We start from the raw sequence: 57671 nt of genomic DNA, 5'->3' as shown, positions 1-57671 counted from the left end.
GGGCGAGACCGCTGGCCTGATGACTCCCCACTTCACACCGAGCAGCAGCTGGAGCAGCAGGCCGGTGACGAAGGTCGGGATCGAGATCACCACGAGGGTCAGGAGCAGGACACCGGTGTCGACGGGGCGGCCGCGGCGCAGGCCGGTGAGCACGCCCAGGCTGATGCCGATGACGACCTCGAAGACGACGGCCACGACGGTCAGCCGGATGGTGACGGGGAAAGCCGTCGACATCAGCTCGGTGACCTCCTGACCGTTGAAGGCGGTGCCGAAGTCCCCGGTGAAGACGTTGCCCATGTACGTCAGGTATTGCTGCCACACGGGCTTGTCGAGGCCGAACTCGGCGCGCAGCCGGGCGGCGGTGGCGGGGTCGCACGCCCGGGGGCCGCAGAGGCCCTCGATGGGGTCGCCCATCACGTTCACCATCAGGAAGATCAGCAGCGTGGCGCCGAGGAAGACCGGGATCATCTGCAGCAGACGCCGGATCACATAACGTCCCATGGAGGGCTCCGGGGGTCGCGGGGGTCGCAGTGGCCGGTGTCAGCTGACCTTGATCTCGTTGTAGACGGGGACGCTGAAGGGGTTCAGGGCCACGTTCGAGATCCTTTCGGAGTAGCCCGCGCTGCCGTTCTGGTACCAGAGCGGGATGGCGGCCATCTCGTCGCGTACGACCTTCTCCGCCTTCTGGAACTTCGCGATCACCTTCGCGACGTCGCTCTCGGCGTTGGCCTCGTCGACGAGCTTGTCGAACTCCGGGCTGGACCACTTGCCGTCGTTGGACGAGGCGTTGGTGTAGTAGAGCGGCTGGAGGAAGTTCTGGATCAGTGGGTAGTCCATCTGCCAGCCGGCCCGGAAGGGGCCGGTCATCTTGCTCTGGGTGATCTGGTTACGGGAGTCGGCGAAGGTGCCGATCGGGTTGCCGACGCACGAATTGGCCTTCCCCAGCGCGTTGTTGATGCTGTTGCAGACGGCGTCGACCCAGTCCTTGTGGGAGCCGGTGTCCGCGTTGTACGAGATCTTCAGGGTGCCGCCGGGGATACCGCCGCCCTCTTCGACGAGCTTCTTCGCCTCCTCCGGGTCGAACTCGCACGCGTCACCGCACAGGCCGTCGTCGAAGCCGGCCTCCTTGCCCAGGACCGGGGAGGTCCAGTCCTTGGCCGGGGTGCGGGTCTTCCGGAAGATCGTGTCGGTGATCTGCCTGCGGTCGATCGCCCTGGACAGCCCCGTACGGACCTTCTCCAGCCCTTCCGCACCCCACCTCTCGTCGTAGAAGGGGAAGGCGAGGGTCTGGATGATGCCGGCCGGGACGTTGATGTACCGGTCTCCGAGGTCGGCCTCGACGTTCTTGAGCTGCGAGGCCGGGACGTCGTCGACCAGGTCGAGGTTGCCGGCTGTCAGGTCGGTGTAGGCGGTGTTGTTGTCGGTGTAGACCTTGAGGTCCACGCCGCCGTTCTGCGCCTTGTCCGGGCCGTTGTACCCGTCCCACTTGCGCATGCTCATCTGGGAACCCTTGGCGTACGACTCGACGGTGTACGGGCCGTTGCCGACGGGCTTGGACAGCCAGGCGTCGTGGTCGTCGAAGAACGCCCGGGGCAGCGGTGCGAAGGCGGCGTAACCGAGGGTCTCGGGCCAGGTGGAGAACTTCTGGGTCAGCTTGACGGTGAAGGTCCTGTCGTTCGTCACCTTGAGGCCGGAGAGGGTGTCGGCGGTGGCCTGGCCCTTCTCCGGGTGGACCTTGTCGTAACCCTCGATCTGGCCGAAGAAGGGCGCGTTCTTCTGGTTGTTCTTGAGGTGCGCGCCGTAGTTCCAGGCGTCGACGAACGACTTGGCGGTGACCTTCTCGCCGTTGCTGAAAGCCCAGCCGTCCTTGATCGTGACGGTGAAGTTCTGCGAGTCCTTGGTCTCGATCTTCTCGGCGACCATGTCCTTGGCCTCGCCGGTCTTCGCGTCGTACCGCTTGAGACCGCGGAAGAGCATGTCGAGGACCTTGCCGCCCTGCACCTCGTTGGTGTTCGCGGGCTCCAGGGGGTTCTGCGGGTCGGCCCAGGAGGAACTGACCACACCCTCTGCGCCGCCGGCGCCGCCCCCACCGCACGCCGAGGCGGCGAGTACGACCGCCACGGCACATGCGGCCCACTTGGCCTGCGCGGCTCCGCGCATGGGCTTCCCTCCTAGGGTCCTCAGCATCACTTAGGCCCAAATATCACCCCATAACGTGCGCCTGCGCATCATCTCTGCGTCCGTCTGCGCGTCGCCTCGCACCGGACTCTGCCTGACGCGATGTCACGCGCGAAAACGCGAAGGCGCCCGGACCAAAAGGTCCGGGCGCCTTCGTTCACGTACGTCCGAGGACTACGCCGCGTGCACGACGTCCTTCACCTCGGCGAAGTGGCACGCCGACTCGTGGGCCGCCGGGGTGTCCGAGCCCTTGAAGCGCTCCGGGACCGCCAGCAGCGGGACCTCCTCGGCGCACTTGTCCTGGGCCTTCCAGCAGCGCGTACGGAAGCGGCAGCCGGACGGCGGGTTCGCCGGGGACGGGACGTCGCCGGTGAGGATGATCCGCTCCCGGCCCTCGCGGGCCTCCGGGTCGGGGACCGGGACTGCCGACAGCAGCGCCTGGGTGTAGGGGTGCGTCGGGTGGTCGTAGATCTGCGTGTCCGTACCGATCTCGGCCATCTTGCCGAGGTACATGACGCCGACCCGGTCCGAGATGTGCCGGACGATCGACAGGTCGTGCGCGATGAAGAGGTAGGACAGGTTGAACTCGTCCTGGAGCTTCTCCATCAGGTTGATGACCTGCGCCTGGACGGAGACGTCCAGCGCCGACACCGGCTCGTCGCAGATGATGATCTCCGGCTGGAGCGCGAGGCCGCGGGCGATGCCGATGCGCTGGCGCTGGCCGCCCGAGAACTGGTGCGGGTACCGGTTGATGTACTCCGGGTTGAGACCGACCACGTCCAGGAGCTCCTGGACCTTGCGGCGGCGGTCGCCCTTCGGCGCAACCTCCGGGTGGATGTCGTACGGCTCACCGATGATGTCGCCCACCGTCATACGGGGGTTGAGCGACGTGTACGGGTCCTGGAACACCATCTGGATGTTGCGGCGTACGGCCTTCAGCGCGCGCCCGGACAGCTTGGTGATGTCCTGGCCCTTGTAGAAGACCTCGCCCGCGGTCGCCGTCTCCAGCGTCATGAGGAGCTTGGCGACCGTGGACTTGCCACAGCCGGACTCGCCCACTATGCCGAGCGTCTCGCCCTGGTACAGGTCGAAGGAGATGCCGTCGACCGCCTTTACCGCACCGACCTGCTTCTTGAACAGGATGCCCTGGGTCAGCGGGAAGTGCTTGACCAGGTTGCGGACCTGGAGGATCGGCTCGCCCCGTTCGACCGGGGCCTCGATCGCCGCCACCGCCTCCTGGGTGGTGGAGGCGTCGACGGTCTCGACCGCAGTGACGTTCGGCGTAGCGTCCACGGCAGCCTCGTCGTTCTTCTTCAGCTCAGCCATGGATCTGCTCCTTCCAGAAGTGGCACGCGCTGCCGCGGCCGGGCAGCTCGCCGCCGTCCTGCTCGGTGACCGGCGCCAGGGCCGGAATGTCCGTACGGCAGATGTCCTGCGCCTTCGGGCAGCGCGGGTTGAAGGCGCAACCGGACGGAATCTTCAGCAGGTTGGGCGGCAGGCCCTTGATCGCGTAGAGCTCCTGGCCCTTCTGGTCCAGGCGCGGGATCGAGTCGAGCAGGCCACGGGTGTACGGGTGCGCGGGGCGCTTGTACAGCTCGTGGACCGGCGCGGTCTCGACGATCCGGCCCGCGTACATGACCGCGATCTTGTCCGCGACGTCGGCGACGACGCCGAGGTCGTGGGTGATCAGGATCAGGCCCATGTTGTACTCGCGCTGAAGCTCCGCGAGCAGGTCCATGACCTGCGCCTGGACGGTCACGTCGAGCGCCGTGGTGGGCTCGTCCGCGATGATCAGGTCCGGCTCCAGAGCCAGCGCCATAGCGATCATGATGCGCTGGCGCATACCGCCGGAGAACTGGTGCGGGTAGTCGTTGACCCGCTCCTTCGCCGCCGGAATGCGCACCCGGTCCATCAGGTCGATGGCCTTGGCCTTGGCGTCCTTCTTGGACAGGCCCTGGTGTACGCGGAACATCTCGCCGAGCTGGTAGCCGACGGTGAGCACGGGGTTGAGGGAGGACAGCGCGTCCTGGAAGATCATCGCGATCTTCTGGCCGCGGATCTTCCGCCGCTCCTCGTAGCCCATGGTCAGCATGTCCTGGCCGCGGAAGAGAATCTCTCCCTGCGGGATGCGGCCCGGGGGCATGTCGAGGATGCCCATGATGGCCTGCGCCGTCACGGACTTGCCGGAGCCGGACTCGCCGAGGACGGCGAGGGTCTCGCCGGCGGCGACGCTGTAGTTGACGCCGTTGACGGCCTTGACGATGCCGTCGCGGGTCTTGAACTCCACGTGCAGGTCGCGTACGTCGAGCAGCGGTCCGCTGTTCTCAGTCGAACCTCGGGGCGCGGGAACATCTGCGGTCTTGTCGATGATGGTCATGTACGCCTCCCTCAGCGCAGCTTGGGGTCGAGGGCGTTGCGTACCGCATCGCCGAGCATGATGAACGCCAGGACCGTGATGGACACCATGATCGACGGCAGGATCAGAACGAACGGCGCGTTGCGCAACTGCTGCGCGCCGGACGAGATGTCGACACCCCACGAGACGGTCGGCTCGGCGAGACCGATGCCCAGGAAGGACAGCGTGGCCTCGGCCGAGATGTAACCGCCGAGCGCGATGGTGGCGACCACGATCACCGGGGCCACCGCGTTGGGCAGGATGTGGCGCAGCAGGATGCGGGAGGTGGAGGCGCCGAGCGCCTTCGCCGCCATCACGTAGTCGGCCTGCTTGATGGTGATGACCGAGCCGCGCGCGACACGGGCGATCTGGGTCCAGCCGAGGAAGGCGAGGGCCAGGATCACGACGTACAGGGCGCGGTCCTCGAAGGAGGTCAGCACCACCATCGCGCCGAGGATGAAGGGGATACCGAAGAAGATGTCGGTGACCCGGGACAGGATCGTGTCGATCCAGCCGCCGAAGTAGCCTGCGAGCATACCGACGATGCCGCCGAAGACGGTGACGAGGAGCGTCACGACGACGCCGACCGCGATCGAGGCGCGGGCGCCGTAGATCATGCGGGCGTAGATGGACCGGCCCTGGATGTCGTAACCGAGCCAGTCCTCCGCGAATACGTTGCCCCAATTGGGCTTCTGGAGGTAGTGCTTGGCCAGGTCGGCGTAGCGCGGGTCGGCGCTGGTGAACAGGCCGGGCGCGATGGCCATGGTCAGCAGCACCAAGATCAGGATCGCGGAGATCACGAAGAGCGGGTTGCGCCGCAGGTCGTGCCAGGCGTCGGACCAGAGGCTGCGCGGCTTTTCGGGCTTGCTGCCCGCGGGCTGAGCGTCGGCCTTGGCCGCCGGCTCGTCCTTGACGGTGGCTTCGAGTGCCTCAGGCATAACGGATCCTCGGGTCCAGGACCGCGTAGAGCAGGTCGACGATCAGGCTGGCGACGAGATACACGACCACGATCAGCGTGACGATGCCCACGACCGTCGCGCCCTCGCGGTGCCTCAGCGCGTCGAAGATCTCGTAGCCGACGCCCTTGACGTTGAAGATGCCCTCGGTGACGACCGCGCCGCCGAGCAGGGCACCGAGGTCAGTGCCGAGGAAAGTGACCACGGGGATCAGGGAGTTGCGCATCAGGTGCACGCCGACGATGCGGCGCCGGGGCAGGCCCTTCGCCACGGCGGTGCGCATGTAGTCGGAGCGCAGGTTCTCGGCGACCGACGTACGCGTGAGGCGTGCGACGTATGCGAGGGAAAGCGAGCCGAGTACGACCGCCGGCAGGATCAGCTCGCCGGCTGTGGCTGCCTCACTGACGTTGGGTTCGACCCAGCCCATCTCGAAAGCGAAGACGTACTGGAGCAGGTAGCCCAGTACGAAGGAGGGAATCGAGATCAGGAGCAGCGTCAGGACGAGCAGTCCCCGGTCCCGGAGAGTGTCGGCCTTCAGACCGGCGAAGATGCCGATGGACATGCCGACAAGCACGGTGAACGTGAAGGCGAACAGGGCCAGTCGGATCGTGATCGGGAATGCCTCCGAGATGATGTCGGCCACGGGCCGGCCGCTGGCGATCTGTGTACCGAAGTCTCCCTGGAACAAGTTGCCCAGGTAGTTCACGTACTGGTGCCAGAGGGGGAGATCGAGCCCGAGGTCCTTCTTCATCTGCGCGATCTGTGCCGGGTCTACGGTCTGTTCGCCCGCGAGCGCGCGCACGGGATCGCCGGGCAGCGCGTACATCATGGCGAAGACCAGCAAGGTTGACCCGATGAAGACCGGGATCATCTGGAGCAGTCGCCGCGCGACATAACGCCCCATGTTTGCCTCCGTTGTGGATAACTGCGGCGCGGGGGCCGCTCCCCTGGTTCAGGGAGCGGCCCCCGGGCCTACCGCCGGTGCGGTGGCGGGTAACGGCCGAGTGGGGGGTGGCCCGCAGGCTGACTACTTCGTGGTGACGCCGGTGATTTCGAAGTCACCGTGGAAGTCGACCTTGACGTTGTCAACAGCCTTCGAGTGGCCACCGTTGATGCGGTACTGCCACAGCGGGATGGCCGGCATCTTCTTGAGAAGAGCCTTCTCGGCGTCCTGGTAGAGCTTGATCGACTCGTCCAGGGACTTGGCGTTGTCGCCCTTGCGGAACATCGCGTCGATGTCCTTGTCCGAGAAGCGACCGTTGTTCGACTCGGCCGTCGTGTCGTACAGCTCGCGCATGAAGTTGACGTTCAGCGGGTAGTCGGCGACCCAACCACCACGGTAGAAGCCCTTGACCTGGTCGTTGTCACGCGCTTCCAGGTCAGTCTGGAAGTCCGGCTTGGCGTCCGGCACGCAGTCGACACCCGTGGCGTTACGGATGGACTCGCAGACAGCGGTGATCCATTCCTTGTGGCCACCGTCGGCGTTGTACTGGATCGTCAGCTTGTTGCCGGGGACACCGCCGCCCTCCTTGACAAGCTGCTTCGCCTTCTTCGGGTCGTACGTGAAGACGTCCGTGTCGAGCTGCTGGTTGCCCTGGACACCGACGGGCGTGAAGCTCGTGGCCGGCGTACGGGTGCCGTTGAGCACCGTCTTGGTGATCGTCTTGCGGTCGATCGCCATCGACAGACCCTGCAGGACCTTCGGGTCGATGTCCTTGAAGGTCTTGCTGTAGAACGCGGGGTTCAGGCTCTGGATCGCCGCGTACTCCTGGTCGATCGCGCGGTCGCCCAGGTCCTGCTTGTACTTCGGCAGGTCCGTCGGGCCGACCTGGCGGATCATGTCCAGGTTGCCGGAGATGAGGTCCTGGTACGCGGCCTCGACGGTCGCGTAGTTCTTGAAGAGGACACCCTTGTTCGCGGCCTTGTTCGGGCCCTTGTAGCCGTCGAACGCCTTGACCTGGATGAGCTTCTTGTGGTTCCACTTCTCGAACTTGTACGGGCCGTTGCCGATCGGGTTCTGGCCGAAGGCCTTCGGGTCCGCGTAGAACGCCTTGGGCAGCGGGGCCCAAGTGGCGTAACCCAGCTTGTAGTTGAAGTACGGAACCGGCTTGTCCAGCTCGATGGTGAAGGTGGTGTCGTCGACGACCTTCAGACCGGACATGACGTCCTTGGTCGGCTCACCCTTCTCCGGGTGGACGTCCTTGAAGCCCTTGATGTCCGAGTACCAAGGCGCGTTCTGCATCTTGTTCTTGGTGTTGGCGTACCAGTTCCACGCGTCGACGTACGACTTGGCCGTGACGTCTTCGCCGTTGTGGAACTTCCAGCCCGGCTTGAGCTTGACCGTCCAGGTCTTGGAGTCCTTGGACTCCACCGACTCGGCGTTCGTGTAGACGATCCCGCCCTTGGCGTCGAAGTCGAGCAGCTGCGTGAACAGCGACTGGATGACGTAGCTGCCGAGCGTCTCGTTCGTGTCAGCCGGGTTCAGCGGCTTCTGCGGCTCACCGACGTCGATCGAGACATAGCCCGCGGGCTTGCCCTTCTCCTTGGCGTCGCTGTCGCCGCTGTCCGAGCCACCGCACGCCGTTGCCGACAGAGCTACGACTATCGCACCTGCGACCCACTTGGCGCTCTTGGCACCGCGCATGGGTTCCTCCTCATGAGTCCACTGATCACTTCAAGAGGGGCACACAGACGGACGCCGACACCCCTGACGGCGATGAAGTCATGTGCCCCAAGTGTGCTCGTGAGTCGGCACTCCCCACAGTGCGTGACCCATTGACCCGAGCTCAATGGAGCCAACTATTAAGTACGTCCGAGCCGTAAACCACACTTAAAGGGTCTCGTTTTGACAACATCGACGTGGGACACCTGCCCGAAATCCGGACAAAGTGATCACAGACAGACACCCGCGAAACGGACTGTTAACGCAGCTTCCGGAGAGCGACGCCCGATATCCGAACACTCGGAGTCGGAAAACGAGTTGACGAAAGGCCCGGGCCCCCACAGTGTCTGCGGGGACCCGGGCCTCTCGAACCGACCACCGGTCGGCGACGTTCAGCGCAGGTGTCAGCGCTTGGCGCGCGACGCGGTGCGGCCGCGCTCCTTCTGGTCCAGGACGACCTTGCGGATACGCACGGTCTCCGGGGTCACCTCGATGCACTCGTCGTCGCGGCAGAACTCCAGCGACTGCTCCAGCGAGAGCTTGCGCGGCGGCACCACGTTCTCGGTGTTGTCCGCGGAAGCCGCACGCATGTTGGTGAGCTTCTTCTCCTTGGTGATGTTCACGTCCATGTCGTCGGAACGCGAGTTCTCACCAATGATCATGCCCTCGTAGACCTCGGTGCCGGCCTCCAGGAAGATGACACCGCGCTCCTGCAGGTTGATCATCGCGAAGGGGGTGACCGAGCCCGAACGGTCCGCGACCAGCGAGCCGTTGTTACGGGTGCGCAGGTCGCCGAACCACGGCTCGTGGCCCTCGAAGATGGAGTGCGCGATGCCCGTACCGCGGGTCTGCGTCAGGAACTCCGTACGGAAGCCGATGAGGCCGCGGGACGGGACGATCCACTCCATGCGGATCCAGCCCGAACCGTGGTTCGTCATGGTCTCCATGCGGCCCTTGCGGGTCGCCATCAGCTGCGTGATCGCGCCGAGGTGCTCCTCGGGGGAGTCGATCGTCATGCGCTCGATCGGCTCGTACGTCTTGCCGTCGACCTGCTTGGTGACAACCTCGGGCTTGCCGACGGTCAGCTCGAAGCCCTCACGGCGCATCTGCTCGACCAGGATCGCCAGCGCGAGCTCACCGCGGCCCTGGACCTCCCAGGCGTCGGGGCGCTCGGTGTCCAGGACACGGAGCGAGACGTTACCGATGAGCTCCTTGTCCAGGCGGTCCTTCACCTGGCGGGCGGTGACCTTGTGGCCCTTGCCGCCCTTGCCGACCAGCGGCGAGGTGTTCGTACCGATGGTCATGGAGATCGCGGGCTCGTCGACCGTGATCAGCGGGAGCGCGATCGGGTTCTCGGGGTCCGCGAGGGTCTCGCCGATCATGATGTCCGGGATACCGGCGATGGCGCAGATGTCGCCCGGGCCCGCCTTCTCGGCCGGCTTGCGGGTGAGCGCCTCGGTCATCAGCAGCTCGGTGATGCGGACGTTGGACATCGTGCCGTCACGCTTGATCCACGTGACGGTCTGGCCCTTCTTCAGCTCACCCTGCTCGACGCGGCAGAGCGCGATACGGCCGAGGAAGTTGTCGGCGTCCAGGTTGGTGACGTGGGCCTGCAGAGGGGCGGCCTCGTCGTACTCCGGGGCCGGGACGTGCGCCAGGATCGTGTTGAAGAACGGCTCCAGGTTCTCGCTGTCCTGCGGGACGGTGCCGTCCTCGGGCTTGGTCAGCGAGGCGACGCCGTCACGGGCGCAGGCGTAGACGATCGGGAACTCGATCTGCTCCTCGTCCGCGTCCAGGTCCAGGAACAGGTCGTACGTCTCGTTGACGACCTCGTCGATCCGGGAGTCGGGGCGGTCCGTCTTGTTGATGCAGAGGATGACGGGCATCCGGGCCTGAAGCGCCTTGCGGAGCACGAAGCGCGTCTGCGGCAGCGGGCCCTCGGAGGCGTCGACCAGCAGGACGACCGCGTCGACCATCGACAGGCCGCGCTCGACCTCACCACCGAAGTCGGCGTGGCCGGGGGTGTCGATGATGTTGATCGTGATGACGTCGCCGCCATCCTTCGGGTGGTACTTCACGGCCGTGTTCTTGGCCAGGATCGTGATGCCCTTCTCACGCTCCAGGTCGTTCGAGTCCATCATGCGGTCGTCGAGGTGCTCGGCGGCGTGCGCGGCGAAGGCGCCCGCCTGCTTGAGCATGGCGTCGACCAGGGTGGTCTTGCCGTGGTCGACGTGGGCGACGATGGCTACGTTACGGATGTCGTGGCGCGTGGGCATGGGTGGAGTGCGCTTCTCTCGATCGTGGGATCGGGCGTCGTAATCGGTTTCGTTCCTCATACGCCCGCCGGGCGGACGCGCCACGGCTACCCCCCATGGTACGGGGCGAGCGCCGTAAGGGCTTCCCGGGCGATCGTTAGCGGCCCGCGCAAGGGATTTTGGGGATCCCGGCGGGGCTTTGGGCAGGGGTTTTTGCTGGCCCTCGGGTCAAAGGGTTTTGGTCACAGTGTTCGGAAACGACCTTGCCCGCCGGGGGCACCGGCGGGCAAGGGACTTGAGCCAATCCTGAGGGTTCCGGCTGCTACCTCTTCTTCGGCTTGGAGCCGTCCGTCTTCTTGAAGCCGATGTCCTGGTAGCGGGGGGCGGCGAAGCCGAAGGCGCCCACGTTGGCGAGGTCCGGCCTGGTCGCGACCAGCTCGGGGCGCTGGAACAGCGGGATGGATCCCGCCGCGGCCCAGATCCGGGCGTCGGTCCGCCTCATCAGGTCGCGGGCCTCCTTCTGGTCCAGTTCCGCCATGGCCTGGTCGAAGAGCTGGTCGATGTGGTCCGTACCGACGCGCGTGTAGTTCTGCTCGACGATCAGCGACCCGTCGGCGGCCGGCTCCGGCTTGGCGAAGATCGGGCGGGCGTCGGTGGCCGGGTAGGCGGTCGCGGGCCAGGAATAGAGCGCCAGGTCGTAGTCGCCCGAGGCGATGTGGTCCCTGAAGTAGCTGTCGTCGGGGACCTTGACGATCTCTGTGCGTACGCCGATGTACTCCAGCATCCGGGAGATCTTCTCCCCGACGGTACGCAGCGACTCGGAGCCGGGGCCGGACGGAAGCACGAAGCGCAGCGCCAGCGGCTCGCCGTCCTTGCCGAGCGGGCCCTTGGCGCCGGCGGGCGCGGGAGCGGGGGTGCCGCGCGGGGCGTAGGCGCCAGCGACGCCGTCCTTCTCCTTGCTGCCGTCCATCGCGACGGCCTGCCGCATCAGCACCCGGCCCTGGAGGGCCGCGGCCGGTGCGGGGGCCAGGATGCGCGTACCGGATGGCTCCGAGCCGTAGCTGCCCTCGCCCGGCTTGGAGTCGTTCTTCGCCCGCTTCTCTTCGTCGCCGACGATGTACATGCCGTCGTCGGACTCGCTTTGCTTGCTCTTCTCCTTCTTTTCTTTCCCGGCCTCGTCCTTCCCGGCCTTCTTCTTGTCGGTCTTCTTCTTGTCGGCCTTGCTGCCCGCCTTCGTGCCGTCCGGCAGCCGCTCCGCCCCGCCCCGCGTCCAGCCCGCGTCCGCGAGCAGTGCCTGCGCGGCCTGGGTGTCCTGGCTGCCGAGTGCGCCGCTGCTGTCGGCGTACGCCTCCTGGCCGGCCAGCGCGAGATGGCTGCCCAGCGGCTGGGCAGGCAGGCCGAGCGGCTTGAGTACGCTCTCGGCGAGCTCCTGGCGGTCGAGGGCGCGGGCCACGGCACGGCGTACCCGGTCGTCGGTGAGCGGGCCCGATGTGCCGTTCAGCGCGAGCTGCGTGTAGGCCGGTTCGAGGGACTTGCGGATGACGAAGCGGCGCAGTACGGCCTGCTCCGCCGCGTACTTCCGCATCGCCTTGCGGGCCTTCTCGCGGGCCTTCTGCTCGGCCTCGGCCTCCTCCTCGGACGAGCCGTGCGCCACCGCCCAGGATCTGAGCGCGGAGGCGGGCGTGATGGCGGTGCCCGGGCCGTGGTTCAGCCCCTTGTCCTTCTCCTTGCGCTTGTCCTTGCCCGCGTTCCTGGCGGCCAGGGCGGCCCGGTCGGCGGTGCTCCGGCCGATCTCGGCGACGTCCAGGTCACCGGCGGCCAGCGCGTAGGCGCGCTGGTCGCGGGGGACGCTTCGGAAGACGAGGGTGTCCAGCTTCGCGGTCTGGCCCCACCAGCGGGGGTCGCGTACGAGCGTGGCCTCGCCTTTGCCGCGGTCCAGCTCCTTGAGCGTGAACGGGCCCGCTGTCGGCTTGAGCCGGTCGCGGGCCCCGTCGTTGAAGGAGGCGGGGCTGCCCATCACGTCCTTGGGGTAGAGCGGCGTGAAGAGCGAGCGCCAGTCCGCGTACGGCTTGCTGAATGTGACCCTCACCTCAAGGTCCTCGCCGCCGCGCTCGATCTTCTCGATGCGCTCGTAGCCGGCGTTGCGGGCGGTCCAGTACGCCGTGTCCTTGCCGCTCAGCGCGCGCCACTGGGCGAGGAAGTCCGGGGCGCCGATCTCGCGGCCGTCGCTCCACACCGCCTGCTGGTTGAGCTTGTAGAGGACGACCTGCTTGGGCTCGCGCTCGACGACCTCGGCGGACTCCAGATAGTCGCCGTTGCGCTGCGGGCGGCCCCTGCGGTCGAGGGTGAACAGCGACGGAAGTACGGCGCCCGCGATCCGGTTGGTGGAGGCGTCGGCGTCGGCCTGGAAAGCGTTGAGGGTGGCGGGCGTCGTGTCGGTGGCCCAGCGCACCGTGCCGCCGTCGGCGAGCTGACCACGCCCGGCCGGTGCGATGTCCTGCGGGGCCGCCACCGCTGCCGTGCCGTCGTCGCCCGAGCTGCATCCGGCCAGTACGGGGAGCGCGAGCACACCGCTGGCGAGGAGCGCGAGGGAACGGCGGACGCGCTGGGGCCTGCAGCGGGATGCCTTCCCGCGTGGGACGCCGACGTGGGACATGGCTGGTACCTCCGGGGCCGGCCCGGCCCACTCCCCGTCGGAATAGGCCCGGTTTTTCGCTTTTGGCGGCATATGCAGCTGATCACATCTATTGCCCTCCCACTGAAAAGGACCCCGCGCGTGAGCCGTGGGCGACACGGCGGCAGACCCCTCCAACCCCACCCGTGCGGCCCAACAGAAGGGGGCGTGCGGCCAGCCGCGCGCCGAGAATCGCTGCACGTCCCTTCACAAAAGGGGATGTGACGCGCGACACTCGCAGGCGCATGAGTGTTGCCACCGCCCACTGCGGAAGTGAGGGCAATCATGTCCATGCAAGATGACCTCAAGGCCGTCCAGCGCAGCCTCGACGAGCTGGACCGGTCGGTCGCCCGGCTGGAGCAGCACATCGGCAGCGGCAGCCTGGAGATGCGACGCGTGCGCACGGACGCCGGGCATCTGCGAGAAAGCCTCGCCCTGCTGAGCGAGGCCGCCCCGAACCTGCCGCCCACCAGAGAACGGCCCGACCTGGTGCCCATCCCGGAAGCGCCGTACGACAACGCGCTGTGGACGGACACGGACGACGAGGGACTCGGGGCACGCGACCGGCACGCGCCGTAGCCGGTACGTACCGAGCCGCGCCATCGCCGTTCTGTACCGCCACGCATTGGAGTCCTCGTTGGCCACAGGCACAGAACCCCAAGCCCCTACGGGCATCCATGACACCTCGCGCGCCGCCATCGCCCCGCGGCATCTGCGCACCGACCGCTGGTGGCTGGCGCCCGCCGCGACCGCCGCCGGGCTGCTCGCCTTCATCGTCTACTCGACGTGGCGGGCCTTCGCGAATGCCGACTACTACGCGGCGCCGTACGTCTCGCCGTTCTACTCGCCCTGCCTGGCGGAGAACTGCGAGCCGATGAAGAACGGCCCCAACTGGGAGATCTTCGGCAGCTGGTGGGGCCTGTCCCCCGCCCTGCTGATCCTGATCTTCCCCCTGGGCTTCCGCCTGACCTGCTACTACTACCGCAAGGCCTACTACCGGGGCTTCTGGGCCTCGCCCCCGGCCTGCGCCGTCGCCGAGCCGCACAAGAAGTACAGCGGCGAGACCCGCTTCCCGCTGATCCTCCAGAACCTCCACAGGTACTTCTTCTACGCCGCCGTCCCCGTCGCGGGGATCCTCACGTACGACACCGTGCTCGCCTTCCGCGACGAGCACTACGAGTGGGGCCACATGGGTCTGGGCACCCTGGTCTTCCTCGTCAACATCGTGCTGATCTGGGCGTACACCTTCTCCTGCCACTCCTGTCGGCACATCGTCGGCGGCAAGCTCAAGCACTTCTCCGAGCACCCGGTGCGCTACCGGCTGTGGGGCTGGGTCGGCAGACTCAACAACCGGCACATGCTGCTCGCCTGGGCGTCACTGGTGAGCGTCGCCCTCGCCGACTTCTACGTCTATCTCCTGGCGTCCGGCGCCTTCGACGACCCGCGGCTGTTCTGAAAGCTGTCTCAAAGCTGTTCAAAAAAATGAAGGGTGCCAGATGACGCAGCTCGACCGGCAGGAGTGGGACGTCGTCGTGGTCGGCGCGGGCGGCGCCGGACTGCGGGCCGCCATCGAGGCGCGGGAGCAGGGGGCCCGTACGGCGGTCATCTGCAAGTCGCTCTTCGGCAAGGCGCACACCGTGATGGCCGAGGGCGGCATCGCCGCGTCCATGGGCAATGTGAACGCCGGCGACAACTGGCAGGTCCACTTCCGCGACACCATGCGCGGCGGCAAGTTCCTCAACCAGTGGCGGATGGCGGAGCTGCACGCCCGCGAAGCACCGGACCGCGTATGGGAGTTGGAGACCTGGGGTGCGCTCTTCGACCGTACGCCCGACGGGAAGATCTCGCAGCGCAACTTCGGCGGGCACGAATACCCGCGCCTCGCGCACGTCGGCGACCGCACCGGCCTCGAACTGATCCGCACCCTCCAGCAGAAGATCGTCTCGCTCCAGCAGGAGGACTTCCGCGAATTCGGCGACTACGAAGCCCGGTTGAAGGTCTTCCAGGAGTGCACGGTCACCAGGGTCCTCAAGGACGGCGAGAAGGTCGCCGGGACCTTCTGTTACGAGCGGGAGTCCGGCCGTTTCTTCGTGCTGGAGGCGCCGAGTGTCGTGCTCGCCACCGGCGGCATCGGCAAGTCCTTCAAGGTGACGTCGAATTCCTGGGAGTACACCGGCGACGGGCACGCCCTGGCGCTGCTCGCGGGCGCACCGCTGCTCAATATGGAGTTCGTGCAGTTCCATCCGACCGGCATGGTCTGGCCGCCGTCGGTGAAGGGCATCCTCGTCACCGAATCGGTGCGCGGCGACGGCGGCGTACTGCTCAATTCCGAGGGCAAGCGCTTCATGTTCGACTACGTGCCCGACGTCTTCAAGGAGAAGTACGCCCAGTCGGAGGAGGAGGGCGACCGCTGGTACGAGGACCCGGACAACAACCGGCGTCCCCCCGAGCTGCTCCCCCGCGACGAGGTCGCCCGCGCGATCAACTCCGAGGTCAAGGCGGGGCGCGGCTCACCGCACGGCGGGGTGTTCCTGGATGTGTCGACGCGGATGCCCGCCGAGGTCATCCGGCGCCGGCTCCCGTCCATGTACCACCAGTTCAAGGAGCTGGCGGACGTCGACATCACCGCCGAAGCCATGGAGGTCGGGCCGACCTGCCATTACGTGATGGGCGGCATCGCCGTCGACTCCGACACCGCAGCGACCCGAGGCGTCCCCGGGCTGTACGCGGCGGGCGAGGTCGCGGGCGGCATGCACGGCTCCAACCGGCTCGGCGGCAACTCCCTCTCCGACCTGCTGGTCTTCGGCCGCCGGGCCGGGCTGCACGCGGCGCAGTACGCGACCGGCTTCGTGGGCTCCGCGCGGCCGGAGGTGGTCGAGGCCCAGGTGGACGCGGCGGCGGCCGAGGCGCTGCGGCCGTTCAGCGCGGAGGGCCCCGAGCCGGGCCAGGAGGACAGCCGTCCGCCGGAGAACCCGTACACCCTCCACCAGGAGCTCCAGCAGACGATGAACGACCTGGTCGGCATCATCAGGCGGGAGCCGGAGATGGTGCAGGCCCTGCACAAGCTGTCCGAGCTGCGGGTACGGGCCCGCCGGGCCGGGGTCGAGGGACACCGGCAGTTCAATCCCGGCTGGCACCTGGCGCTGGACCTGCGCAACATGCTGCTGGTCAGCGAGTGCATCGCGCGCGCGGCGCTGGAGCGCACCGAGAGCCGCGGCGGTCACACCCGTGAGGACTGCCCGTCTATGGAGCGGGAGTGGCGGCGGATCAACCTGCTGTGCCGGCCGGCCGATCCGACGGGCGGCCTCGCCCCTGCCGATCCGGTGCGGGGCCAGATCTCGCTCGTACGGGAGACGACCGACTCCATCCGTTCCGACCTGCTCGCCCTCTTCGAGAAAGAGGAGCTGGTCAAGTACCTCGCCGAAGAGGAGCTCTACGAATGAGCAGCTACACAGCGGCCTTCAGGGTCTGGCGCGGTGATGCGGACGGCGGGGACCTGGAGGACTTCAAGGTCGAGGTGAACGAGGGCGAGGTCGTCCTCGACATCATCCACCGCCTCCAGGCCACTCAGGCGTCCGATCTGGCGGTGCGCTGGAACTGCAAGGCGGGCAAGTGCGGTTCGTGCAGCGCGGAAATCAACGGGCGGCCGCGGCTGCTGTGCATGACGCGGATGTCGGTCTTCTCGCGCGAGGAGACGATCACGGTCACGCCGCTGCGGGCGTTTCCCGTCGTACGGGACCTGGTGACGAATGTGTCCTTCAACTACGCGAAGGCGCGGGAGGTGCCCGCTTTCGTGCCGCCGCCGGGGGTTGCGGCCGGTGAGTACCGGATGCAGCAGATGGATGTGGAGCGGTCGCAGGAGTTCCGTAAGTGCATCGAGTGCTTCCTGTGCCAGGACACGTGCCATGTGGTGCGCGACCACGAGGAGAACAAGGCCTCCTTCGCCGGGCCGCGCTTCCTGATGCGGATCGCGGAGCTGGACATGCACCCGCTGGACGCGGCCGACGGGTCGGGACTCGACCGCAAGAAGACCGCGCAGGACGAGCACGGGCTCGGTTACTGCAACATCACCAAGTGCTGCACGGAGGTCTGCCCCGAGAACATCAAGATCACGGACAACGCCCTGATCCCGCTCAAGGAGCGGGCGGTCGACCGGAAGTACGACCCGCTGGTCTGGCTGGGGAACAAGATCCGCCGCCGGGGGGAATAGGGGAATAGCCGGTAGTGGGCGCCACGCTTCATCTGTCGTAATGCTCAACGCAATTGACATGATGAAACGGGGATTTACCGCATGTGGAACGGCGACGAACTCGACCTGGACGCCTATCTCGCGCACCTCGGGTACGACGGGGACCGCACCCCCACGCTGGAGACATTGCGCGCGCTGCACCGCGCGCATGTGCTCTCGGTGCGCTGGGAGAACCTGGACGCGGTGCTGCGCGGTGACGTCCCGCTCGATCTCGGCACGCTCCAGGCCAAGATGATCGGCAACGCGCGCGGCGGCTACTGCTTCGAGCACGCGTCCCTGTACGCGGCGGCCCTGGAGCGGCTCGGCTTCGAGTTCTTCGCGGTCCTCGGGCGGATCCGGATGGGTGCGCCCAAGATGCTGCCGACCACGCACGCGATGATGGTCGTGGAGCTCGACGGGCAGCGCTGGCTCAGCGACATCGGCTTCGGGGCGAGCCCGCTGGAGCCGATCGAGATGACGGACGGGACCGAGACGTCCGACGGCGTATGGGCGTACCGGCTGCGGCGCGGGGAGGTCACGCCGGGCGCGGAGGGCTGGACGCTCTACCAGCCGGCGGGCGAGCGCTTCAGCGACGAGACGGGTGACGGCTGGATGGCGCGGCACACCTTCACGCTCGACCCGCAGTACCCGGTCGATTTCCAGACGGGGAACCACTTCATAGCGACGAGCCCGCACTCGCCCTTCAGCAGCCGCGTCTTCCTGCAGCGCGTGCACCCCGACCGGCTGCACCTGCTGGACAACCGGAAGCTGATGACGGTGACGCCCGGCTCCTACGAGGAGCGGGAGCTCGAAGCGAACGAGGTGCCGAAGGTTGTCGCCGACGTGTTCGGGATCGAGCTGACGCCGGAGGACGCGGAGCTGCTGCTGACCAAGCTGGTCTAGCAAGCGGCGATCGCCGGACGGGCCGAATTCGGCCTGTCCGGCGATCGAGGACACGGTCTGGGGACCTACCCCGCGTTCCACCCCGCCCGGTACGCCGCCCAGTCGCCCTCCTCCGCCGCGAAGTCGACGTACAGCGCCACCCCGAACCGCTCCCGGTCGCGGTCCGTCCGGCCCAGGCCCAGCCTCGTGCCGCGGATCGCCGCCGCCACCGTCTCCGCGTTCTCGTGGTGCCCGATGTCGTCCTCGTGGAAGAACGGCAGACCCATCAGCAGGTCCGTCCCCTCGGGCGTGACTTCGAGTGCCAGCGCGGTCTGCTGCGCGACGTAGCCGCCGTACAGGCTCTCCAGCGGCATCCACGTGTCGTACGACATCACGGCGATCTGGTCGACCCTGCGCGCCACTTCGGCGAAGAACGCCTGCGACCACCATTTCTCCCTGCCGCTGACCGCACGGTTGACCGCGTGCGCGGCCGGCAGCGGATCGATCTGGTGGGCGGCGACCGACAGCGGCACCTTCCGTTCATTCGTCAGGTCGCGCAGGTCGTCGAGCAGCGAGAGGTAGTGGCGGTCGCCGGAAAGCAGCGGCTCCAGGTCGAAGTGCGCCCCCTCGAAGCCCGCGTCGAGGATCTGCCGGGTCGACCGCACGACGGCGGCCCGGGTGTCCGCGTCGGCCAGCCGCATCCCGTCGGGGCCCTCGGTGACGAGCTTGTCGCCGAGCCATGCCTGCACCCGTATGCCGGGCATCTCGCGGTGTACGGCCGCGACGAGCCGGCGCGCTCTCGGGTAGGCCGACTTCGGCAGCGTCCCGTCGTGTTCGAGCGGCCCGGCATGGACGTACAGGTCCTTGATCCCGGTGCCCTTGATGCGGGCGGCGAAGTCGGCGACGTCCGCGTCCTTCTTGCGCCCGTCGACCCAGGCGTGCCCGAGCCACACCGCGTCGCGGCCGCGCGTGCGCGTGCCGTCCTCGTAGTCGCCCGCGTAGTTGACCCGCAACGCGGCGCCTGCGGTGGCGAGCGGCGCGACGAGCAGCACGACCAGCGCCAGGGCCATCCGCTTGGGCCACTTGAGCCGCGGGCTCTTCCACCGTCGTACGAATGCTTCCATGCGCCTCATGCGTCCCATGCGGCGCAAGACTCCATAAGGGGCTCCGGAGGTTCCCTACCGTCCGGTCGCGGGGCTCCGGGCATGGACATAGCCTCACAAACGTGACGCGAACAGCCGCCCGGGTCCTCCTCAGCACGCTGGTCGCGGTGTGGTGTCTCCTCGTGCCCGCTGCCCATGCCGCCCACGCCGAGGACCCCATATCGCTGTCCCGCGACGGCCAGATCACGGACAGGGTGGATGCGCTCGGCAGTCGCACGAACGAGGTGGGAGACGCTCTCGACAGCCTCTACGACGCCCGCCGCATCCAGCTCTTCGTCGCCTACGTCCGCGACTTCTCCGGCAGGCCCGCACAGAGCTGGGCGGACGCCACCGCCGAGCGCAGCGGCCTCGGCCGCGACGACCTGCTCCTCGCCGTCGCCACCCATGACCGGCTGTACGCCTACTCCGTCGACATGGACTCCCGCATCGGGGACGCCGGGCTCGACGATGTCGCCAGGACCGCGATCGAGCCCGCCCTGAGGGAGAACGACTGGGCAGGAGCCGCAATCGGAGCGGCCAACGGCTACGAAGCGGTGCTCGCCGGGGAGCCCGTCCCGACCCCGGCGATCACCCCCGGCGAGGCCGACCCGGAGCGGGGCGAGGGCACGGGCGAGAGCGGCTCCGGGGACCTGGTGCTGCCCATCGTCGCGGTCGGCGGCGCCGGTGCGCTGGCGGCGTACGCATACGCCCGGCGCAGGAGGCGGACCGGCACCCGCACCACGCCGGCACAGCCCGCCAGGTGGGGCGGCGTCGAGGAGCCGCAGGCGCCGCAGCCCGAACCGCTGCCGGAACTCGACTCCAGGGCCAATCGGGAACTCGTCGAGACGGACGACGCGGTACGCACCAGCGAGGAGGAACTCGGCTTCGCGTCCGCCCAGTTCGGCGAGGAGGCAGCCGGGCCCTTCGCGGCGGCGCTCGCGGACGCCAAGAGCGAGCTGGCCGTCGCCTTCCGGCTGCGCCAGCAGCTCGACGACGCCCTGCCGGAGAGCGACGACACGCGCCGCCACATGCTGGACGAAATCGTCGCCCGCTGTACGGAGGCCGGCCGCCGCCTCGACGCCGAGTCGGCGTCCTTCGACGAGCTGCGCGCCCTGGAGACGAACGCCCCCGAGGCGCTGGCCGCCGCCGAGGCCGCTTTCCGTGATCTGACCGGGCGTACGAGCACGGCCGGGGCAACACTGACGGCCTTGCGGCAGCGGTACGCCGACTCCGCCACCGCACCGGTCGCCGGCCACGCCGAGCAGGCCGAGGACCGGCTCGCCTTCGCGGCCACCGCCCTCGAAGGGGCGAGGCAGTCCGTCGTAGCAGGCGAAACGGGGGCGGGCGACACGGGACAGGCGGCCGTGTACGTACGGGCGGCCGAGGGCGCCGTCGGCCAGGCGGCCACCCTCGTCGACGCCGTGGACCGCCGCGCGCAGGAGCTCGCGGAGGCGGCGGGCAAGCTCCCCGGCGCGCTCACCGAGACGGAGACCGATCTCGCGGACGCGCGCGGCCTGCTGCAGGGGCTCAAGGACGGCAAGGGCGACAAGGACGCCGACAAGGACGACCACGGCGACCAGGACGCGTCGGCGGCGGCCGATCTCCAGGGGCGGATCGCCCGCGCGGAGTCGGTGGTCGCCGGCGTACGGCAGGAGGAACAGTCGGGGCGGTACGACCCGATCGACGCCCTGCGCCGGGTGGAGGAGGCCGACGCCCTGCTCGACGAGGCCCTGGCGGGCGCCGGCGAGCGAGGGGCGGCGGGGCAGCGTGCGCGCTCCCTGCTGGACCGGGCGACGCTCATTTCCCGCGCCGCGGTCGGGGCGGCCGCCGACTACATCACCACGCACCGGGGCGCTGTCGGCAGCCAGGCCCGTACGCGCCTCGCGGAGGCCCAGCGCCACCTCGAACGTTCCACCGCGGCGGCGGACGACCCGCAGAACGCACTCACCGAGGCGCAGCAGGCGTACGTCCTGGCCGGGCAGGCGCGGAACCTCGCCGAAGAGGACGTACGCGGCTACGGCGGCCCGGGCGGCGGAGTCGGCGGAGCTGACAGGGGCGGCGGGCTGAACGGGGCCGTACTCGGCGGGATCATCCTCGGCGGCGGCCGTGGCGGGGGCTTCGGACGGGGCTACGGCGGCGGAGGCGGTGGGGGCTTCGGCGGCAGTCCCGGCAGTTTCGGCGGCAGGGGCACGCGCGGCCGAAGGGGCGGCGGTGGCCGGTTCTGACCCGTACAGCACTCACTCTCAGGGAGACACGGCATGACCAAGCAGACCGTCCTCGGTCGCGTGACCCAGCTCGCGAAGGCCAACATCAACGCGCTCCTCGACCAGGCCGAGGACCCGAAGGAGATGCTCGACCAGCTGATCCGCGACTACACCGACAACATCTCCGACTCCGAGGAGGCCGTCGCGGCGACCATCGGCAATCTGCGCCTCCTCGAACAGGACCAGCGGGAAGACGTCGACGCGGCCAACGCCTGGGGCACCAAGGCGCTCGCCGTCAGCCGGAGGGCCGACGAGAAGCGCGCCACGGGGTCGGTCGCGGAGGCGGACAGGTTCGACAACCTCGCCAAGGTCGCACTCCAGCGGCAGCTTCAGTCCGAGAAGGAGGCGGAGGCCGCCGAGCCGGTGATCGCCGCGCAGACCGAGGTCGTCGAACCGCTGAAGGCGGGCCTGATCCAGATGAAGGCCAAGCTTGCCGAACTCTCCGCCGAACGCGACGAATTGGCGGCCCGCGCCAAGGCCGCCCAGGCGCACACCCGGATGCTGGACGCCGTGAAGAGCGTCAACCTCCTCGACCCGACGAGCGAGCTGAGCCGCTTCGAGGACAAGGTGCGCCGCGAGGAGGCCAGGGCGATGGGCAAGCAGGAGCTCGCCGCATCATCCCTGGACGCCCAGTTCGAGCAGCTCGACAGGGGTGACGAAGCCGAGATCGAGGCCCGGTTCGCCGCCCTCAAGGCCAGAGGCCAGTAGAGATCATCAGTACAGGCTCAGCAGCTCGTCGACGCTGAGCTCCCCCGCCGCGTCCCCGTCCGGCAGCGCCAGTTCGAACCACACCGTCTTTCCGCGCGGTGTACGTCGCGAGCCCCACGCCGCGCTGAGCAGCCCGACCAGCTGGAGCCCGCGCCCGCCCTCGTCGGTGTCGCGCGCCCGGCGCCGTCGCGGCTGGACGAGACCCGCGTCCCAGACCTCGCAGACGAGCGTACGGTCGAGCAGCAGGCGCAGCCTGATCTCGCCCTCGCCGTACCGCAGGGCATTGGTGACCAGCTCGCTGACCAGCAACTCCGTGGTGTCGACCAGGTCTTCGAGGCCCCACGCGACGAGCTGCGCCCGCGCCAGTTCCCGGGCCCGTCCCACCGAGCGCGGCCCGCGCGGCATCTGCCAGTCGCCGACCGCCCCGGCGGGCAGCCCCTGGATGCGGGCCATCAGCAGGGCGATGTCGTCCTCGCCGTGCCGGGTGTCGAGGGTGCTCAGCACGTGGTCGCAGACGTCTTCCAGCGGGCGCGACGGATCGGTGAGCGCACGACGGAAGGCCAGCAGGCCCTCGTCGAGCGGGTGGTCCCGCGACTCGACGAGCCCGTCGGTGTAGAGCGCGAGCAGCGCACCCTCCGGCACCTCGACCTCGACCTCCTCGAAGGGCTCCCCGCCGACACCGAGCGGCATTCCGGGCGGTACGTCGAGCAGCAGCGCCTCTTCGCCGGGTTCGACGATGACGGGCGGCAGGTGCCCGGCGTTGGCGAACGTACAGCGTCGGGTGACCGGGTCGTAGACGGCGTACACGCAGGTCGCGAGGTAGACCTCGGACAGGTCGGCCTCCCGCGCCTTGTGGGTGGCGCGCGAGGCGTGCTGGGCGCCGCTGGGTGTGCCGAGACCGCGGGCGATCTCGTCCAGCGCCGAGAGGACTTCGGCGGGTTCCAGGTCGAGCAGCGCCAAGGTCCGTACGGCGGTACGCAGTTCACCCATGGCGACGGCGGCGCGCAGGCCGCGGCCCATCACGTCGCCGACGACCAGGGCCGTGCGGTGGCCGGGGAGTTCGATGACGTCGAACCAGTCGCCGCCCACTTCGGTCGCCGTATTGCCCGGCAAGTAGCGGCAGGCGATGTCCAGGCCCGCGGCCTCCGGGTCGCCCGGTGGCAGCAGGCTGCGCTGGAGGATCAGGGCGCGTTCGTGTTCGCGCCGGTAGAGGCGGGCGTTGTCGATGCAGACGGCGGCACGGGCGGCGAGCTCGGTGGCGAGTGCCCAGTCGCGTTCCCCGAAGGGTTCGCTGCCCTTCGTACGGGAGAACTGAGCGAGGCCCACGACGGTGTCATGGGCGACCATCGGCACGGCGAGCGTGCTGTGGACGAAGCCGCCGTCGTCCGCCGGTACGACCTGGACGCGGGCGGTGCGCAGGGCGCCTGCGCAGGGCGAGTTGAACGGGTAGCGGTGGACGGCCCCGACTTCGACCGGCCCCGGGTCGTCCCCGTCGGCGACGCATCCGGGGGCAACCAGCGGGGCGTCGGAGACGGCGCTGGCGAAGGCGACCCGGCGCAGTTCGGCGCTGCCGTCGGCGCGGCCCGGCGGGGCTTCGTCACCGGCGAGGAGGCCCTGGTAGAGGTCGACGGAGGCGAGGTCGCAGAAGCCGGGGACGGCTACGTCGAGGAGTTCGCGGGCGGTGGTCTCCAGGTCGAGGGAGTTCCCGATACGGGCGCCGGCCTCGTTCAGCAGGGCGAGGTTGCGGCGGGCGTCGTCGGCCTCGCGGGCGGCGACGTGGCGGCGGGTCACGTCGATGCCGAGCCCGGCGACGCCGACAGGGCGGCCGGATCCGCTGTGCACCCGGTAGAGGTTGACGGACCAGTGTCTGCGCTCGGTGCTGTCGGGGGCGGTGCCGACGATCTGCATGTCGGTGACGGATTCGCCGGTCTCCAGGACCCGCTGGAGGGCGGCGGTCATCCGCTCGGCCTCGGGGCGGGCGAGGTAGTCCTGGACGGTGCGGCCCCGGTGGTCTTCGGCGGCGCCGCCGAAGACGGTGGCGAACCGCTTGTTCGCGCGCTGCACCGTGAGGTCCGTACCGAACAAGAGGAAGCCGAAAGGAGATTGGCCAAAAATGGCCTGCGAGGAAGCGAGGTCGCTTTCGATCCGGCGCAGTGCGCGGACGTCGACGACGATGCAGACCGCGCCGCGTTCGCCGTCGGCGGTGAGGCTCGGCATCACATAGATCTCCGCGACGCCGTGCGCTCCCTGGCGGCCCGGCATCCGGAACGGGACGAGGCCCGTCCACTCCTTGCCGTCGAGAATTTCGGCGACGCGGTGGTGACCGCGTATGCGGACCTCGGCGGGCATGAACGCCTCGACCGGGTCCTTGCCCACGACATCCCCTGCGGCCAGGCCGAACAGCTCTTCGGCTCGCCTGCTCCACTGATCGACCAGTCCGTCGGCACCGATCGAGAAGGACGCGACTCTGATGTAGTCGTAGATAGAGCCGGGCGGGCTGTTCTGCCACATCACTTCGCCCGCTGCCGCTGATATCTCGTTCACGCGACCGTCCCCTCCAGCTCAACGCACCGGACCGGTCCTTCCCGCAGTATTCAGCACTACGGTCCCAACCTGCACGGCGTTCACGATCACAGCACGGTCTCGTTCCTTTTCGGCCGGGAACGAGTCCGCTTCGGCCGGGAAAGATTCCGCTCCTTGATCGTTGTCCCTTCACTCTTCTAACCAGGGAGGGCCAGCTCGAACCACACCGTCTTGCCCGTCCTGCCACGACGAGTACCCCACCGCTGTGCAGAACAGGCCACCAGCTGCATTCCGCGTCCTCCCTCGTCATCCGGCCCGGCGAGGCGTTCGAGCGGCGGATCCGGAAGCGGGTCCGACACCTCGACCAGGAGGACGCGCGGCCCGGCGGGAGCGGATTCGGGGTGCCCGTCGCCCTCGGGACGTACGAGCCGGACGCCGATGGGCCCGGACGCGTGCCGCAAAGAATTGGTCACGAGCTCGCTGACGAGGAGGACGGTCACATCGCCGATGGCGTCCAGCAGACCCCAGTCACGCAGCGTCTCCCGCACCGCGTGCCGGGCGGTGCGTACGGCATTGGGCTCAGCAGGGAAGGACCACTCGGCGCAGTCGCCGTCGGTGTCGATCACGCCGACCACATCCCAGATCCCAGACCAGCAGCAAACCCGCGTCCTTTTTCAGGGGGTTAATCAGCACATACCCGATATGCGTGCCGAGCTATCGCGGTCCTCGATGCACTGTGGCACGAACGGCGTACGCGGCGCTCAAACGGACGGGCCGCCGGACAGGGTGCTCAGGCGACGCACCGCCTCCGCCACTGCGGGCCGGTCCACCTCCAGCCACTCCACGGCGCCCGCCTCGTGAGGCCGGAGCCAGCGGAGCGCGTCGTGGTCCTGGAGCGGCCGGGGCGTTCCGGAAACCAGCCGGACCGTCCACACCTGGAGGACATAGCCGGGCTTCAGCGGCCACTCGCCGGGGATGCGCTCCAGCGTCTCGGTCTCGACGCCCAGCTCTTCGCGCAGTTCGCGGACGAGCGCCTGCTCGGGGCTCTCGCCGGGCTCGACCTTGCCACCGGGGAGCTCCCAGCCGCCGGCCAGCTCGGGCGGGGCGCTGCGGCGCGCGGCCAGCAGCCGCCCCTGGTCGTACACGGCTGCACCCACCACGACGCGATCATCCATGCGCGGAGCCTATGACGCGCGCGGCGGGTGCCGCTCCTGCTCGACGCCCTGGCCTGCCGGACGTAACCGCCTACTGAACGTTCTGACTGATGCGCTCGACCCAGTAGAGCTGCTTGCGCCCGTTGTCGCCGAGACTGTCGGCGATCTTCTGCGCCTCTGCCCTGGTGGCGTACCTCCCGACGCGATAGCGGCTGCCGTTGTCGTCCTGCCGTATCACCTGCCAAGAGAGCACAGCGCCGCTGTCGTTCATCGTGCGCCTCCGTCCGCCGGTGCACTCGCCTCTAACGATCCCCAGGAAACCGCAATCCGCATATGCCCGAGCGTACGCCTGACCTTTACTCAGCGGATACGCTTTTACACAAAGAGATACGCAACCGGCCATGACGAAGGAGCGCACCCTCGCGAGTGCGCCCCCTCCCCCGCCGTGATTCCTGCCGCGATTCCTCCCCGCGGTTCAGCTCTTGCGCAGCGTCGGCACCGGCATCAGCACAGGTCCGCCCGCGTTCTCCCCGTTGCGGCACGCGTCCCCGCACTCCGCGTCGAGCGAGCAGCACAGCGGGCAGATCGACCCCGACCGGACAGGGCAGTCGGCAATGTCAGGCAGTTCGTACGCGGTGTCACAGACGGCGCACTCGTGGGTGGCCGTTACGTCCTCGACCGGTCACTTCACGGGCAGGTGGTACGCGATCCGGTACCGGTCGGCCGGGACCACCACATCGGCCGTCTCGACCGCCAGCCCCGATGCGTAGTACGTCCGCTCGATGACCAGCACCGCGTGCCCCGGTACGCCGCCGAGCTGGAGCAACTCCTCGGCGAGACCGGGCCGGGCACCGACCTCCTCCACGACGTTGTCCACGACGATGTCGATCGCGGCCATCCGCTCGACGACGCCGCAGCCGCCCAGCGGGCCCTCCTCGGGCAGCATCACGGGCGTACGCCCCGTCACCGCCAGGGGCTCCCATGACGTGGAGAGCATCATGGAATCACCGGCGTCCCGGAAGACGTACCGCGTACGCATCACACGGTCGCCCTCCTGGATGCCGAGGCGCTTGGCGATGTCCGAAGTGGCCTGCTGCTGCTCGCTGCTGGACTCCCAAGTGCCGCGCGCGCCGGCCTCGGACTGCTCCTGCCGGAAGGGATTCGAAGCCCCCGAGCCGCGACAGCCCGCGCGGGAGACCCGGCGCGGGACGGGCTGTTCGCGTACGTACGTACCGGAGCCCGAGCGGCCCTCGACCAGGCCCTCCGCCATGAGGACCTTGCGGGCCTCCAGGGCGACGGTGTCGGAGACGCCGTACTCCTGGCGGATGCGGGCCTGCGAGGGCAGGCGGGTGTGGGGTGGCAGGGAACCATTGACGATCTTCTGCCTCAGATCGCCCGCGACGCGCAGATAGGCCGGCTGCTCACCGAATGTCACTGGCCACTCCCATCAGGTTGACAGACAGCAACAGCCTGGCAACCGTGGGTTGTTGACCGCAAGCGCAGGCCAAAGTTTCACCCGATGTGATGACTTACCTTTACGCAGGGCTTTACCGGGGTAAGAAGACAGCTTCGGTTCCGCCGCCCGGCCTACGCCGAACCGCCCCCGCGCAGCGACCCCTTCAGTCCCTCACCGGACGTCCCGAGAACGCACACCACGCCACGGTCGAGCAGCCGCCACCCGCGCCGGTCGGGCATGTAGTAGTACATGTCGACGTCGTCCGGCTTGGCCCAGTCCTTCTGCACGTAGTCCGACAGCAGCTCCGTGCAGCGCTTCTCCGCGATGTCGGTGACGGCGTCGTCCCCCGGGTAGGCACCGCTGCGGTCGATCTCGAAGACCGCGAACACCTCGCCCTGGTGCTTCTCCACACACGACACGACCTCGACGTCCGTCGTCATGCCCTCCAGCGAACCGCCCGGCGCGTTGAAGCAGTCCCCCCTGCTCAGATCCAGCGTGCTCCGTGAACGGGAAGCCTCGCCCACGCCCTCCTGCACGCCGTCCTTGAAGTCCCGCCACGCCCCGGTCACACCGCCCGTCGCGACAGCGAGCAGCACGAGCAGGGTGCTGATGGCGGACAGTACGACGCCCGCGATCGCCATGCCCTTGCCACTGTCGCCCCGCTTCTTGATCTGGCTGAGGGCGATGATGCCCAGGATCAGGCCGAGCGGCGGTACGCAGCACACGATGCCGACCACGAGGGCGGCGACGGCCAGCCCGTTGGTCTTGGGCCGCTGCGGCGGGGGCTGGTGGGGCTGTATGTACACGGGTACGGCACTCCTGATCGGCGTGGGTCGAAGTGGGTCGAACTGCCGCGCGCAAGGTACGCGGCGGACCGAGGAAGACGTAACGCAGCCGACAACTGCCCCAAATACACAGCGAAACCCAAAGCAAGGGGCGGCCGCACAGGCGGCCGCCCCCCGCTCACTCACTCATCGTCAGAACTGAAGCGCCCAGGAGTCGATCTTCCCGGTGTCGTACGCCGCGTTGTCGTTGACCCGCAGCTTCCACGTGCCGTTCGCCACCTCGGACGAGGCGTTGACCGTGTAGGTGGTGATCAGGTTGTCGCTGCTGCCGCCGGTGCCGTAGCCCTTGAGGGTGTAGGCCGTGCCGTCGGGGGCGATCAGGTCGACCTTGAGGTCGCCGATGTACGTGTGCTTGATGTCGACCGGCACGCTCAGCGTCGCGGGAGCGTTGCCGGTGACGCCGCTGACGGTGACCGGGGACTCCGTGGTGGCGTGGTCACTGATCGCGTAGTCGGTGAGGTTCTCGAACTTCTTGCCGGGCGGCGTGGTGCCTCCGTCGCCGACGTACAGCAGGCGGTTCGGCGAGCCCGTGCCCGGGCCGGTCACGACGCCTGTGGTGGCGGCCGAGGTCAGCGCGCTGGAGACCTGTGCCGGGGTGGCCGTCTTGTTGGCCGCCAGGTACAGCGCGGCCGCGCCCGCGACGTGCGGCGAGGCCATCGACGTACCGGAGATGGTGTTCGTCGCCGAGTCGCTGGTGTTCCAGGACGAGGTGATCGACGAACCCGGCGCGAAGATGTCGAGGATGCTGCCGTAGTTGGAGTAGCTGGCCTTGGCGTCGGTGCTGGTGGTGGCGCCGACGGTGATCGCCTCGGCCACCCTGGCGGGCGACTTGGTGGAGGCGTCGGTGCTCTCGTTGCCCGCGGCCACGGCGTAAGTGACGCCGGAGGCTATGGAGTTGCGTACGGCCGTGTCGAGGGCGGAGTCCGCGCCGCCGCCGAGGCTCATGTTCGCGACGGCCGGCTTGACGGCGTTGCGCGTCACCCAGTCGATGCCCGCGACGACCTGGGCGGTGGTGCCGGAGCCCTGGTTGTTGAGGACGCGGACGCCGACGACCTTGGCCTTCTTGGCGACGCCGTACGCGCCGCCCGCGACGGTACCGGCGACGTGCGTGCCGTGGCCGTGGCCGTCCTGTGCGGTGTTGTCGTTGTCGATGGCGTCGTAGCCGTAGGAGGCGCGGCCGCCGAAGTCGCTGTGCGAGATGCGTACGCCGGTGTCGATGACGTACGCGGTGACGCCCTCGCCGGCGGCGTCGGGGTAGGTGTAACTCTGGTTCAGCGGGAGGGCCTTCTGGTCGATGCGGTCCAGGCCCCACGACGGCGGGTTGGGCTGGGTCGCGCTGACGGTGAAGGTGCGGTTCTGTACGACGGAGTCGACGGCCGGGTCGGCGGCGAACTTCTTCGCCTGCGCCTCGGACAGCTCGACGGCGTACCCGTTGAGCGCCGCGGTGTACGTCTTCTTGATCTTGGCGCCGTACTCCTTGGCAAGCGCCCTGCCCTCGGCGGAGCCGGCCTCGGCCGCCTCTTCGTCGAGGGTCACGATGTAGCTGCCCGCGATGGTTCCGGGGGCTCCGGCGTTCTGGATCCTGCCCTCGGCGGCGTCGGCCGCACCGGCGGGAAGGGCGGAAACGGCGCCGAGTGCGAGGGCTGCGACGGCGGTGGCGCTGGCGGCGGCGATTCCTCGCCGGGAACTACGCATCACGGACATGTGAGGGGTCCTCCTCATAGGCGGTGCGCTGATGGGGGGCCGGTCGACAGGAGCATGACAAATGACGCTGCGGAGTCCGCGCCCTTTTCCACGCCCTACTGCCAGGCGAAAGATTGGCGCATCCATAGGAATCTCACAAGGGCTTCACCGCTCCCGCAATCCGCCTGCCACACGCCCGACATGACCGGTTGTCACACGCCCGCCGTGACGCGCCGTGCCTAGGCTTCGGGCATGACGCCCAAGACGATCTACCGCTGTCCGGTGGACGGCACCAGCGAGCCCACCGAATCCCTCACCTGGCACTGCCCGGCCTGCGGCGGCCCCTGGGATCTGGACTTCGCCCCCACCAGCCCGGTTCCGCTCGACTCCCTCGCGGGCCGGGTGAATTCACTGTGGCGCTACGAAGAAGCACTGCCCTTGCGGAACCCGCCCTTCACGGACTCACCCCCCACCATCACGCTCGGCGAGGGCCGCACGCCGCTCGTACCGCTCACCGACACGGTTTCGGCCAAGCTCGACTTTCTGATGCCGACGCTCTCTTTCAAAGACCGCGGCGCGGTCATGCTCGCCGAACTGGCCCGCCGCCTCGGCCCCGACCGGGTCACCCGGGTGATCGCGGACAGCAGCGGCAACGCGGGCACGGCGATCGCCGCGTACTGCGCGCGGGCCGGACTGCCCTGCACGGTGTACGTTCCCGAGGCGACCTCCCCCAAGAAGACCGAGCAGATCCGCGCACACGGCGCCCAGCTCAACCTCGTCCCCGGCGACCGCGAGACCACGGCCCGCGCCGCCCGAGCGGCAGCCGACGAACTCGGCACCTTTTACGCGAGCCATGTCTACAACCCGCACTTCCTGCACGGCACGAAGACGTACGTCTACGAACTGTGGGAGGACCTGGGCGGCCGGCTCCCCGACTCGATCGTCGTCCCGGTCGGCAACGGCACACTCCTGCTGGGCGCCTCACTTGCCGTCACGGAACTCCACACCCAAGGCCTCATCGATGAGCGCCCCGCCCTGATCGCCGTACAGGCGGAGGCGGTGTCACCACTGGCAGCGGCGTTCCACGCGGGAGCCGACGACCTCACCGGCCTCACCACACCCGCCCGCCCCACGCTCGCCGAGGGCATCGCCATCCCGAACCCGCCACGGGCCCGCCAGATCCTGCGCGCGGTACGGGAATCCGGCGGCACCTTTCTGACGGTGACTGAGGATCAGATCAGAGCCGCACAACTGGACCTGGCAGCGCGCGGCCTCTTCGTGGAATCGACGGGCGTCGCCTGCTGGGCCGCAACGGCGGCGTCCCCGCCGCCGCCCGGCAGGACCGCCGTGGTGCCGCTGTGCGGCGCGGGCGCGAAGACGGGGGTGGCGCCCACCGCCCCCTAGGGGGTGTCCGGTCGATCTCCGTGGGTGAAGGAGCGGGGCTTGGTGCGTGCAGCTGCAAGGCGGAGGAGGGAGGCGACGCGGAGCATCGCCGACCGACGACAACGCCGCAGATGTGCGTGCCAAGCCCCGCGACGCCGCGGAGATCGACCGGACACCCCCTAGCCGATGGAGGTGTCGCCGAACTGCTCCAGCAGCTTGCGCAGCGAGTTGCCCACCTGTTCGCACTCTTCGCGGCTGAACTCCCGCAGCATGCGGGCCTCGTTGGCGAGGTGCGCGCCCATGTATTCGCGGGCGACCTCGTGCCCGCCCTCGGTCAGCCGGATGTTCACGGTGCGCCGGTCGACGCCGTCGCGTACGCGCTCCACCAGCCCCTTTGCCTCCATGCGGTCGATCCGGTTGGTGATCGCGCCCGAGGTCACCATGGCGGCCTTGAGGAGCGCGCCGGCGGACAGCTCGTACGGAGGGCCGGAGCGCTGGAGCGTGATGAGTACGTCGACTTCGCCGAGCTCGAGGCCCCGCTTGGCGGCGAAGCTCTTGAACTCCTTGTCCAGCACGCGCCCGAGGCGCTGGAGGCGGCCGAGTACGTGTACGGGCCAGAGGTGTTCCTCCAGGTCGGGGCGCTCCGCGACCCACTGGCCGATGATCGCGTCCACCGCATCACTCATCGCGTAATCCCCTTCAACGCACACAATCTCAACGTTAAGACAGTTGACGTTGAGAGAGCTGCCTGTTTTTATCTCAGTACCGATGTCTCAACGTTGAGATTATCAACCCTGAACGAAAACGGGCGCTCTCACATGCCTGCCCGCACAACCACCCCGGCGACCACCACACCCCCACCCGCCACTTCCCAACCCAGCCACATCCCGGCCCTGTGGCTGGCGTTACTGGCAACCCCCATCGCGGCAGGCGCCAACAGCCCGGTCCTGATCCTCCCCGAGATGGCGGGTTCGTTCGGAGTCGGTCCCGCGACGGTCACCTGGTTCGTCACGACCTTCGCGTGGGCCATGGCGGTCGGCACCCCGCTGATGGCAAGCCTCCTGCGCCGCCGTGGCCTGCGTACGACACTGCGCGTCAGTACGTTCCTGATCCTGGCAGGCACTCTGCTGGTGGCCGTGGCCCCCTGGATGGCGCTGGCCCTGCCGGGCCGGGCGGCCCAGGCGGTCGGCGGCGCGGGACTGGTGACCTCGGCCATGAGCCTGGCGGGCTCGGTGCGCAGGATGGGGGTCATCACCGCGGGCTTCGGGATCCTGGGCGCGGTCGGGCCGCTCCTCGGCTCGCTCATCGCGGACGCACTCTCCTGGCGCGTCTCGCTGACGGTCTCGGCGCTGGCCCTGCTCGCGCTCCCCGTCGTGACCCGTTCCGCCCCGCGCACAGCACCACGCCCCACCACCCCCTTCGACGCACGCGGCGCATCGCTCCTCGTAGCACTGGCGACCGCCCTGGTCTTCGTCCCGCACTACCCGCTCCCGGCGGCAGTCGTGGCCCTGCCGGCGGGCGTACTCCTCACCCTCCACATCCGTACCCGCCCCGACGGGTTCGTCCCGGCCACCCTGATGCGGACGCCGACGTTCCTGCTCTCCGCGCTGCTCGCCTGCGCCCTGGCGACGTCGTACTTCGCCCTGCTCTTCGCGGTCCCCCAGCTCCTCGCCGCCCGTACGGACTGGTCGACCACCACGATCGGCACGGGGCAGCTCGTCGCGCTCCTGCTGGGCTCGTTGTTGTCCTGGCTCCTGGCTGCGGCCTCCGCCCGCATGGGCCGGCGCAGGGTCCTGGCACTCCTGATCACCCTGGGCGCACTGGCCCCGCTGACCGCAGCCCTGAGCCCATGGGCGCCACTGCTCCTGCTCGTAGCCGCGATGGCGGTCTTCACGACGACGGCGGGCAACGCCACGCTTGCGGTGTACGCGACCCAGGCCGCCCCTGACGCGCAACGCCCGACGGTGATCGGCCTGTTCAACCTCTGCTACCAGCTGGGCGGCGCGTTCGGCCCGGCGACAGCGGCCCTGATCACGCTCGCCTGAGCGATAAGTGAGAAAATGGCCTGTACTGGGATAAACCACTACGAGCGGGAGGTAGATCATGGGGCAGGCACGTGACGTCATGGACAGGCTCACCGAAACGCTCACCACGGCAAAGAACCTCCAGGCCATCGGCGAGTGCTTCGCGGAGGACGCGGTCGCCATCACGCCGGACCAGGGGGAGATCCGGGGGCGGGACAACATCGTCGAGTACTGGCGCCAGATGACAGAAGCGCTCCCGGACAGCACGTACGAGCCGGTGCACTCGTACGAGTTGGGCAACACGGCGATCGACGAAGGCTTTTACGTCGGGAAGAACACCGGCCCGGTGCCGCTGCCCTCCGGGGAGACTCTGCCCGCGACCCAGAGGGACGTCAGGATCCGCGGCGTCGACTTCGCCGCCGTCGAGGACGGTCGAATCGTCAGCTACCGGCTGTACTTCGACCAGATGGAGTTCCTGGGCCAGCTGGGCCTGCTGCCGGACGCCCCGTCCTGACCACTCTTCTCAACTGCCCTTCCGGGCAACGTAATAGAAGTTGAGGACGTCGCCCTGGACCTGACGCACGTCGACGTCCGTGAACCCTGCCGCCCGGAGCATCGCCAGGGCCTTCTGCCTGCCCCACACCGTGCCGAGACCCGCACCGCCCTCTCCGAGCGACACGGTCATGCAGTAGAAGACGGAGAAGGTGTAGAGCGCAGGCCCCAGCGGATGGTCGATGTTGTCCTCCAGCCTGCTGGAGGCGGCGATGTCGCCCATCAGGAACACTCCGTCGTCCCGCAGCACACCGGCAACGGACTCCAGCGCCTCGGCGGGCCGGGCCAGGTCGTGGATGACGTCGAAGGCCGTGATCAGGTCGTACGCCCCGCTCAGCTCGGCGGCGTCGTGCACGTCGAACCGGGCATTGACCAGCCCCAGCCGCTCCGCCTCCTCGCGCGCCGACTCGATGCCCTCTTCGGAGATGTCCACGCCACGGAACCGGCCGGCGGGAAACGTCTGCGCAAGGAGATTGACCGCGTGCCCCTGCCCGGTGCCGACGTCCAGCACGTCGATGCCCTCGCGCAACCGCTCGGTGAGCCCGGGCACCAGCGGAATGATCCCGTCGACGAGCACGGCGTCGTACACCGCCGCCGTCTTCTCGGCCTGGAGCTCCTGGAACCGCGGATACGCGGAGGACGGGACGCCACCGCCTGTGTAGAACGCGTCCAGCACCTGGTCCTCGACCAAGCCGATCAGCGCCAGATCCTGCATGAGGGCAGACATGTCGCCGGGACCGGCGGCCCGCACGAGCGAGGCGGCATGCTCGGGCGGCAGCGTGTACGTCCCGCCTCCGGGGTCGTACTCGACAATCCCGCCCACGGTCATCCCCCCGAGCCACTCCCGCACATAGCGCTCGTCGAGGCTCGCGGCGTGGGCGATCTGCTCGCTGCTGGACGGCGGCAGCCCGGACATGACGTCGAACAGCCCGGTCCGGTGACCGAGGCTGCACAGATACGCCAAGCAAGCATCGTTGAATACATGAACCATCCGCTCCGCGAATTGCTCCTGCCGCACGGGATCCATCGTCTGCTCGGTCATCGCAGCCTCCTCCCGGCGGCCGGCGAGCAGACGCGCCGTCCCTTGCCGCACCGCCCGAATTAACCCTCTATTCGATGCTACGCGGGAGATTCGCACCGGGCGGGGAGATCCGCACCGGCCGGCATGGGCAGTAGCCAGGTCATCCCTGCTTGGGCCTGACCGACTCCAGCAGATCGGTGCAGCGAGCAAGGAGACCGACGAGCAACTCCCTCTCTTCATCCACGGGCCGATTATGATTCGGCTTGACGCGCGCAACCGCCCCCAAGACCGAACTGCTGTTCTTCGAGTGCGATTTCGGAGATCCAGCACCGCAGGCCCTGGGCGGGAGAAGCCTCCGATGAGCCGCCGGCGACGCTAGGCTCGGCGGGATGGACGACGAACCCCTGTCGGAGTGGGCGGAACGCCGGGACGCGAAGATCGGCCGTCTGCGGGCAGTGCCAATCGTCTCGGACGACGGCCCCAAGGGTTGGCATCTGAACCCCGACGCACCACGCGCCATCGAGCGGTGGAACGGGCACGCCTGGGAGCCGTACGCGTTTACTACGAACCTCGCCGAGGCCAAGCGCATCCTGCACCCCGAGGCCGGCTCCGCCCCGACTCCGGCTGCCGGCCCGGCACGGCAGCCGCTCGCCCCAGGTACTGGCAGGCACCGGAAGCCGTAGCCACTTACTGGCGCCGGGGCGCCCAGGGCTGCCGATTTCTCAGCACCACCCCAGCACCGGAAAACACGAGGGGCCCACCCCAAGAGGAGTGGGCCCCTTCTGACCTGCATGTTTGCCAGATCAGCGAAGTGACGTTCAGTCACCCGCTAGACGTTGAAGCGGAACTCCACCACGTCGCCGTCCTGCATCACGTACTCCTTGCCCTCCATGCGCGCCTTGCCCTTCGCGCGGGCCTCGGCGACCGAGCCTGTTTCGACCAGGTCGGCGAAGGAGATGACCTCGGCCTTGATGAAGCCCTTCTGGAAGTCGGTGTGGATCACGCCGGCCGCCTCGGGGGCCGTTGCGCCCTTCTTGATCGTCCAGGCTCGGGTCTCCTTGGGGCCTGCCGTGAGGTAGGTCTGGAGGCCCAGGGTGTCGAAGCCGACGCGACCGAGGGTGGCGAGGCCGGGCTCTTCCTGGCCCATGGACTGGAGGAGTTCCAGGGCCTCGTCGTCGTCGAGCTCGATGAGCTCGGACTCGATCTTCGCGTTGAGGAAGATCGCCTCGGCGGGGGCGACCAGGGCGCGCTGCTCGTTCTTGAAGTCCTCGTCGACCAGTTCGTCCTCGTCGACGTTGAAGACGTACAGGAAGGGCTTGGTCGTCAGGAGGTGGAGCTCGTGGAGGAGGTCGCCCTGCTCCGTGCCCTTGGTGATGCCTGCAGAGAAGAGGGTCTCGCCGGTCTCGAGGAGCTTCTGGGCCTTCTCCACCGCCGCGAGGACCGCGACCTTCTCCTTCTGGAGGCGGGACTCCTTCGTCAGGCGCGGGACAGCCTTCTCGATGGACTGGAGGTCGGCGAGGATCAGCTCGGTGTTGATCGTCTCGATGTCGTCCTTGGGCGAGACCTTGCCGTCGACGTGTACGACGTTCTCGTCCTTGAAAGCACGGATGACCTGGCAGATCGCGTCGGACTCGCGGATGTTCGCCAGGAACTTGTTGCCCAGGCCCTCACCCTCCGAGGCGCCGCGCACGATGCCCGCGATGTCGACGAAGTCGACGGTCGCCGGGAGGATCTTCTGGGAGCCGAAGATTCCGGCGAGCGTGGCCAGGCGGGGGTCCGGAACGCCCACCACGCCGACGTTCGGCTCGATGGTGGCGAACGGGTAGTTGGCCGCCAGCACGTCGTTCTTGGTCAGGGCGTTGAACAGGGTCGACTTGCCGACATTCGGCAGGCCGACGATTCCGATCGTGAGCGACACGTTGGCGACTTCCTGGAGTGAGGACTGGCCCGGGAGTGGACCGATCCCCCAGTTTACGGGCGCGGGCGGAAAGCCCGACGGCGGGAAGCTCCCGCAGAGCCGCCGAGCCGAAACGTGACATCGAACTCAAGACCAAGGTCACCCAAAGGGCGTGTCCTGCGCCGGATTCCTCCTGCCTTGCGACCTACGTTGTCCAGGTGGAGCAACACAGGGCAGGACCCCCTCGTCCCCAGCAGCGGTCGCAGACACCGCTGCTCCCGTCGGGCGGGCGCGGTGAGGCCGCCGCCGTCTGCCGGGTCGCGACCAGGCCGGCACGGCCGGTGCCGCCCGTCGTGCTGGCCTTGCAGCGGTTGCCGAATCCACGGCTGACCGGGCTCGGCAGCGGGCTCTTCGCCTCCGCCGTGATGCTGTTGTTCGGCGGCCTGGACGGGCTGCTGTTCGACGGTTCGGCGGTTGCGTACGGACTGCTGTTCCTGCCCGTCAGCGCCCTGACCGCCCTGTGGGTGCGGCCCGCCGACCTGGTCACCGCGCCGATCGCGGTACCGATCGCCTTCACCGTGGGCATGGTGCCCATCGCCGGGGGCGGGGAAGGCCTCGGCAGCCGCATCATGGCCGTCATTACGGGCCTCGCGGTGCACGCGGGCTGGCTGTACGGCGGCACGCTCGTCGCCGGGGTCATCGCGAGCGTGCGGAAGGTACGGCTGATGACACAGCGCCGACAGCAGGCTGTCGCCCTCCGCGCCGCCGCCCGCCGCCCTAAGCCCGTCCAGTCCAAGTAGGGGAAGCCGGGGCAGTAAAGGGTGGTCAGGATTGGGTGTTGGCTGCCATTGCCGCTCCTACGATTCCCGCGTTGTTCAGGAGCTGCGCCGGGACGATCTCGGCGCGGATGCCCTCGATCCTTGGGATGAAGCGCTCCGCCTTGCGGCTGACTCCGCCGCCGATGATGAACAGCTCCGGCGAGAACAGCATCTCGACATGGGACAGATACTTCTGCACCCGGTTCGCCCAGTGCTCCCAGGACAGGTCCTCGTCGTCCTTGGCCCTCGTGGAGGCGTGCTTCTCCGCGTCGTGGCCGTTCAGCTCCAGGTGGCCCAGCTCCGTGTTCGGGATGAGCCTGCCGTCCCGGAAGAGGGCGCTGCCGATGCCCGTACCGAACGTGAGCAGCAGGACCGTGCCCTTGCGGCCCGCGCCCGCGCCGAAGGTCATTTCGGCGATGCCCGCCGCGTCCGCGTCGTTCACCACGGTGACCGGCATGCCCAGGCGGTCGCCGAGCAGGGCCCGGGCGTCGCGGTCGATCCAGCCTTTGTCGACGTTCGCGGCCGTACGTGTGATGCCGCCCGTGACCACGCCGGGGAAGGTGATGCCGACCTTGCCGCTCCAGCCGAACTGGCTGACGACCTCGTGAACGCAGTCGGCCACGCCGTCGGGCGTGGCCGGGTGCGGGGTCAGTACCTTGTGACGCGGCTCCGCCAGGTCACCGCGCTCCAGGTCCACGGGAGCGCCCTTGATGCCGGATCCGCCGATGTCCACTCCGAAAACGTTCATGGACACAACGTTACGGCGTGGGACTGACACTCACAGTTACTTCCCGCTGAGGCGGGCCGCTTCCGCGCGCAGGTCGCGGCGCAGTTCCTTCGGCAGCGAGAAGGTGATCGACTCGTCGGCGGTCTTCACGGTCTCCACGTCGCCGTAGCCGCGCTCGGCCAGCCACTCGATCACGCCGTCCACCAGGACGTCGGGTACCGAGGCACCGGAGGTCAGGCCCACCGTGGTGACGCCTTCCAGCCACGCCTCGTCGATCTCGTCGGCGAAGTCCACCAGGTGCGCAGCGGGGGCGCCGGCGTCGAGGGCGACCTCGACCATGCGGATCGAGTTCGAGGAGTTCTTGGAGCCCACGACGATGACCAGCTCGGCGTCCTCGGCCAGCTTCTTCACCGCGATCTGACGGTTCTGCGTGGCGTAGCAGATGTCGTCGCTGGGCGGGGAGAGGAGGTTCGGGAACTTCTCCTTCAGGGCGTCGACCGTCTCCATCGTCTCGTCCACGGAGAGGGTGGTCTGGGAGAGCCAGACGACCTTCGACTCGTCGCGTACGGAGACATTGGCGACGTCCTCGGGGCCGTCGACCAGCGTGATGTGGTCGGGGGCCTCGCCGCTCGTGCCGATGACTTCCTCGTGGCCCTCGTGGCCGATCAGGAGGATGTCGTAGTCCTCCTTGGCGAAGCGGACGGCTTCCTTGTGGACCTTGGTGACCAGCGGGCAGGTCGCGTCGATCGTCGCGAGCTTCCGCTCGGCGGCCTCGGCGTGCACGGTCGGCGCGACGCCGTGCGCGGAGAACATGACGATGGAGCCCTCGGGCACCTCCGCCGTCACATCGACGAAGATCGCGCCCTTTTTCTCCAGGGTCTGTACGACGTACTTGTTGTGGACGATCTCGTGGCGGACATAGATCGGCGCCCCGTACTGCTCCAGGGCCTTCTCCACGGCGATCACGGCACGGTCCACACCCGCGCAGTAGCCACGGGGAGCGGCGAGAAGGACACGACGGGCGGCAGGTGCAGTCATGTTTCCCATCGTAAGGCCGCGCCACGCGGCCCTTCGGTCGCCTCCGTGATCAAGACTGAACGCCTGGTTCTACGTACGGAGGCGTGATGACCGGAACCCTGGAGACGACGACGGGTCTGCGGCGCACTCTGGGGTTCCGGGATCTCGTCGTGTACGGGCTGCTGTTCATCGCGCCCATGGCCCCTGTCGGCGTTTTCGGGACGCTCGACGCCAAATCGCACGGCGCTGTCGCGCTCGTCTATGTCGTCGCTACGGTCGCCATGGCGTTCACCGCATTCAGTTACGCCCAGATGGTGCGGGTGGTCCCCCAGGCGGGTTCGGTCTTCGCGTACGCCCGTAAGGCGCTCGGTGAGGGGCCGGGGTTCATCGCCGGGTGGATGGCGATGCTCGATTACGTACTGATCCCGGCCGTCGCCTATCTCTTCTCCGGCATCGCGATGCACGCGCTCGTGCCGGCCGTCTCGCAGTGGGTGTGGACGGCGATCGCCGTCGTGGTGACGACCGCGCTGAACATGTGGGGTGTACGGACGGCCGCCCGCGTCGGCTTCGCGGTGCTGGTGATGGAGATCGTCGTGCTGGCGGTATTCGTGGTGGCGGCGGTCGTGGTGCTCGTACAGGAGGGGGCGCGGCGCGGCTGGCTGTCGCCGCTGAGCGGTGACGGTTCGATGGGCTCCTTCTCGCTCGCGGCGGTCTTCGGAGCGGTGTCTGTAGCGGTGCTTTCGTACCTGGGGTTCGACGCGATCGCCTCGTTCGCGGAGGAGGTTACGGGCGGCTCGGAGCGGGTGGCACGGGCAGTGCTGTTCTGCCTGGCGCTGGCGGGGGTGCTGTTCGTCACGCAGACCTATCTGGCGTCGCTGCTCGCGCCGATGTCGGCGGCGGAGCTGGCCGCGGAGCCCGGCAGACAGGGGTCCGCTTTCTACGACACGCTGGACGCCTCGGTGGGCACCTGGCTGCACGATCTGGTGGCGCTGAGCAAGGCGATCGGGGCGGCGTTCGCGGCGCTCGCGGGACAGGCGGCGGCCGGGCGGCTGCTGTTCGCGATGGCGCGGGAGCGGCGGCTTCCGCGCCTGCTGGCACGGATCGACGGTGGCTCGGGCGTGCCACGCCTGGCCCTGCTGCTGGCGGCCGTGGTGACGATGGCGGCGGCGGTGTGGGCGTCCCGGCGCGACGACGGCCTGGATCAACTCGTGTCGGTGGTCGACATCGGGGCGCTGACGGCGTTCGTGCTGCTGCACGTGTCGGTGGTGGGCTGGTTCGCCGTACGGAGGATGGCGGGGCCGCCGGTGTGGTGGCGACACGTGCTGCTGCCGGTGCTGGGTGCGGCGGTGGCGGTCGCGGTGATCGTGGAGGCGTCGGGCACGGCGCAGGTGGTGGGGGCGGTGTGGCTGGTGGCAGGGCTGGTCGTGGTGGCTGTACAGCGGGGGCGTCGGGCCGGTCACGGTGTCAGTGGCGACGGCTAGCCTTCGTGCATGGCTCTGAATACGTCTGCGGACGCCCCGCTGCCGGTCGGTCAGGTCTCGCGCCTCATCGGCGGGTGGATCGACCGGCTCGGGTCGGTGTGGGTCGAGGGGCAGATCACGCAGCTGTCGCGCCGGCCCGGCGCCGGGGTCGTCTTTCTGACGCTGCGTGACCCTTCGCACGACATCTCGGTGGGCGTGACCTGCTACCGGAAGGTCTTCGACCCCATCGCGGACGTGGTGGCGGAAGGTGCGCGCGTCGTGGTGCATGCGAAGCCCGAGTGGTACGCGCCGCGCGGGCAGCTTTCGCTGCGGGCCACGGAGATAAAGCCGGTGGGGATCGGGGAACTGCTCGCCCGGCTGGAGCAGTTGAAGAAACTTCTGGCCGGCGAGGGGCTGTTCGCGCTCGACCGGAAGCGGCCCCTGCCGTTTCTGCCGCAGCGCATCGGTTTGATCACCGGCCGGGCCTCGGCGGCCGAACGGGACGTCCTGGAGAACGCGCGGCGGCGCTGGCCCGCTGTGCGCTTCGAGGTGCGCAATGTCGCCGTGCAGGGTGTGAGCGCGGTGGCGCAGGTCGTGCAGGCGGTCAAGGACCTGGACGAGCTGCCGGACGTCGACGTGATCATCGTGGCGCGGGGCGGCGGCAGCGTCGAGGACCTGCTGCCGTTCTCGGACGAGCAGCTTGTACGGACCGTGGCCGGGTGCCGTACGCCGGTGGTGTCGGCAATCGGACACGAGCCGGACTCGCCACTGCTCGACCTGGTGGCGGACCTTCGGGCATCGACGCCGACGGATGCGGCGAAGAAGGTCGTACCGGACGTCGGGGAGGAGCTGGTCCGCGTACAGCACCTGCGGGACCGGGCGCTGCGGACCGTACAGGGCCTGATGGACCGCGAGGAGCGGGGCCTCGCGCACACGCTGGCCAGGCCCGTGATGGAGCGGCCGCACCGGATGGTGGACGAGCGGGAGGCGGAGGTCGACGCACTGGTCGCCCGGAGCCGCCGCACGCTGGGCCACCTGCTCGACCGCGCGGACTCGGAGCTGTCCCACACTCGGGCCCGGGTGCTGGCGCTGTCGCCGGCGGCGACGCTGGAGCGCGGGTACGCGGTGCTTCAGCGTCCGGACGGCGGGGTGGTGCGGTCCCCCGACGAGGTCGCGCCCGGGGACGAGCTGCGGGCGCGGGTGGCGGAGGGCGAGTTCGCGGTGCGGGTCGCGGAGTGACGCGGGTGCGCAGGCCTGCGGCGGACCACCGGCTTTCCCCTGCCCGCCCCATCCCGTAACCGGGGCTCGGCCCCTGACCCCGCTCCTCGGCCGGAGCAGCGCGGATTCTCACGCTGGGGCGCGTCCGGCGGATCAGGCCGACTTCAGGGTGCGGCGCGTTTTCGGTGCTGGTGAGCGGGGCCTGGTGCGTGCAGCTGCAAGGCGGAGGAGGGAGTCGACGCGATGGGGGTCTCCCGGTCTCCCCTGTTCGAGCACAAGTCGAGAACTTGGGGGAGTCGCCGACCGACGACAACGCCGGAGGGGGTACCCCTGGCCCTCAAGGCCTGGGGGGAGTGCGTGCCAGGCCCGCGGCCCAGGCATGAACCGCCGGGACACGCCCTAAGGTGGATCGCATGACCAAGACCGACGACGCTGCCGGCACGACGCTCGGCTACGAACAGGCCCGGGACGAGCTCATCGAGGTCGTACGCCGCCTGGAAGCGGGCGGCACCACGCTGGAGGAGTCGCTCGCGCTCTGGGAGCGCGGTGAGGAGCTGGCGAAGGTGTGCCGCCGCTGGCTCGACGGGGCGCGGGCGCGGCTGGACGCGTCGCTCGCGGAACCGCGGGCGGAGGACGGCGACCGGGGCTGACAGGGGCCCGGGAAGAGGGCGTACGGAGGTCCAGGGCTGTGAGGCGGAGCACGACCGCCAGGCTTTAGTTGAAACTTCATATAGTTTCGTTTACGGTCGAGGCATCGCTCGTACTCCTTGCACGTCCGGAAGGTATGCCGCATGTCTCTCGTTCTTGACCCCGCCGCCCAGGACCTCCTCTTCCGTGAGGCCCGCACTGCCAGCACCTTCACCGACGAGCCGGTGACCGAGGAGCAGGTCCAGGCGATCTACGACCTGGTCAAGTACGGCCCGACCGCGTTCAACCAGACCCCGATGCGCGTCGTCCTGGTCCGCTCGGCCGAGGCCCGCGAGCGCCTCGTCGCCCACATGGCCGAGGGCAACCGGCCGAAGACCGCCTCCGCGCCGCTGGTCGCGATCCTCGCCGCCGACAACGAGTTCCACGAGGAGCTCCCGACCCTGCTCCCGCACTTCCCGCAGGCGAAGGACATGTTCTTCAAGGAGCGCCCGGTCCGCGAGTCAGCTGCTGCCCTCAACGCCGCCCTCCAGGCTGCTTACTTCATCGTGGGCGTCCGCGCCGCCGGCCTGGCCGCCGGCCCGATGACCGGCTTCGACTTCGCCGGTGTCCAGAAGGAGTTCCTGGACGACGACCACACGCCGCTGATGGTCGTCAACATCGGCAAGCCGGGCGAGGACGCATGGTTCCCGCGTTCGCCGCGCCTGGCGTTCGACGACGTCGTCACCACCGTCTGACCAACCCCCCTTGCGCACAACGAAGCCGCCGCACCCTTCGGGTACGGCGGCTTCATCGCATGTCAGGACTTCTTCGTCTCCAGCGCGGCGGCCATCTTCGTCAGCCGCTCGTGCGAGGCCGTGCCCGTGACCACCGTCGTCGCGCCCTTCTCCTGGCGCACCAGTGCGTCGTACTTCGGGCCCTCCCAGCGCTGCCAGCTGTCCCCGCCGACCTGCTGGGTCCTGTCCGTCTTCGTCGCGTCCTGGCTCACCTCGGCGATGAACTTCTCCGCGTCCCCGGTCGACTGCTCGACCGCGACGTACTCCCCGTCCGGATCCAGGTAACCCAGGTGCCACGCGTTGCCGTCCTGCCCCTCGTACGAGACAGAGGTCGGCCTCCAGGTCTTCGGGAGGCCCACAGGGGCCGCGACCGGGTAGGGCGCGGCACGCCTCGCCGTGATGAGCTCGACGCGATAATCGACCGGCTTGATCGGGTCGAGAGAGTCGTCGTGCGGGACCAACAGGTACACGCCCCCGGCGACGGCACCGATCACCGCCATCGAGAGCACCATGTCCCGGACCGTCTGCTTGCCCTTCATACTTGCCACGCCCCCCATCGTCCCCCATGGCGGAAGCGGGGCCGCGCGAGGGGCAGCTCATCCCGATATGCCGCTCATAAGTGACCCCCTCTGCTCATTTTGTCGACGTACCGATAGAGTCGGCAGCACCCTCTTTATCCGGCCGTCGCCGTTCGTACAGAAAGGTGCGCTCCGATGACCGAGCACCATCTTCCGTCTCAGCTCGAGGTCTCCCCCGAGGCCCCCGACCGCAACCTGGCCCTGGAGCTCGTCCGGGTCACCGAGGCCGCTGCCATGGCCGCCGGGCGGTGGGTCGGCCGCGGTGACAAGATCGGCGCGGACGGCGCGGCGGTGAAGGCCATGCGGACCCTCGTCTCGACCGTCTCGATGAACGGCGTCGTCGTCATCGGCGAAGGCGAGAAGGACGAAGCCCCGATGCTGTTCAACGGGGAACGCGTGGGCGACGGCACCGGCGCCGAGGTCGACATCGCCGTCGACCCGATCGACGGCACCACGCTCAACGCCAAGGGCATGCCGAACGCCATCGCGGTCCTCGCCGCAGCCGACCGCGGCACCATGTTCGACCCGTCCGCGGTCTTCTACATGGAGAAGCTGGTCACCGGCCCCGAGGCCGCCGACTTCGTCGACATCAACGCCCCCGTCTCGGTCAACATCCGCCGGGTCGCCAAGGCCAAGAACTGCACCCCCGAAGACGTCACCGTGATGATCCTCGACCGCCCCCGCCACGAGGGCATCGTCAAGGAGATCCGCGAGACGGGTGCCCGTATCAAGTTCATCTCGGACGGCGACGTCGCGGGCTCGGTCATGGCCGTGCGCGAAGGCACCGGCGTCGACCTGCTCATGGGCATCGGCGGTACGCCCGAGGGCATCATCTCGGCCTGCGCGATCAAGTGCCTCGGCGGCACGATCCAGGGCAAGCTGTGGCCCAAGGACGAGGCCGAGCGTCAGAAGGCCCTCGACGCGGGTCACGACCTCGACCGCGTACTGCACACGAACGACCTGGTCAGCGGCGACAACGTGTTCTTCGTCGCCACCGGCATCACGGACGGCGAGCTGCTGCGCGGCGTCCGCTACCGCTCCGAGACCGCCACCACGCAGTCCCTGGTGATGCGCTCGAAGTCGGGCACCATCCGCCAGATCGACTCCACGCACCGCCTCTCGAAGCTGCGCGCCTACAGCGCCATCGACTTCGACCGCGCGAAGTAACACCCGGCATGAAGTAGAAGTACGAGAAAGGGGCGCCCCGCTTGTGCGGCGGGGGCGCCCCTTTTCTCGTACCCGACCCTTTTCTCGTGCCGGGCGTAAATCAGCCCGCGGCGGCGATCCGGTCGGCCGCCGCAGCGGCCTGGGCCTGGCTCAGCTCCATCTCGCGCCGCCTGCGCCTGGCAAGCACCACCCGGCGCTCCGCCGCCGTGAGCCCGCCCCACACGCCGTACGGCTCGGGCTGGAGCAGCGCGTGCTCCCGGCACTCCACCATCACCGGACACCGGGCGCAGACCCGCTTCGCGGCTTCCTCACGCGCCAGCCTCGCGGCCGTCGGCTCCTTCGATGGGGCAAAGAACAGCCCGGCTTCGTCCCGGCGGCACACCGCCTCCGTGTGCCAGGGGCCGGCCTGATCCCGGGCCGGCGCACGCTGCGACGGAACGGCGGCGACCTGCAGGGACTGATGCGGCGGATGCAGCACGGTCTACTCCTGACGACGACTTCGGGAGCGAGCGACGATGCAGCACTCCCTACCCGCTGTGCGCGCGCCTATGCACTGAGTTTCGATGCGCGTCCGGGCCGGCGTCAGTGCCCGAAGTGTTTGCGCATGCGACCGTGCAGGTCGGCGATGCGCTTGCCGCGCTTGGGCTTTGCCTCGATGTTGCCGAAGACGGAGTAGCCGTTGACCACCACAACCGGCGCCTCAGGATTGGCCGCTTCGAGGGTTTCGACCTCGAAGTTGCCGAAGATGCCGGTGCCGCTGCCGCGCAAAGTGATGTTCTCCGGGACCCGCACTTCGACATTGCCGAAGATCGCGGTCGCGTTGATGACGGTCAGCCGCTGCCCGAAGAGCGCCTCGGTGAGGTCGATCTCGACACTGCCGAAGAGCGCGAACGCGTTGGTCTTGCGGCCGATCCGCCAGCGCCCCTTGCGGGTCGAGCTGCTGAAGACCGCGACCAGGTTCTCCGCCGTGACGGGACCGGACGGATCCTGGGGGTCGTACGCCGCCGAGGCCGGCTCGCGCCGGACACCGGGAGCGGGCAAGTCCTGAACCAGCGGCTCCAGTTCGGCGACGGTCTTGGCGCGGTACACCGAGTCGATGCGCTCGGAGTGCTCCTCGGCGGCCAGCCGGCCCTCGGCCATGGCCTCGCGCAGAATGTCCGCGATCCGGTCGCGATCGGCGTCGGACGCGCGGATGGCGGGCTCGGCGGGCACCGCGGGAGCGGCCGGCTGCGGCTGCTGGGGGTGCTTTTCGGGGTAGCCGCTGCCGGAGGCCGCTGAATGATTCTTGTCGAGGTCCACCGGCCCAGCGTACCCAAACGCGATAGATCGCGACTAGTGCGGATGTCCGCCAACTGAGCCTTACCTCACAGACCGGGCGCTCCGTCGGCGTCTTACGCTGGTGGGCGCGCTGCGCCAATGGAGGCCAGTCGCCGTCTGCCGAGTGAGGAATGGCCGTAATGCCAGAGTTTCAGTACTCCGATCTGCTCCCCCTGGGAGAGGACACCACGCCGTACCGCCTGGTGACCGCCGAGGGTGTCTCCACCTTCGAAGCCGACGGGCGTACGTTCCTCAAGGTCGACCCCGAGGCGCTGCGCACCCTGGCCGCCGAGGCCATGCACGACATCTCGCACTACCTGCGGCCCGCGCACCTCGCGCAGCTGCGCCGGATCATCGACGACCCCGATGCGTCGTCGAACGACAAGTTCGTGGCCCTGGACCTGCTCAAGAACGCGAACATCGCGGCTGCGGGCGTGCTCCCGATGTGCCAGGACACCGGCACCGCGATCGTCATGGGCAAGCGCGGCCAGAACGTCCTCACCGAGGGCGGCGACGAGGAAGCCCTGTCGCACGGCATCTTCGACGCGTACACCAAGCTCAACCTGCGCTACTCGCAGATGGCCCCGCTGAACATGTGGGAGGAGAAGAACACCGGCTCGAACCTGCCCGCGCAGATCGAGCTGTACGCGACCGACGGCGGCGCGTACAAGTTCCTCTTCATGGCGAAGGGCGGCGGCTCGGCCAACAAGTCCTTCCTCTACCAGGAGACGAAGGCGGTGCTGAACGAGGCATCGATGATGAAGTTCCTGGAGGAGAAGATCCGCTCGCTGGGTACGGCCGCCTGCCCGCCGTACCACCTGGCGATCGTCGTCGGCGGTACGTCGGCCGAGTTCGCGCTCAAGACCGCGAAGTACGCCTCCGCGCACTACCTGGACGAGCTGCCGGGCGAGGGCTCGCCGACCGGCCACGGCTTCCGCGACAAGGAGCTGGAGGAGAAGGTCTTCGAGCTGACGCAGAAGATCGGCATCGGCGCGCAGTTCGGCGGCAAGTACTTCTGCCACGACGTGCGCGTGGTGCGCCTGCCGCGCCACGGCGCCTCACTGCCCGTCGCGATCGCCGTGTCCTGCTCGGCGGACCGCCAGGCCGTCGCGAAGATCACCGCCGAGGGTGTCTTCCTGGAGCAGCTGGAGAAGGACCCGGCGCGGTTCCTGCCGGACACGACGGACGAGCACCTGGAGGAGGGCGACGTCGTACGCATCGACCTCAACCGGCCGATGGACGACATCCTCGCCGAGCTGACCAAGTACCCGGTCAAGACCCGGCTCTCGCTGACCGGCCCGCTGGTCGTGGCGCGCGACATCGCGCACGCCAAGATCAAGGAGCGGCTGGACGCGGGCGAGGAGATGCCGCAGTACCTGAAGGACCACCCGGTGTACTACGCGGGCCCGGCGAAGACCCCCGAGGGTTACGCGTCCGGCTCCTTCGGCCCGACGACGGCCGGCCGTATGGACTCCTACGTCGAGCAGTTCCAGGCGGCGGGCGGCTCCAAGGTCATGCTGGCCAAGGGCAACCGGTCGAAGCAGGTCACGGACGCGTGCGGGGCGCACGGGGGCTTCTACCTGGGCTCGATCGGCGGCCCGGCGGCGCGGCTCGCGCAGGACTGCATCAAGAAGGTCGAGGTCGTCGAGTACGAGGAGCTCGGCATGGAGGCGGTCTGGAAGATCGAGGTCGAGGACTTCCCCGCGTTCATCGTGGTCGACGACAAGAACAACGACTTCTTCACGGAGCCGGCGCCGGCTCCGACGTTCACGTCGATTCCGGTACGGGGTCCTGGGCTGGCGTAGCGCGGTGGCGCGGTCCTCAATCGCCCGGACGGGCCGGGTTTTCCGGCCCGTCCGGCGCGATTGAGGAGACCACTCCCTACGCGAACCGCTGGTTCGCCGCCCCCGTGCACGTCTGGAGCTTCAGCGGGTCCTTCGCCGCCGCCAGTGTCACGCACAGGTCCGTCGCCGACGCCGGGCGGATCGTGCCCGCCTGGCGTACGAACTGCTGGTTCGCGGCGCCCGAGCAGTTCCACATGACCAGGCCCACGCCCGCCTTGTAGTCCGCGCCCGGCACGTCCAGGCAGCGGTCCTGCGTCAGCTCGGTGTGGATCGACTTGCGCGCGCTGTCGTACCACCAGCCCTGGTTGCGGCCGCCGTGACAGTCCCAGCCGCCTGCCTTCGTGCCGTTACGGGTCACGGAACCCGGAACGTCGACGCACGTGCCGGTGGCCTCGTTCTTGAGTGGCTTGAAAGCGTCGTCCCAGGCGCCCGCCTGCAGCACAGGCTTCCCTGTGCTCCCCGAGTCGGCACAACTGGCCTCCCGCAGACCCGAGTTGTACATCTGGGTCAGGCAGGTGGCGAAGGCGCCGTGGCCGCTCTTGTTGGGGTGGAAGGACTGCCGGACCGAATTGGCGTCCGGCGGGAAGGGGTTGGAGATGTCGACGTAGAGCCCGCGCGCCCAGGTGTCCTCCATGCAGACCTCATGGCCGTGGAAGAGGCGGGAGTTGTCCAGGTACGTTGCGCCGGTGTCCGCAGCCACCTTGCGCATGCCGCGTTGGAAGGCGGGGACCGCGGTGTTGCGGCCCCAGACGGTGTCGGAGTCGTATCCGAGGCCGCCGCAGGCCAGCTTGCCGGGGAAGTTGGGGTTGTCGCGGAAGTCGGGGCCGATGGGGCTCGGGTAGCCCATGACGACCAGCTTGTAGTCGCCGTCGGCGTACCCCGCGCCCCGCATCGTGGTGCGCAGGTCGCGCACGGTCTGCTCGACCTTGGGGACGAGGCCGTCGACGCGCGCCTGCCACCCGCCGGAGTACTTGGGCTCGCACGGCCCCTGGAAGGTCAGGTAGCGGGTGACGCAGTCGGTCATCACCGGGCCGAACTGCAGGTCGTCGTTGGCGCCGGCCACCAGCAGCACCATTTTGATCTTGGTGTTGCGGGCCTTGATGGCGAGGCTGTCGCTCTGGACCAGCTCGTCGGCGTACTGCTTCGAGCCACCGATCTTGATGTTGCCGGTGTACGCGCCCGAGCAGGAGACGTTGTACGTGACGTCCGCCGCGATGCCCGTGCGGTGGATCGCGGCGTCGGGAGACCGGTGGCACCAGTTGTCGGGACCATTGGTGCCCGGCTCGTACGTGCCGACGCCCTCGCCCGAGATTTCACTGTCGCCGAGCGAGATCAGCCCGCTTTTGCGCTGATCCATGGGCCGCTCGGCCGGGTCGCCGTACAGCTTGGTCGCCTCGGCGGCGCGGATGGCCTCCAGTTCGGCCGGAAGGGGGGTGGATGCGGTGGTCGTGGGTGACTCGGCGGCCTGGGCCGGAGTCGTTGCCGCCATACCTCCGAAAGCCGCAGCCAGTGCGGCTGCGGCGGCGACGGTGGAGCGAAGTCTGAGTCGGGTGCTGCGGGGGCAGGGGGGTCGTCCCCCAGAGTTGAGCAGCATTGCGCCTCCCCGGTTTGTTGTTACCACCGGTATTTACTGGCCAGTAGGCGAGTTGGGAATACGCAGAACAAGACAACTGCTCAACTTTCACAGGAGGTACGTGACGATGACGACGGACGAGTACCGGGTCGAACACGACTCGATGGGTGAAGTACGGGTCCCGGCCCACGCCAAGTGGCGGGCCCAGACCCAGCGGGCCGTGGAGAACTTCCCGATCTCCGGGCAGCGCCTGGAGCGCGCCCACATCGAGGCCCTGGCCCGGATCAAGGCGGCAGCCGCCCAGGTCAACGCCGCATTGGGGGTACTCGACAAAGACATCGCGCAGGCGGTCGCAGACGCGGCGGCCGAGGTCGCCGACGGCCGCTGGGACGAGCACTTCCCGGTCGACGTCTTCCAGACCGGCTCCGGCACGTCCTCCAACATGAACATGAACGAGGTCGTCGCCACCCTCGCCACCGAGCGGCTCGGCAGCCCCGTCCACCCCAACGACCACGTGAACGCGTCGCAGTCCTCCAACGACGTCTTCCCGTCCTCCATCCACATCGCGGCGACCGCCGCCGTGACGGGCGATCTGATCCCCGCCCTCGACCACCTCGCGGCCGCCCTGGAGCGCAAGTCCGCCGAGTTCGCGGACGTCGTCAAGTCCGGCCGTACGCACCTGATGGACGCCACCCCGGTGACCCTGGGCCAGGAGTTCGGCGGCTACGCCGCGGCCGTGCGGTACGGCGTCGAGCGCCTCCGGGCCTCGCTGCCCCGCCTCGCCGAACTCCCCCTCGGCGGTACGGCGGTGGGCACCGGCATCAACACCCCGCCCGGCTTCTCCGCAGCCGTCATCGCCGAAGTCGCGCGCAGCACCGGACTTCCGCTCACCGAGGCCCGCGACCATTTCGAGGCGCAGGGCGCCCGGGACGGACTCGTCGAGACGTCGGGTCAGCTCCGTACGATCGCGGTCTCCCTCACCAAAATCTCCAACGACCTGCGCTGGATGGCCTCGGGACCGCGCACAGGATTGGCCGAGATCAGCCTTCCCGACCTCCAGCCGGGCTCGTCGATCATGCCCGGCAAGGTGAATCCGGTCATCCCGGAGGCCGTCCTGATGGTCGCTGCCCAGGTGACGGGGAACGACACGACGGTCGCGACGGCCGGCGCCGCGGGCAACTTCGAGCTGAACGTGATGCTCCCTGTCATGGCCAAGAACCTCCTCGAATCGGTGCGCCTCCTCGCCAACGCGTCCCGGCTGCTGGCCGACCGCACGGTCGACGGCATCACCGCCAACGCCGAACGGGCCCGCGAGTACGCCGAGTCGTCCCCTTCGGTCGTCACGCCGCTCAACAAGTACATCGGCTACGAGGAGGCCGCGAAGGTCGCGAAGAAGTCCCTCGCCGAGCGGAAGACGATCCGCGAAGTGGTCCTGGAATCCGGGTACGTCGAGCGCGGCGACCTCACCGTGGAGCAGCTGGACGAAGCCCTGGACGTGCTGCGTATGACACGTCCTTGACCTCGGTCGCGGCAGCTCCCCGGCCGTACTCCTAAGATCTGCGCATGACAGATACGGCGGCGGGCAGGGCGCGTTGGGCGCCGGGGGACCACATCCTCTGGCGCTACCGCGGCAATGCCTCCGAACAGATCCACATCTGCCGCCCGGTCACCGTCGTGCGGGACACCGACGACGTGCTCGCGGTGTGGATGGCGCCGGGCACCGAGTGCGTACGGCCGGTCCTCGCGGACGGCACGCCCGTCCACGAGGAGCCGCTCGCGACCCGGTACACGGCGCCGCGCACCACGACCACCTCGCGCTGGTGGGGCACGGGCGTGCTCAAGCTGGCGCGGCCCGGTGACCCGTGGTCGGTGTGGCTGTTCTGGGAACGGGGATGGCGCTTCAAGAACTGGTACGTGAACCTGGAGGAGCCCCGCTTCCGCTGGTCGGGCGGGGTCGACTCCGAGGACCACTTCCTCGACATCGCCGTCCACCCGGACCGCGCCTGGCAGTGGCTCGACGAGGACGAGTTCGCCCAGGCCCGCCGGGTCGGCCTGCTGAGCGCGGCCAAGGCCAGGCGGGTGGAGGAGGCGGGGAGCGCTGCGGTGCGTCTGATCAAGTCGTGGGACGCCCCGTTCAGCGACGGCTGGGAGCACTGGCGGCCCGATCCGCGATGGGCTGTGCCCGAATTGCCTGATGACTGGGACCGCACCCCTGTCAACATGGCTCCATGAGACCCTTGATGCGCCCCCATGGGTCAAACGTAGGATCGTCCTCCGCAAGGCTGCGCCCCGGTACCAACACCGAGCGCAGAGCAGGAACTGACCATATGTCACCACAGGGGGGTGGAGCCGTGCCCGAGAACAACTCCGGTACGTCCAGGGCCTGCCACCCTGCCGAAGCCGCCCACAGCGCCCTTGTTTCGGCTTGGGGTCCGGGGGTTATCCCCCGGGAAAGGGCGGCATCGCCACACCTGGCGACCGCATCGCACAAGCTCTCCGGACGGACGGAACCCCACGCGTGACGGAGCACCAGTCCACCTCGCACGAAGGCCGGCGGCCTCTGGTCGCCAGGCCGCACGAGCGCACCCGGCCACGGCAGGAGGAGGCTCCCTCGGCGACGCCAGGACCCGCGGCCGTTCCCGCGCCCGCCACCGGCGGCGGAGTGCCGGATCCCGCCGCGATTGCCCGAAGTGAGGGAGACCGGCTCCGGTTCGTGGGGGCGGCGACGCGGCGCATCGCGCGCGGTATCGACCTCGACGAGATCGTCCTCGGCCTGTGCCGGGCTTCCGTGCCGACGTTCACCGACGCGATCCTCGTCTACCTCCGCGATCCGCTGCCGGTCGGCGACGAGCGCCCCGCCGTGCCGTTCATGCTCCGCCTGCGCCGTACCGACCGGCTGCGTTTAGCCGACGACGGAGCCGAAGAGCTGGACCTGCAGGCCGAGCCGCTGCCCGCGCCCCAGCTGTGCGAGGTGCGCAACGGAGGCGCGCTCGCCGAGGTGCTCAGAGGCGTACGGCCCGTATTCGGCGACTCCGCCTCCGCCCGGGCGGCCCTGCCCGACCTGCTCGGAGACTCCATAGGGGTACCGAGCGGGCGCCGGGCGATCCTCGCGCCACTGCGCGGCCGCCGCCGGGTGATCGGCGCCGCCGTCTTCCTGCGCCGCCCCGAGCGGCCCGCCTTCGAGGCCAACGATCTGCTGGTGGCCGCGCAGCTGGCGACCCACACCGCGCTCGGCATCGACAAAGCCGTGCTGTACGGGCGTGAGGCGTACATCGCCGACGAGCTCCAGCGCACCATGCTGCCGGACTCGCTGCCCCAGCCGACCGGCGTCAAGCTGGCCTCCCGCTACCTCCCGGCCGCCGAGACGGCCCGCGTGGGCGGCGACTGGTACGACGCGATCCCCCTGCCCGGCAGCCGCGTGGCACTCGTCGTCGGCGACGTCATGGGGCACTCCATGACGTCCGCCGCGATCATGGGCCAGCTCCGTACGACGGCCCAGACCCTGGCCGGTCTCGACCTGCCGCCGCAGGAGGTCCTGCACCACCTCGACGAGCAGGCGCAGCGCCTCGGCTCGGATCGCATGGCGACCTGCCTGTACGCCGTGTACGACCCGGTCGCGCACCGGATCACCATCGCCAACGCGGGGCATCCGCCACCCGTCCTGCTGCACCTGGGCGGCCGCGCCGAGGTGCTCCGGGTGCCGCCTGGTGCTCCCATCGGGGTCGGCGGGGTCGACTTCGAGGCGGTGGAGCTGGACGCCCCGGCGGGCGCCACGCTGCTGCTGTACACCGACGGCCTGGTCGAGTCGCGGCTGCGCGACGTGTGGACCGGCATCGAGCAGCTGCGGGAGCGGCTCGCCGCCACCGCGCAGCTGACGGGCCCCGACCACTCGCCGCCGCTGGAGGCGCTCTGCGACGACGTGCTCGACATGCTCGGGCCCGGCGACCGGGACGACGACATCGCGCTGCTCGCCGCCCGCTTCGACGGCATCGCGCCCAGCGATGTCGCGTACTGGTTCCTGGAGCCTGAGGAGCAGGCCCCGGGGCGAGCCCGCAGGCTGGCCCGGCGTGCGCTGGCCCGCTGGGGTCTGGAGGAGCTGAGCGACTCGGTGGAACTGCTGGTCAGCGAGGTGGTGACCAATGCGGTGCGGTACGCGGAGCGGCCCGTGACGCTGCGGCTGCTCCGTACGGACGTACTGCGCTGCGAGGTCGGCGACGACTCGCCGCAGCTGCCGAGACAGCGGCGAGCGCGGGACACGGACGAGGGCGGGCGCGGTCTTTTCCTGGTGAACCGGCTGGCCAGACGGTGGGGCGCTACGCGGCTGTCGTCCGGCAAGGTGGTCTGGTTCGAGCTGGGCACGCGGCCGTAAGTTGCCGACGTCGCATCGGCTGACGGGCGAGATGGTGTGAAAAACGCGTCTGCGGCGCACACCCGAGGGTGTGCGCCGCAGACGCGTTTCAGCTGACTGGATCAGGAGCGGCGCATCGGCCAGTCGTCGCGGTCCCTGTCGCCACCGGTGGTGCCGTCCGTGGTGCCGCCGTCCGTGTCCCCGCCGGTGACGCCGCCGTCGGTGTCCCCGCCGGTGTCACCGCCGTCGTCCGGCGGTTCGATCGTGAAGGGCGGACTCGTCGGCGGCGTACTCGGAGTCGACGGGGGCGGGCTGGAGGGCGTCGTCGGCGGCGTGCTCGGAGTCGTCGGCGGCGCGCTGGGCGTCGTCGGGGGCGTGGTGGGCGTGCGGGTCGGGTCCGGGGTGTCGGTCGGCGGGGGCGTATAGATGTCGTCCTCGTCGATCTCCAGGTCGAAGTCGGCGTCGGAGCCGCCGCCCAGGGCGCCCAGGGTGTAGTCGGCCCAGATCTTGGCCGGGAAACCGCCACCGTTGGCGCGGCCGGCATTGGCCGTACCGGTCAGGGAGACCTGCTTGCCGCCGTCCGCGGACTCACCGAAGAGGGCTACGGCGGTGGAGATTTCGGGGGTGTAGCCGACGAACCAGGCGGACCGGTTCTTCTCCGAAGTACCGGTCTTGCCCGCCGCGTTGAAGGCGGGCGTGTTGGCCTCGTACCCCGTACCGCTCCTCACGACTCCGGTCAGCACCTTGGTGACGCTGTCCGCCGCCGAGCGGCTGATCACCTGCTCGCCGACCGGCTCGGGCATCTCGACCTTGCCGCCCTCGCGGTCCTTGTGCTCCGCGAGCTTCACGATGGACGGCTCGACCTTCTTGCCGTGGTTGTCGAGCGTCGCGTAGACGCCCGCCATGTCCATCGTGCTGGCGCCCATCACACCGAGGGACATGGCAGGACGCTCGTCGAAGCCGCCCTTGTCCTCCATGCCCATGTTGAGCGCGGTCTCCTTCACCCGGTCCGGGCCGACATCCACGAGCATCTGCGCGAAGACCGAGTTGACCGACTTGTTCATCGCCTGCTGGACGGAGATGGGGCCGTAGCTCTTGCCCAGGTCGTTCTGCGGGGCGAAGGCGGTGTTGCTGCCCTCGACGGGGCGCCTGCTGGTGCCGTCGTAGATCGTGTTGGGCGTGATCGGCTCGTCGTCCTGGGTCCTGGAGTTGCTGTCCAGGGCGGAGGCGAGGACGACGGGCTTGAAGGTCGAGGCCGGCTGGTAGTCGGAGCGCGTGGCGTTGGAGATCCAGTGCTTCGTGGCGTCCTGGCCGCCGTACAGCGCGACGACCTTGCCGGTCTTCGGGTCCACCGAGGTCGCGCCCGCCTGGAGGGTCGCGTCGACCTTGTTCTTCTTGCGGTCCAGCTTGGAGTCCAGCTGGCGCTTGACGGCCTTCTCCAGCGCCTTCTGCCGCTTCTGGTCGATGTTGAGCGTGATCGTCCAGCCGCCCGCGTCGATCTCGGCCTCGCTGACGCCCTGCTTCTTGAGCTCGTCCTTCGCCGCCTTGACCATGTATCCGGTCTGGCCCTCCATGCCGGGGGCGCCCTTGGGGTCCATCGGCCTGGCGAACTTCAGACCGGCGCGCTCGGCCTGGTCGAGCTTGTTCATCTCGACCATGTTGTCGAGTACGTAGTTCCAGCGCTCGGTCACCAGCTTCTTGCTGGTCGGGCTGGCCAGCGCCCAGTCGTACTGATTGGGGGCCTGGAGGAGCGCGGCGAGGTACGCGCCCTGCTCGAGGGTCAGCTTCTCGGCGTCGACGCCGTAGTACGCCTGGGCCGCGGCCTGGATTCCGTAGGCTCCGCGGCCGAAGTAGTTGGTGTTGAGGTACCCGGCGAGGATCTCCGGCTTACTCTTCTTCCGGTCCACCTTGATCGAGATCACAAGCTCCTTGAGCTTGCGGGAGACCGTCTGGTCCTGGGTCAGGTAGTAGTTCTTGACGTACTGCTGGGTGATGGTCGAGCCACCCTGCTTGCCCTTGCCCGTGAGGGTGTTGAGCAGGCCGCGGGCGGTGCCCTTGAAGTCGACGCCGGAGTCCTTGTAGAAGTTCTGGTTCTCGGCGGCGATGAAGGCGGTCTGGACGTCCTTCGGTATCTGGTCGAGGCCGACGATCTCCCGGTTGACCTGGCCTGTGCGGGCCATGATCTTGCCGTTGCTGTACTTGTACACGTTGCTCTGAAGCTCGGCCTCGGCGTTGGCCGTGGGCACGGGCACGTACACATAGAGGGCCACGAAGGCAGCCATCAGGAGCAGGCAGAGCCCGAAGAAGGTGCCCAGCATCTTCTTCCAGGTGAAGAAGCGGCGTATGCCTCCCGCCTTCTTCTTCGCCCGGCGCGCACCACGCTTCCGGTCCTGTCTCGCTTCTGCTCGGCCCATTGCTCCGTAACTCCACTCATCGAGCCCCCGGATGTCAGCTCAGAAAGCTAACACCGCACGTGTGGACAAAGCGCTGCCGATCCGACCTTTTCCGGACGTGAGAATCAGCACCCATCTCTCTGGAACCGACTCATGAGAGCGCTTGAGGGTTGCGAAGGGGCTCGCACAGGTTTACGGTGCGGCTTAAAGTGATATCACTTTGCTAGGCACGCACGTACGACGAAAACGGGGGGACCTGAATGTCCAGGACCAGCACGACCGCCGGCACGACCACCGGCGCGACCGGCGTGTCCGCACCGCACGACCTGCCCGACATGCCTGTGCCACGCGTCCGGGAAACCGCCGCCCACAGCATCGGCGGCGGCCTCGCTCTCCTCCTCGGCCTGCTCGGCCTCCTCGCGGGGGCGGGCCTCATAGCCGCCGGCGCGACGCTCGCCTCGACCGGACCGAAGCTGGCCCTGATCATCCTCGGCCTACTGGTGGCGTTCGCCGCCTTCCTCGCGATGTGCGGCCTCAACATGGTCGCGCCGGGCGAGGCCCGCGTGGTCCAGCTCTTCGGCCGCTACCGCGGCACGATCCGCACCGACGGACTGCGCTGGGTGAACCCGCTGACCACGCGGTCGAAGATCTCCACCCGGATCAGGAACCACGAGACGCCGGTCCTCAAGGTCAACGACGCCTACGGCAACCCGATCGAGCTCGCGGCGGTCGTGGTCTGGAAGGTGGAGGACACGGCGCAGGCGACGTTCGAGGTCGACGACTTCCTGGAGTTCGTCGCCACCCAGACCGAGGCCGCCGTACGCCACATCGCCATCGAGTACCCGTACGACGCCCACGACGAGGACGGCCTGTCGCTTCGAGGCAACGCCGAGGAGATCACCGAGAAG

The 57671-nt window shown here is 68.9% G+C and carries 49 protein-coding genes (2 of these 49 cut by a window edge); 22 read left to right on the top strand and 27 right to left on the bottom strand.

Annotation, left to right across the window (positions count from 1 at the left end; translation table 11 throughout):
- The 9 genes from J7I98_RS09820 to J7I98_RS09780 all read right to left on the bottom strand — a co-directional run.
- A protein-coding gene (locus J7I98_RS09820) for an ABC transporter permease (protein ID WP_214920239.1) crosses the window boundary here: on the bottom strand, window positions 1-501 show its 5' portion. The gene continues 423 nt to the left of window position 1, outside the view; only the first 501 of its 924 coding nucleotides appear in the window; it begins with the start codon at window positions 499-501; its stop codon lies off the left edge, out of view.
- A gap of 39 nt (window positions 502-540) precedes the next feature.
- Window positions 541-2160, bottom strand: coding sequence for an ABC transporter substrate-binding protein (locus tag J7I98_RS09815; protein ID WP_214920238.1), 1620 nt, complete (start codon window positions 2158-2160; stop codon window positions 541-543).
- A gap of 192 nt (window positions 2161-2352) precedes the next feature.
- Window positions 2353-3504, bottom strand: coding sequence for an ABC transporter ATP-binding protein (locus tag J7I98_RS09810; RefSeq protein WP_214920237.1), 1152 nt, complete (start codon window positions 3502-3504; stop codon window positions 2353-2355).
- Entirely contained in the window at window positions 3497-4555 is a 1059-nt protein-coding gene (locus J7I98_RS09805) for an ABC transporter ATP-binding protein (RefSeq protein ID WP_214920236.1), read from the bottom strand. Before J7I98_RS09805 ends, J7I98_RS09810 begins: the two co-directional genes overlap by 8 nt.
- Window positions 4556-4566: 11 nt before the next feature.
- Window positions 4567-5511 carry an ABC transporter permease gene (locus tag J7I98_RS09800; protein ID WP_214920235.1) on the bottom strand — a complete coding sequence of 315 codons (945 nt, stop codon included), beginning with the start codon at window positions 5509-5511 and terminating at the stop codon, window positions 4567-4569.
- On the bottom strand, window positions 5504-6433 hold the full coding sequence (locus J7I98_RS09795) for an ABC transporter permease (protein WP_214920234.1): 930 nt from the start codon (window positions 6431-6433) through the stop codon (window positions 5504-5506). Before J7I98_RS09795 ends, J7I98_RS09800 begins: the two co-directional genes overlap by 8 nt.
- Before the next feature lie 123 nt (window positions 6434-6556).
- Window positions 6557-8173 (bottom strand): ABC transporter substrate-binding protein, encoded by a 1617-nt coding sequence (locus tag J7I98_RS09790; RefSeq protein ID WP_214920233.1) that lies wholly within the window; start codon window positions 8171-8173, stop codon window positions 6557-6559.
- A gap of 422 nt (window positions 8174-8595) precedes the next feature.
- On the bottom strand, window positions 8596-10467 hold the full coding sequence (gene typA / locus J7I98_RS09785) for a translational GTPase TypA (RefSeq protein WP_214920232.1): 1872 nt from the start codon (window positions 10465-10467) through the stop codon (window positions 8596-8598).
- Between the two features lie 301 nt (window positions 10468-10768).
- On the bottom strand, window positions 10769-12682 hold the full coding sequence (locus J7I98_RS09780) for an ABC transporter substrate-binding protein (protein WP_374225103.1): 1914 nt from the start codon (window positions 12680-12682) through the stop codon (window positions 10769-10771).
- A 723-nt stretch (window positions 12683-13405) separates the two neighbouring features.
- On the opposite strand from J7I98_RS09780, the gene J7I98_RS09775 reads away from it, so the two are divergent.
- From J7I98_RS09775 to J7I98_RS09755, 5 genes are all read left to right on the top strand, one after another.
- On the top strand, window positions 13406-13699 hold the full coding sequence (locus J7I98_RS09775; RefSeq protein ID WP_214920230.1) for a hypothetical protein: 294 nt from the start codon (window positions 13406-13408) through the stop codon (window positions 13697-13699).
- Window positions 13700-13757: 58 nt separating this feature from the next.
- Window positions 13758-14576 (top strand): hypothetical protein, encoded by an 819-nt coding sequence (locus J7I98_RS09770; RefSeq protein WP_214920229.1) that lies wholly within the window; start codon window positions 13758-13760, stop codon window positions 14574-14576.
- Window positions 14577-14616: 40 nt separating this feature from the next.
- On the top strand, window positions 14617-16563 hold the full coding sequence (locus J7I98_RS09765) for a fumarate reductase/succinate dehydrogenase flavoprotein subunit (RefSeq protein ID WP_214920228.1): 1947 nt from the start codon (window positions 14617-14619) through the stop codon (window positions 16561-16563).
- On the top strand, window positions 16560-17330 hold the full coding sequence (locus tag J7I98_RS09760; protein ID WP_214920227.1) for a succinate dehydrogenase/fumarate reductase iron-sulfur subunit: 771 nt from the start codon (window positions 16560-16562) through the stop codon (window positions 17328-17330). The genes J7I98_RS09765 and J7I98_RS09760 overlap by 4 nt, the downstream gene beginning before the upstream one ends.
- 81 nt (window positions 17331-17411) lie before the next feature.
- Window positions 17412-18251, top strand: coding sequence for an arylamine N-acetyltransferase (locus tag J7I98_RS09755; RefSeq protein ID WP_214920226.1), 840 nt, complete (start codon window positions 17412-17414; stop codon window positions 18249-18251).
- A gap of 65 nt (window positions 18252-18316) precedes the next feature.
- Here the strand turns inward: J7I98_RS09755 and J7I98_RS09750 are convergent, their stop codons facing one another.
- Complete coding sequence (locus J7I98_RS09750; RefSeq protein WP_251020419.1) at window positions 18317-19363, bottom strand: hypothetical protein; 1047 nt, start codon at window positions 19361-19363, stop codon at window positions 18317-18319.
- A 92-nt stretch (window positions 19364-19455) separates the two neighbouring features.
- Here J7I98_RS09750 and J7I98_RS09745 point away from each other — a divergent pair, with 92 nt between their 5' ends.
- Both J7I98_RS09745 and J7I98_RS09740 read left to right on the top strand, forming a co-directional pair.
- Window positions 19456-21597: a TPM domain-containing protein gene (locus tag J7I98_RS09745; RefSeq protein ID WP_308377719.1), complete on the top strand. Its 2142-nt coding sequence runs from the start codon at window positions 19456-19458 to the stop codon at window positions 21595-21597.
- Between the two features lie 33 nt (window positions 21598-21630).
- A complete protein-coding gene (locus J7I98_RS09740) occupies window positions 21631-22344 on the top strand; it encodes a PspA/IM30 family protein (RefSeq protein ID WP_214920224.1) in 714 nt (237 codons plus the stop codon).
- 6 nt (window positions 22345-22350) lie between these two features.
- Here the strand turns inward: J7I98_RS09740 and J7I98_RS09735 are convergent, their stop codons facing one another.
- The 7 genes from J7I98_RS09735 to J7I98_RS09705 form a co-directional block, all read right to left on the bottom strand.
- Window positions 22351-24855 (bottom strand): SpoIIE family protein phosphatase, encoded by a 2505-nt coding sequence (locus J7I98_RS09735; protein WP_214920370.1) that lies wholly within the window; start codon window positions 24853-24855, stop codon window positions 22351-22353.
- Between the two features lie 209 nt (window positions 24856-25064).
- Window positions 25065-25502 (bottom strand): ATP-binding protein, encoded by a 438-nt coding sequence (locus J7I98_RS09730; RefSeq protein WP_214920223.1) that lies wholly within the window; start codon window positions 25500-25502, stop codon window positions 25065-25067.
- Window positions 25503-25628: 126 nt separating this feature from the next.
- Entirely contained in the window at window positions 25629-26042 is a 414-nt protein-coding gene (locus J7I98_RS09725; protein WP_214920222.1) for a (deoxy)nucleoside triphosphate pyrophosphohydrolase, read from the bottom strand.
- 70 nt (window positions 26043-26112) lie between these two features.
- On the bottom strand, window positions 26113-26292 hold the full coding sequence (locus tag J7I98_RS09720; RefSeq protein ID WP_214920221.1) for an SPOR domain-containing protein: 180 nt from the start codon (window positions 26290-26292) through the stop codon (window positions 26113-26115).
- Between the two features lie 411 nt (window positions 26293-26703).
- A complete protein-coding gene (locus J7I98_RS09715) occupies window positions 26704-27456 on the bottom strand; it encodes a GntR family transcriptional regulator (protein WP_214920220.1) in 753 nt (250 codons plus the stop codon).
- 152 nt (window positions 27457-27608) lie between these two features.
- Entirely contained in the window at window positions 27609-28283 is a 675-nt protein-coding gene (locus J7I98_RS09710) for a DUF4190 domain-containing protein (RefSeq protein ID WP_214920219.1), read from the bottom strand.
- A gap of 171 nt (window positions 28284-28454) precedes the next feature.
- Window positions 28455-30026, bottom strand: coding sequence for a S8 family peptidase (locus tag J7I98_RS09705; RefSeq protein WP_214920218.1), 1572 nt, complete (start codon window positions 30024-30026; stop codon window positions 28455-28457).
- Window positions 30027-30257: 231 nt separating this feature from the next.
- Between J7I98_RS09705 and J7I98_RS09700 the strand changes: the two genes are divergently transcribed.
- The gene (locus J7I98_RS09700) at window positions 30258-31409 is read left to right on the top strand and encodes a threonine synthase (protein WP_214920217.1); all 1152 of its coding nucleotides are present in this window, start codon (window positions 30258-30260) and stop codon (window positions 31407-31409) included.
- Window positions 31410-31567: 158 nt separating this feature from the next.
- Here J7I98_RS09700 and J7I98_RS09695 read toward each other — a convergent pair whose 3' ends face one another.
- Entirely contained in the window at window positions 31568-32074 is a 507-nt protein-coding gene (locus tag J7I98_RS09695) for a MarR family winged helix-turn-helix transcriptional regulator (protein ID WP_214920216.1), read from the bottom strand.
- A gap of 132 nt (window positions 32075-32206) precedes the next feature.
- Here J7I98_RS09695 and J7I98_RS09690 point away from each other — a divergent pair, with 132 nt between their 5' ends.
- The gene (locus J7I98_RS09690; protein WP_214920215.1) at window positions 32207-33433 is read left to right on the top strand and encodes an MFS transporter; all 1227 of its coding nucleotides are present in this window, start codon (window positions 32207-32209) and stop codon (window positions 33431-33433) included.
- Between the two features lie 58 nt (window positions 33434-33491).
- Window positions 33492-33926: an ester cyclase gene (locus J7I98_RS09685; protein WP_214920214.1), complete on the top strand. Its 435-nt coding sequence runs from the start codon at window positions 33492-33494 to the stop codon at window positions 33924-33926.
- 9 nt (window positions 33927-33935) lie between these two features.
- Here J7I98_RS09685 and J7I98_RS09680 read toward each other — a convergent pair whose 3' ends face one another.
- A complete protein-coding gene (locus J7I98_RS09680) occupies window positions 33936-35006 on the bottom strand; it encodes a class I SAM-dependent methyltransferase (RefSeq protein ID WP_251020387.1) in 1071 nt (356 codons plus the stop codon).
- 368 nt (window positions 35007-35374) lie between these two features.
- Here J7I98_RS09680 and J7I98_RS09675 point away from each other — a divergent pair, with 368 nt between their 5' ends.
- A complete protein-coding gene (locus J7I98_RS09675; RefSeq protein ID WP_214920213.1) occupies window positions 35375-35668 on the top strand; it encodes a DUF6087 family protein in 294 nt (97 codons plus the stop codon).
- Window positions 35669-35814: 146 nt separating this feature from the next.
- Here the strand turns inward: J7I98_RS09675 and ychF are convergent, their stop codons facing one another.
- Window positions 35815-36903: a redox-regulated ATPase YchF gene (gene ychF / locus J7I98_RS09670; protein ID WP_214920212.1), complete on the bottom strand. Its 1089-nt coding sequence runs from the start codon at window positions 36901-36903 to the stop codon at window positions 35815-35817.
- Between the two features lie 197 nt (window positions 36904-37100).
- Here ychF and J7I98_RS09665 point away from each other — a divergent pair, with 197 nt between their 5' ends.
- Window positions 37101-37682, top strand: a complete 582-nt coding sequence (locus tag J7I98_RS09665) for a DUF6542 domain-containing protein (protein ID WP_214920211.1) — start codon at window positions 37101-37103, stop codon at window positions 37680-37682.
- A 25-nt stretch (window positions 37683-37707) separates the two neighbouring features.
- Here the strand turns inward: J7I98_RS09665 and ppgK are convergent, their stop codons facing one another.
- Complete coding sequence (ppgK, locus tag J7I98_RS09660) at window positions 37708-38448, bottom strand: polyphosphate--glucose phosphotransferase (RefSeq protein ID WP_251020386.1); 741 nt, start codon at window positions 38446-38448, stop codon at window positions 37708-37710.
- 36 nt (window positions 38449-38484) lie between these two features.
- Window positions 38485-39474, bottom strand: a complete 990-nt coding sequence (locus J7I98_RS09655; RefSeq protein ID WP_214920209.1) for a 4-hydroxy-3-methylbut-2-enyl diphosphate reductase — start codon at window positions 39472-39474, stop codon at window positions 38485-38487.
- A gap of 77 nt (window positions 39475-39551) precedes the next feature.
- Here J7I98_RS09655 and J7I98_RS09650 point away from each other — a divergent pair, with 77 nt between their 5' ends.
- From J7I98_RS09650 to J7I98_RS09635, 4 genes are all read left to right on the top strand, one after another.
- On the top strand, window positions 39552-40925 hold the full coding sequence (locus J7I98_RS09650) for an APC family permease (RefSeq protein ID WP_214920208.1): 1374 nt from the start codon (window positions 39552-39554) through the stop codon (window positions 40923-40925).
- A 9-nt stretch (window positions 40926-40934) separates the two neighbouring features.
- The gene (gene xseA, locus J7I98_RS09645; RefSeq protein ID WP_214920207.1) at window positions 40935-42143 is read left to right on the top strand and encodes an exodeoxyribonuclease VII large subunit; all 1209 of its coding nucleotides are present in this window, start codon (window positions 40935-40937) and stop codon (window positions 42141-42143) included.
- A 392-nt stretch (window positions 42144-42535) separates the two neighbouring features.
- Window positions 42536-42772 (top strand): exodeoxyribonuclease VII small subunit, encoded by a 237-nt coding sequence (locus tag J7I98_RS09640; protein WP_214920206.1) that lies wholly within the window; start codon window positions 42536-42538, stop codon window positions 42770-42772.
- 141 nt (window positions 42773-42913) lie between these two features.
- Entirely contained in the window at window positions 42914-43504 is a 591-nt protein-coding gene (locus J7I98_RS09635; protein ID WP_214920205.1) for a malonic semialdehyde reductase, read from the top strand.
- 62 nt (window positions 43505-43566) lie between these two features.
- On the opposite strand, the gene J7I98_RS09630 is transcribed toward J7I98_RS09635, so the two are convergent.
- Window positions 43567-44100: a DUF4245 domain-containing protein gene (locus J7I98_RS09630; protein ID WP_251020385.1), complete on the bottom strand. Its 534-nt coding sequence runs from the start codon at window positions 44098-44100 to the stop codon at window positions 43567-43569.
- A gap of 156 nt (window positions 44101-44256) precedes the next feature.
- On the opposite strand from J7I98_RS09630, the gene glpX reads away from it, so the two are divergent.
- A complete protein-coding gene (gene glpX / locus J7I98_RS09625) occupies window positions 44257-45288 on the top strand; it encodes a class II fructose-bisphosphatase (protein ID WP_214920204.1) in 1032 nt (343 codons plus the stop codon).
- A gap of 100 nt (window positions 45289-45388) precedes the next feature.
- Here the strand turns inward: glpX and J7I98_RS09620 are convergent, their stop codons facing one another.
- Both J7I98_RS09620 and J7I98_RS09615 read right to left on the bottom strand, forming a co-directional pair.
- Complete coding sequence (locus J7I98_RS09620; protein ID WP_214920203.1) at window positions 45389-45766, bottom strand: WhiB family transcriptional regulator; 378 nt, start codon at window positions 45764-45766, stop codon at window positions 45389-45391.
- A 104-nt stretch (window positions 45767-45870) separates the two neighbouring features.
- On the bottom strand, window positions 45871-46587 hold the full coding sequence (locus J7I98_RS09615) for a DUF1707 domain-containing protein (protein ID WP_214920202.1): 717 nt from the start codon (window positions 46585-46587) through the stop codon (window positions 45871-45873).
- 158 nt (window positions 46588-46745) lie between these two features.
- Between J7I98_RS09615 and J7I98_RS09610 the strand changes: the two genes are divergently transcribed.
- Window positions 46746-48410 carry a fumarate hydratase gene (locus J7I98_RS09610; protein WP_214920201.1) on the top strand — a complete coding sequence of 555 codons (1665 nt, stop codon included), beginning with the start codon at window positions 46746-46748 and terminating at the stop codon, window positions 48408-48410.
- Window positions 48411-48486: 76 nt separating this feature from the next.
- Here the strand turns inward: J7I98_RS09610 and J7I98_RS09605 are convergent, their stop codons facing one another.
- On the bottom strand, window positions 48487-49938 hold the full coding sequence (locus J7I98_RS09605) for a ricin-type beta-trefoil lectin domain protein (protein ID WP_251020384.1): 1452 nt from the start codon (window positions 49936-49938) through the stop codon (window positions 48487-48489).
- Window positions 49939-50149: 211 nt separating this feature from the next.
- Between J7I98_RS09605 and J7I98_RS09600 the strand changes: the two genes are divergently transcribed.
- The 3 genes from J7I98_RS09600 (at window position 50150) to J7I98_RS09590 (ending at window position 54391) form a co-directional block, all read left to right on the top strand.
- Window positions 50150-51541, top strand: a complete 1392-nt coding sequence (locus tag J7I98_RS09600; protein ID WP_214920199.1) for an aspartate ammonia-lyase — start codon at window positions 50150-50152, stop codon at window positions 51539-51541.
- 44 nt (window positions 51542-51585) lie between these two features.
- A complete protein-coding gene (locus J7I98_RS09595; RefSeq protein WP_214920198.1) occupies window positions 51586-52254 on the top strand; it encodes a DUF402 domain-containing protein in 669 nt (222 codons plus the stop codon).
- Window positions 52255-52540: 286 nt separating this feature from the next.
- Window positions 52541-54391 carry a SpoIIE family protein phosphatase gene (locus tag J7I98_RS09590; protein ID WP_214920197.1) on the top strand — a complete coding sequence of 617 codons (1851 nt, stop codon included), beginning with the start codon at window positions 52541-52543 and terminating at the stop codon, window positions 54389-54391.
- Window positions 54392-54492: 101 nt separating this feature from the next.
- Here J7I98_RS09590 and J7I98_RS09585 read toward each other — a convergent pair whose 3' ends face one another.
- Entirely contained in the window at window positions 54493-56784 is a 2292-nt protein-coding gene (locus J7I98_RS09585; RefSeq protein WP_214920196.1) for a transglycosylase domain-containing protein, read from the bottom strand.
- A gap of 314 nt (window positions 56785-57098) precedes the next feature.
- Here J7I98_RS09585 and J7I98_RS09580 point away from each other — a divergent pair, with 314 nt between their 5' ends.
- A protein-coding gene (locus J7I98_RS09580) for an SPFH domain-containing protein (protein WP_251020411.1) crosses the window boundary here: on the top strand, window positions 57099-57671 show its 5' portion. 321 nt of this gene lie beyond the right edge of the window; the window shows 573 of its 894 coding nt (coding positions 1-573); it begins with the start codon at window positions 57099-57101; the stop codon falls past the right edge of the window.

It is taken from the genome of Streptomyces sp. ISL-98, assembly GCF_018614055.1.
Taxonomy (GTDB): Bacteria; Actinomycetota; Actinomycetes; order Streptomycetales; family Streptomycetaceae; genus Streptomyces; species Streptomyces spiramyceticus.
This window is presented reverse-complemented; position numbering and strand designations above follow the sequence as displayed.

Coding starts and splice junctions, on each gene's coding strand:
- J7I98_RS09695 (WP_214920216.1), bottom strand. CDS start 32,074: ATGAGTGATGCGGTGGACGCGATCATCGGCCAGTGGGTCGCGGAGCGC.
- J7I98_RS09600 (WP_214920199.1), top strand. CDS start 50,150: ATGACGACGGACGAGTACCGGGTCGAACACGACTCGATGGGTGAAGTA.
- J7I98_RS09640 (WP_214920206.1), top strand. CDS start 42,536: ATGACCAAGACCGACGACGCTGCCGGCACGACGCTCGGCTACGAACAG.
- J7I98_RS09630 (WP_251020385.1), bottom strand. CDS start 44,100: ATGGGGGGCGTGGCAAGTATGAAGGGCAAGCAGACGGTCCGGGACATG.
- J7I98_RS09810 (WP_214920237.1), bottom strand. CDS start 3,504: ATGGCTGAGCTGAAGAAGAACGACGAGGCTGCCGTGGACGCTACGCCG.
- J7I98_RS09795 (WP_214920234.1), bottom strand. CDS start 6,433: ATGGGGCGTTATGTCGCGCGGCGACTGCTCCAGATGATCCCGGTCTTC.
- J7I98_RS09605 (WP_251020384.1), bottom strand. CDS start 49,938: ATGGCGGCAACGACTCCGGCCCAGGCCGCCGAGTCACCCACGACCACC.
- J7I98_RS09585 (WP_214920196.1), bottom strand. CDS start 56,784: ATGGGCCGAGCAGAAGCGAGACAGGACCGGAAGCGTGGTGCGCGCCGG.
- J7I98_RS09705 (WP_214920218.1), bottom strand. CDS start 30,026: ATGTCCGTGATGCGTAGTTCCCGGCGAGGAATCGCCGCCGCCAGCGCC.
- J7I98_RS09690 (WP_214920215.1), top strand. CDS start 32,207: ATGCCTGCCCGCACAACCACCCCGGCGACCACCACACCCCCACCCGCC.
- J7I98_RS09650 (WP_214920208.1), top strand. CDS start 39,552: ATGACCGGAACCCTGGAGACGACGACGGGTCTGCGGCGCACTCTGGGG.
- xseA (WP_214920207.1), top strand. CDS start 40,935: ATGGCTCTGAATACGTCTGCGGACGCCCCGCTGCCGGTCGGTCAGGTC.
- J7I98_RS09735 (WP_214920370.1), bottom strand. CDS start 24,855: ATGTGGCAGAACAGCCCGCCCGGCTCTATCTACGACTACATCAGAGTC.
- J7I98_RS09720 (WP_214920221.1), bottom strand. CDS start 26,292: ATGAACGACAGCGGCGCTGTGCTCTCTTGGCAGGTGATACGGCAGGAC.
- J7I98_RS09775 (WP_214920230.1), top strand. CDS start 13,406: ATGTCCATGCAAGATGACCTCAAGGCCGTCCAGCGCAGCCTCGACGAG.
- J7I98_RS09685 (WP_214920214.1), top strand. CDS start 33,492: ATGGGGCAGGCACGTGACGTCATGGACAGGCTCACCGAAACGCTCACC.
- J7I98_RS09675 (WP_214920213.1), top strand. CDS start 35,375: ATGGACGACGAACCCCTGTCGGAGTGGGCGGAACGCCGGGACGCGAAG.
- J7I98_RS09805 (WP_214920236.1), bottom strand. CDS start 4,555: ATGACCATCATCGACAAGACCGCAGATGTTCCCGCGCCCCGAGGTTCG.
- typA (WP_214920232.1), bottom strand. CDS start 10,467: ATGCCCACGCGCCACGACATCCGTAACGTAGCCATCGTCGCCCACGTC.
- J7I98_RS09755 (WP_214920226.1), top strand. CDS start 17,412: ATGTGGAACGGCGACGAACTCGACCTGGACGCCTATCTCGCGCACCTC.
- J7I98_RS09815 (WP_214920238.1), bottom strand. CDS start 2,160: ATGCGCGGAGCCGCGCAGGCCAAGTGGGCCGCATGTGCCGTGGCGGTC.
- J7I98_RS09700 (WP_214920217.1), top strand. CDS start 30,258: ATGACGCCCAAGACGATCTACCGCTGTCCGGTGGACGGCACCAGCGAG.
- J7I98_RS09765 (WP_214920228.1), top strand. CDS start 14,617: ATGACGCAGCTCGACCGGCAGGAGTGGGACGTCGTCGTGGTCGGCGCG.
- J7I98_RS09800 (WP_214920235.1), bottom strand. CDS start 5,511: ATGCCTGAGGCACTCGAAGCCACCGTCAAGGACGAGCCGGCGGCCAAG.
- J7I98_RS09680 (WP_251020387.1), bottom strand. CDS start 35,006: ATGACCGAGCAGACGATGGATCCCGTGCGGCAGGAGCAATTCGCGGAG.
- J7I98_RS09655 (WP_214920209.1), bottom strand. CDS start 39,474: ATGGGAAACATGACTGCACCTGCCGCCCGTCGTGTCCTTCTCGCCGCT.
- J7I98_RS09790 (WP_214920233.1), bottom strand. CDS start 8,173: ATGCGCGGTGCCAAGAGCGCCAAGTGGGTCGCAGGTGCGATAGTCGTA.
- J7I98_RS09740 (WP_214920224.1), top strand. CDS start 21,631: ATGACCAAGCAGACCGTCCTCGGTCGCGTGACCCAGCTCGCGAAGGCC.
- J7I98_RS09750 (WP_251020419.1), bottom strand. CDS start 19,363: ATGAGGCGCATGGAAGCATTCGTACGACGGTGGAAGAGCCCGCGGCTC.
- glpX (WP_214920204.1), top strand. CDS start 44,257: ATGACCGAGCACCATCTTCCGTCTCAGCTCGAGGTCTCCCCCGAGGCC.
- J7I98_RS09635 (WP_214920205.1), top strand. CDS start 42,914: ATGTCTCTCGTTCTTGACCCCGCCGCCCAGGACCTCCTCTTCCGTGAG.
- J7I98_RS09760 (WP_214920227.1), top strand. CDS start 16,560: ATGAGCAGCTACACAGCGGCCTTCAGGGTCTGGCGCGGTGATGCGGAC.
- J7I98_RS09595 (WP_214920198.1), top strand. CDS start 51,586: ATGACAGATACGGCGGCGGGCAGGGCGCGTTGGGCGCCGGGGGACCAC.
- J7I98_RS09725 (WP_214920222.1), bottom strand. CDS start 26,042: ATGGATGATCGCGTCGTGGTGGGTGCAGCCGTGTACGACCAGGGGCGG.
- ppgK (WP_251020386.1), bottom strand. CDS start 38,448: ATGAACGTTTTCGGAGTGGACATCGGCGGATCCGGCATCAAGGGCGCT.
- J7I98_RS09610 (WP_214920201.1), top strand. CDS start 46,746: ATGCCAGAGTTTCAGTACTCCGATCTGCTCCCCCTGGGAGAGGACACC.